This is a genomic window from Corynebacterium kefirresidentii (assembly GCF_016599755.1).
Lineage (GTDB): Bacteria > Actinomycetota > Actinomycetes > Mycobacteriales > Mycobacteriaceae > Corynebacterium > Corynebacterium kefirresidentii.
Genome location: NZ_CP067012.1, coordinates 519045 through 576715, shown reverse-complemented (window position 1 = coordinate 576715; position 57671 = coordinate 519045). Strand labels below are relative to the sequence as shown.

Genomic DNA, 57671 nt, shown 5'->3' with positions numbered 1-57671 from the left:
GGGTGGTTCCGGCAGATTCATGGTGCGCGCCGAATCGCAGAAGCGTTGCGCGTGCCGCTGCAGGTTAGCGGCTTTTCCTCCGCGTACGAGCAAGGACTCAAAGATGCCATCACCGCGGGTGACCGCGGCATCATCCGCATAGACGAGAGGCAGCGTGGGCATGTGCCTGCGTACCGACCCTCCAAAGGGCTCCACAACGTAGATGACCGGCTCTTTTCGCGGCGAGAACTTCATACCTTTGATTATGCCCTACCATCGGTAGATGTGAGTTATTCTTCGCCTCTTCTGCAACGCGCCGGTGCCGCAGAGCACCAGGACGCAACCGTACTCGATGCCCAAGGCGTGGCCTGGCACTATGGCAATCCACTGGGTGAGCAACGGGCTGCCGATGGCGGCACCATAGTCATCGACCGTTCCCAACGCCGCGTCATCCGTGTCAGCGGCAAGGACGCCGCCGAGTTTCTTAATAATTTGCTTTCGCAAAAGCTGGATACCGCCCCCGTGGGCTTTAGTGCCGGTGCCCTTGACCTAGACATCCAAGGACATATCCTCCACCACATGGATATCGTCCGCACCGAAGACGCCTTTCTTATCGACGTCCCCGCGGCCCAATTCGACTCCCTTTTCAAGTTCCTCACCATGATGATCTTTTGGTCCCAGGTCACCGTAGAGGAGGCCGATATCGCCATCCTCACTCTCCTGGGTGAAACCGATATTCCCCTACCACCCATGGTGGAGTTTTCCCGCCAGGTTCAGTGGACCGGAATCAATCGCGTTGACCTGGGAGTTCCGCGCGAATCCTTGGTTGAGGCAACGAAGTTTTTGGAGGAATCCGGCGCGCGACTAGCCGGGCTTATGGCGTTTACCGCCGATCGTGTGCGGGCCCGCGAGCCAGAGCTGGCAGCGGATCTAGATAATAAATCCATCCCCCACGAGGTACCGCAGTGGATTAGCCGTAGCGCAGATAATCCGGCCCACGTCCACCTCAATAAGGGCTGTTACCGCGGTCAGGAAACGGTAGCGCGCGTGGAAAACCTCGGCCGCTCCCCTCGCCTATTGGTGCAGCTGCACCTCGACGGCTCAGCCCCGCAACGGCCGAATGTGGGCGATGACATTACTTTCAATGGACGTAAGGTAGGCCGCATCGGCACGATTGTGGATGACTGCGATTTTGGCCCCATTGCCCTAGGCCTCGTGAAGCGCTCTGCGCTGGACGCCGGCACCCTAGAGGTGGGCGATACGGCGGCTTCAATCGATCCTTCTTCCATCCCCGAAGATGAGGGCCCCAAGGCCGGACGTGAGGCGGTAAACCGGCTGCGCGGACGTTAGATCTCCCACTAGCTAGGGGGCGGTGCGGAATTTTTTCGTCACACAGGCTATTGTGTCTTACAGGAAGATACTCAATAGACAAGTCGATGGGGCGCCCAAGAATCCCTGGCGCGCCCTACTAACCCAAGGGGGTCATGCACATGGGACGCGGACGCGCAAAGGCAAAGCAGACCAAAGTTGCACGCCAGCTCAAGTACAACTCACCCGAGATGGATATCGAGTCCCTACAACGGGAACTCGCCGCACAGCAAGAGGGTGACTCCCGCGATTATGAAGAGGATGACCCATACGCCGACTACGTCGATGAATGGGATGACGACCGCGACGAACGCTAATCTTCCGCTCGCCGCTGGATAGTTCAAGGGCCCTAGGATTTCCTAGGGCCCTTCCTCATGACCTCCCCTAGCGGGGCAAGACACTATTAGAAATTTGGGTGCTCGCCGTGCATAAGCACGCGCGGCTCCTCGCCAGAGGCGGAGCGAACGGTGCCCAGCTCCCACGCATCGATGTGGCGCGCGGTAAGCATTGCTAGGGCGCGGTCGCGGTCTTCAGGGTTGACCACGGCAATCATGCCCACGCCCATATTGAAGGTCTTCTCCATCTCAGCCAGCTCCACCTTGCCCACTGAGGAGATGAGCTTGAAGATCTGACCCGGGGTCCACGAAGCGCGGTTAATATCGGCGGCTAGGCCTTCCGGGATGACGCGCTCGAGGTTGCCGGCCAGCCCACCGCCGGTGACGTGGCAGAAGGTGGATACGGAGCACTCACTGGCCAAAGCCAAGCAGTCCTTGGCGTAGATGCGGGTAGGCTCCAGCAGCTCCTCTCCGAGGGGACGGCCCAGCTCTTCTGCGTGGCCGTCGAGAGGCATGCCAGCCTGCTCCAAAAGGACGTGGCGGGCCAAAGAGTAGCCATTGGAGTGCAAGCCGGAAGACCCCATGGCGATGAGCACGTCGCCATCACGGACTTTATCGGGGCCGAGCACGCCATCAGCCTCAACGACGCCCACCGCGGTGGCGGAGACATCGTATTCATTTTCTTCCATCATGCCGGGGTGTTCGGCGGTCTCGCCGCCCAATAGCGCGGCACCGGCCTGCACACACCCCTCGGCGATGCCCTTGACTACCTCGGCCACCTTTTCCGGCACGACCTTGCCCACGGCAATATAGTCCTGCAGGAAAAGCGGCTCCGCGCCGCAGACGACGAGATCATCGACGCACATGGCGACCAAGTCGATGCCGATGGTGTCGTGCTTGTCCATGGCCTGGGCCACGGCCAGCTTGGTGCCAACGCCATCGGAACCCGCGGCCAAGATGGGCTCCTTATAATCGCCGAGCTTAAACAGGCCGGCAAAGCCGCCGAGGCCGCCAAGGACCTCGGGGCGGGTGGCGCGCTTGGCGTGCGGGGCGAAAAGCTCAACGGCGCGGTCGCCCTCTTCGATGCTGACGCCGGCTGCGGCGTAGGTATTGTCACTCATGGTTTCAAAAGTCCTTTGTTATTCGGTGCCGAGCAGGGTGCGCACGGCGTCTGCATTGGAGTTTCCGGCGGGCAGGCCGAGCGGGTATTCGCCCGTGAAGCAGGCGGTGCACAGCTCGGACCGGGGCTGCTCGGTGGCGGCCACCATCTCCTCAACGGAGACAAAGCCCAGGGAATCGGCGCCGATGGTGTCACAGATGGTGGCGCAGACGGTTTCCGGATCGTCGGAAGGGCTGGCATTAGCAATCAGCTCACCTGGGGAGGCGAAGTCAATGCCGTAGAAGCACGGCCACTTCACCGGCGGGGAGGCGATGCGCACGTGCACCTCAGCGGCGCCGGCCTCGCGCAGCATGCGGATGAGAGCGCGCTGGGTATTGCCGCGAACGATGGAATCATCCACCACGACCAGCTTCTTGCCGTTAATGACCTCGCGCAGCGGGTTGAGCTTCAAGCGGATGCCCAGCTGGCGCAGGGTCTGAGTCGGCTGGATGAAGGTGCGGCCCACGTAAGCGTTTTTGACCAAACCATGGGCGAAGGTAATGCCAGATTCGCGGGCGTAGCCCACGGCGGCTGGATTACCGGATTCGGGAACCGGGATGACGAGGTCCGCGCCCTCGGCCGGGTACTCGCGGGCTAGGCGGCGCCCGATGTCCACGCGGGAGGCATTCACGGAGCGACCCTTGATATCGCTATCTGGACGGGCCAGATAGACGTATTCGAAGACGCAACCGTGACGCTTGGCCGGCGCGAAGTTTACGGAGCGGATGCCGGCCTCATCGATGGCGACGAGTTCGCCGGGCTCAATTTCGCGGATGAACTGGGCGCCACAGATATCGAGCGCGCAGGTCTCGGAAGCTACTACCCAGCCCTTGGCCAGGCGGCCAAGGACAAGCGGGCGCACGCCGTGTGGGTCGCGGGCGGCGTACATGGTGTGCCCATCAGTAAAGGTCAAGCAGAACGCGCCCTTAACTCGCGGCAGCAGGTCGCGGGCGGAGTCAAAGACGGAGGTGTCTTCATCCACGCCGTCGGCAAGCAGCATGGACAAGCACATGGAGTCAGAAACGGATTCCTCGTGCGGCTTGATGAGGCCGCGTTGCACGGCTTCCTCGCGCAGCTCCAGGTAGTTGACCAGATTGCCGTTGTGCCCAAGGGCAATGTCTACCCCGGTGGAAGAGGTAGAAAACATGGGCTGCACGTTGGACCATTCCTTGCCGCCGGCGGTGGAATAGCGCGTGTGGCCCACCGCTACGTTTCCTTGCAGGGCGGACAGGGTGGATTCATCAAAGATATTGGCCACCAAGCCCATGTCTTTGAAGACGACGATACGGTCATCATCGCCCACCGCGATGCCGGCGGCCTCCTGGCCACGGTGTTGCAGGGCGAAGAGCCCAAAGTAGGTCAGCTTGGAGACTTCCTCCCCAGGAGCCCAAACGCCATAGACGCCGCATTCTTCGCGGGGCTCCTGCTCATTGTGATCGTCAAGATTGGTGATACTAGGAGTATGTACTTCTACCACGGCGTTTATATTAGCCTGTCGCGCCGCTGGAAACTAACGGAATGAGCGGCAACCACTGCGCGATTTCGCCCGCGCGGGAGCCGGAAGCATCCACGCGACCAGTGCCTACGGACTCTTCCCAGTCCGCCAATCCGGTGGCTAGGCGCAGCCAGGTCTCCGGGTCGGTCTCCACCACATTGGGTGGGGTGCCGCGGGTATGGCGGGGCCCTTCAATGCATTGCACCGCAACAAATGGGGGTACGCGCAGCTCCACGGAATGTCCCGGCGCGTCGGCCTCGAGGGTGCGGGCGGTGCGCCGGACGGCGTCGGCAAGCAGGGCCCTACCTGGCTTATCATGCTCCGCCGGGGCAGCAATCCAGTCTTTAATGGCCAAGACGGCCGCGCGGGTAGCGGCGGGATCGACGGGCTTTTTCATAACTACATCATAACTACTGTTATCTTGTTGTTTATGTCACCTACGCCTTCCGTTGCGGAAAATCAGAAATCGCCGGCGCTGACGCTGCGCTTTATGGCATCGCCAACCGACGTCACCATGGCCGGCGCCCCCGGCATCAGCGGCGGACGCGTCCTGGAATGGATTGATAAGGCCGCCTATGCCTGCGCCGTGCAGTGGTCCGGCCAGTACTGCGTGACCGCATACGTGGGCCATATTCACTTCACCCGCCCCATCCCTTCCGGGCACATCGTGGAGGTGCGCTCGCGCATCGCCATGACCGGCCGGTCTTCCATGCACATCGTCAATGAGGTGCTTTCGGCTGACCCGCGCGAAGGCATCTTCACTCGCGCCTGCGATTGCCTGGTCATCTTCGTAGCCAAGGACCCTGCCACTGGCAAGTCCACCCCGGTGCCGCCCTTCGTGCCGGAAACCGATGAACAGTGCCGCGTAGAAGAAGCAGCCAAGTCCCGCATTGAGCTGCGCAAGGCCATCGAGGCGGAGATGGAAGAGCAAACCTATGACGGGCCTTCCGATGCCCCGCGCATGGTCAACCGCTTCCTAGCCAAGCCCACCGACGTCAACTGGGGCGGCAAGGTCCACGGCGGCACCGCCATGCAATGGATCGATGAGGCCGGTGCGGCCTGCACCATGGAGTGGTCCGCCGAGCGCACCGTAGCTGTCTATGCCGGTGGCATCCGCTTCTACCGCCCGATTTCCATCGGCGACCTCATCGAGGTCGACGCCCGCATGATGCGTACCGATACCCGCTCGATGCAGTTGTCCATCCACGTCCGCTCCGGCAACCCCCGCGGCGGCCGTGAGCACTTGCAAACCGCCATCCATGCCACCGTGGCCTATATCGCCCTCGATCATGATGGTCAGCCACAGGTGGCCCGCCCCTTCCATCCGCATACCGAGGAAGATAAGCGCTTGGCCGAGCACGCCACCGTGCTGCGCGAGCTACGCGCCAAGTACTCGCCAAAACCTTTGGTGGTGGCGCCGACAAATCAGCACATCGATTAACTGCTCTCCCCTCGTTTCGGTGTTAATAAGTCCATAGTGGGCGGCGAACACGCCTTCTTTCTGCTTTAGATGGACTTATACGCAGACGACGTTTCCTGCCGTCTGCTCTTATATCCACACAGAAACGAGGGAATATGCACACCCCAACTTTGCGCCGGTCGGTACGCACCGGCCTTGCCCTGATAGCTTCGGCCTGCCTCTTGGCGTCCTGCCAGAATCCGGATAACCGCCCAGCGGACGAAACTTCGGCCACCACACCCGAGTCTTCCGCCTCGCACAGCCCCACCAGTTCTGAGCCCGCGACCACAGAAGCAACCGAAACCTCCGCGACGGAAAGCGAAGGCCCACGCGCCACCGCCGAAGGACACGTGGTGGTCCTTTCTACCGGCGGCACTATCGCCAGCACACACGATAAGACTGGCGCGGTGGTGCCTACCGTTACTGGCTCCAAGTTGGTGGAACCGCTTTCTGGCACCTTTGATAACAACAAACCCACGTTAGAGGTCAAAGACATTGCTAAGCTGGATTCTTCCGCGATGACCTTGGACGATACCGATAGCATTATCACGGCCGTAAACAAGGAACTGCGTCGCGATGATGTCGATGGTGTTGTGGTAACCCATGGCACCGATTCCATGGAAGAGACCGCCATCGCTGTCGATACCTTCCAAGACAGTGAGAAGCCGGTGGCCTTAACCGGTGCAATGCGCCCCTTTGATGATCCGAATCCAGATGGCCCGGATAACTTGGCGCTCGCGGTGAAGACCGTCACCGATCCCGCCAATAGGGGCCGCGGCACGTTTATCGCCTTTGCGGATCAGGTCATTCCTGCCCGCGGCGCTTTCAAGTCCGATACGTCCAAAGCCGATGGCTTTGCCAATAACAATGGCGAGAAGCCGCCTCAGCGCCCGAAGGCTCTGAAGTTTAAGCCACTGGGCAATACCCGCGTCGATATTATCGCCGCCTACCCCGGCGCGCCGGCTGATCTCATCCAGCGTTCCTTGGACAGCGGCGCCGAAGGCATCGTCATTGAGGGCATGGGCGCCGGCAATATTGGCGACGAGCTAGCCCAGGCTGCTCAGGCCGCGGCCAAGAAGGTTCCGGTGGTGCTCACCACCCGCGTGGATCACGGCCCAGTGGAGGGAATCTACGGCGGGGCCGGTGGCGGTGCCACGCTTGCCGACGCCGGCGTTATCTCCTCTGGCACCCTGCGCGCTCCCCAAGCACGTATGCTGCTTGCCGCCGCGATTACGACCGATACCGATCCCGCGGAGCTTTTCCCTGACGCTGACTAAGCAGCGCCTTGGACTACGACCATCCACACCGCCACGAGGTGCACCACCGCGGCCGCGATGGTCGCGGTGTGGAAGTGCTCATGGTAGCCGTAGTAGCGCGCATTGCGCCCGGGCCATTTAAAGCCATAGACCAGCGCGCCTAGCGAGTACACCACCCCGCCGGCAAAGAGCAGCCACACCACAGCTGCCCCTGCCTGCGTCCACAGTGTGGGCAGAAGCGGCAGCACCAACCATCCCAGCGCTAGGTAGACCACCACGTCTAGCCAACGAGGATGGTTGATCCATACCAAGTTCAATACCACGCCAAGAATCGCTCCTGCCCAGGCAACGCCTAGCATCCATGCCGCCTGCACCGGTGATAACACGATGAGGCACAGCGGCGTATATGTCGCGGCAATAAATACCGAAATGGTCGCGTGGTCCGCGCGCCGCCACCACTGCACCGCACGCGCGCTCGCCCACGGATAGCGGTGATAAAGCGCTGAGACGCCAAAAAGCCCCACCAGCCCCACGCCGTAGACAGTCACGCCAAGCCCTTGCCACCAGTGCAGCGTCATCCATGCATAGGTGATAAGCACGGCGGAGGCAATCACCGACAATAGCGCCGCTATTGCATGCCCCCAGCCACGGCTAAGCGGCCTAGGCCCGCGGTCCGCCATCCAATAGGTTCGCTGGACAAGACCCGGCCCCGGCGCGCTATCTGCATGCATCTGTGCCACGGCGATACTCCTCTTCTACTGACCCGGCAACGGACAACTTACGATACCGTAAGTGTACGGATGCAAATGGTGGCCTTCAAGAAGAACGGACTACCGATTTTGAGCGTCGAAGCTTTCGATGACAACTTCGTCTCCACCACCGTGGCCACGCAAGTGCACACCCCACTCCACAACACTGCCAGTACCGCGAACAGCTTCATGCGGAGAGTTGAACGCAAGAGCCAAGCCTACTTCTCCCTTTTCCCACCGCGGTGGAGTATATGAACCATTTGCTTCACTCTTATCTACCGCATTTGGGCTCCTGTCATCAAAAAGGGTGACTAGAACCGCTCCGCGCTTCTTGGAGTCAAAGGAATTCAGATCGAATGGCTCCTCGCCCTTGATCCTCTTGAAGCCGCCAGGTAGAAGACGCGAGTACTTAATCCTATCAGCAGGCCGAGGAGCCAGAACAGACTGACCGCTTGCCACACTTTGCATTATGTAAGTGTTCTTTCGGTCCGTACCGGTAATGTCATGGCGTTCTTCACGGCGACTGCGTCTTACAAGTGGCACAGCAAACGGCACACCTGGGACTTCAATGGTCTTTGGCTCTTTCGACAAGATAGGAAGCATAACCGCAACTTCACGGAAATCAGATCCCGATAAGCTGGAGTGCTTGCCGTCTCCCATCAATCCGCGAAGGTATTGAATATGCGGATGGACAATATTCTCCTCGTAGTTTGATCCTTCGTACCACTTCATAGTCTCGAGAAGCTTGACAAAAACATCAGCAGGAACCGTTCCTACATGGAAATTCTTGCTCCCAGCATGCGCGAAGGGCCTGCCGCTTCTCATTCCCTCCAAACGGAAGTACGCCATCGGCGTAGGGCTGGGATCCAAGCTTTTCAGTAGCGGTACACCCACTTCTTCAAAATTCCATTTCAAAGCTTGCCTATTTTGGCGGTCAGGAATGGAGTTGAGCTCTACTACATTCGGTGCCGCCGCCGTAGAGCGGATAAAAGCATTAAACATCTTATTAGAGCTCGTTGGCTTCAAATCCGGCAATGACTGCCGAACCAAAGGAGCTATGCGGCTTGGAGTTAAGCGCTTTTCGGAATCCTTAGGCTCCTTTGCGTAAATCTTGATATTATCTCGAAAGACCTCTTCGTCGTGCATCGCGGCTTCGAAGAGTTCCACCAAATCGTGCGGAGCATAGAGACGGACTAAGTCTTGATAGCCCTTACGGAAGCCAAACCATCGACCAGTTTGCATCAGCGTATCAGCGCTTCCAGCGCGGCGGCGGAAATAGGAAATGGTCAAGCCCTCGACCGTGTAGCCACGGGAAAGCTTTGCACCGCCGACAAGAATCTTCCACACACGGCCTGATTCAAAATTGGGACTTTGTTTCCCTTTTGTATCTACCTGTAGTACCGGGGACTCTCCCGCTTGCACCCCCACCATCATCTCGCTATAGGCATCGTTGATATACGGTAAGAGTTCTTCGTACGTTTCTGGGACGGCAAACCCTTCCCGATACCGCTCGATGTTCATAACGCTTAGCAGGTCTTGTTCAAATAAGCGTTTCATCTCCGGAATTGGTCGGCCAAGGTTGTAACCCCGTTCCTTCCAAATTTTTTCCAGAACTTTCTTTCCATCGTCGTGAATAGCCGTACCTGTGCCTTCGTGCACAAGCATGGTGTGATGCTTGAATGTAAGCCCTGGATGCTTTGCCTCTCGGAATTTTTTAATCGCACCGGTTAGGACGAACATGTCGAGTGCTTCTCTTAGCTCCTCTTCACGCTCTTGCTCGAACAAGTCGCCATCCAGATCTTTGGAATCAACGATATCTCGAATAAACGCCTCACTTTGAGAGTTTTCGCGAGTTGCTTCCTCTGGAGAATCGATGAAATCCATCCGGTCATGAAACCACTTCGCTCCGCGGTATGCAGGGGGCTCATTGAGCATAAGCACGTAGTGCCGCGGATACAGATCTACCGGATCAGAAGGGTCGATAAAGACATTAGCGAAAGGGGTAGCCGTGTAACCGACGTACTGGGCACGTGGGCAGTTTTCAAGCAGCTCAGTAATCTGCTTATTAACCGCGGTTCGCTCGCGTTCCTCATTAGCCGCTTCTTTTTTCTTCTTTTTGGTATTGATAGAAGCTTGATCAGACTCGTCATCAATAACCAAGACCGGTAGATTCTTCAGGTCTTCATTTAACCGGGCAGCCCGCCGCAAATCAGAGTTGAGGTTTCTAAGAACGGAAGAGTTCTTCTTCACCACCGCAACAAGGCAAGGCATGTTATCTAGGTTGTCTGGATGGTGAACGGGCTTTGATCTATCTGGGCGCTCGATTTCAATTGCACTCGTACCGGTTCTGCGATAATCACGAACCGAAGTCGTCACACGCTTAATTCGCGGAAATCCTTTGGATCCATAGGCAGGACCATGGCGAAGAAATGCGCTACCGGCCTCTTCCCAGCCACGATCCCATTCTTCATCACCATTGAAATAAGTCTCGTCTTTGCGTTCTTTTGCTGTGAGGTTATCCTCGTCGAGGCCACTTAGCACCGATTCTTTGCCGCACAGCTCCTTGTCCAGGCGCCGTTGCGTCTGGTCTCGCAGATTATCCATTGTGCCGGCAAGAATAATGATAAACCTATAACCAGCATCAATAGCTTTGGCAGCGACAGCCGTGAAATTCGCGGTCTTGCCGCTTTGAACATAACCAACAACCAAACCTCTCGAGGACAGATAGTGCGGTTGTTTGGGATCTTCAAGCCGGCGAATAACCTCAGTAGCCTGCGTCCCGACAGTATCGATGGATTCCGCGTCCCAGTGGTTCCTAGTAAGAACCCTTCGATAGTCATCCCAGTAGCGAGAATTTGCTTGCTGCCGCTCCGGCGTATACCACTCAGTGAAGTTCTCTTCGATAATAACCGCGGGATCAGGGGCTGGCATGCGTCGTTCCACAGCTACGGAAAAGTCAGCCAAGCCGAGCTGGTCAATAACCCAATTGATTCTCTCTTGACTATCCGGAGCTGTTTGAGTCTCCGGTTTAATAACCACTGGGTCAGCCTTCATTGCAGCCACGATGAAAGTTATCAGTGGCTGAATGTCATTATCATCAGCTTCCTCGATGTACTGACGAATCGTTGAGTCATCAACGTCCATGTTCTCCATCAGCTTGAGCCTGTCTCGTAACGAGGCAAAGAGCTTCAAATCCGATGGGTTTAGAACGTTACTGATAGCTTCTTTTAGATTCGAGAATTCCACTGTCTGCAATTCGCTACTACCGGTCAAGAGTTTTTCTCCTCTGAGCTTTACTTTCCATTCAATTCTGAGCAGGGATAGTTGTTTGATTCACATCAACTAATCCAAGGCTACAACGAAGGACAGACACTCGACGGGACGAAAATTAAACGGAACGAACCCACGTTCTAAAACTCACCCCTAGCTTTGACGTAATTCCGCCTGGCGCTGTTGCTCTTTAGCTGCCACGGTAAGAAGCTCAGACCACAAAGAAGCGTTGGCCTTGGACTTTTTGGTTTGCTTCGACGTAGCCACATCATTAAACAGTAAATAAAGAAGGGTTTTTAATAGTGGCGCATCATTAAACGATCCCCGGCCAGGATTTATCATCTTTCGATACTTCCGATTTATCTTGATACTGCCTTCGCGAGGAGAAACTTCCACAAATTTATCTCCTTCAAGTTCCGCCCAAATGATGTCAATCGGATCACTCCTTTTTAAAATTGCTTCGCCTTCAATCATGTCTTTGATAGCGGGAGCAATCCCTTGTCCTGCTTCTGCTAGCGCATCTGGGTTCCCAGATTTTTTGTTAGAGTTGCGAAGTACAGCGGTAGCGTCGCCGCACACTTCGTCGAAGTTTCTTGCCGCGTCCCCGCATATCTGAAGACTTTCAACAAAACGATGGAATCCTTCTCCTAGTCTCACAGATCCTTTCTGCGGGCTGATAGTGATGTACTTATCGATCACTCGTGGATCATCGATAACGATGCGCAGCAGTTTATAGTCTTTCCGCGGCTCCTGAAGGCCACACCACCCGCCTTGGGTAATTAAGCGGTCCGCAATATAGACATAGAAGCCTTGGTGCCCGAGTTCATCTTTTCCCTCTAGCACAAACTCGTCCAATTTAGATCGATTTGGCCAGATATGCGCAGTCACACCGAGACCCTCGTCTCGTCCGTACTCGGCTAGCTTTAGGGGGTAGCGACTGTCGCCTGATTTCCTGTAGCCACATGGGTTCACCGGTTTAATTTCTGGAACTGGAACAGGACTCATCCCGTCATAGAGCATGAACATCTTTATGTTCAAACGGTTGTTCTGAAGGAATCGGTGGTAGCGAATCCCTAGATGACGACGCAACTTTTCTGTGGTCTTAGCAAGGAATGCGTTCGCCTCATTCTCATCGTCCCCCTCGTAAATATCTGTGAGGTCGTTCCAAAGAATTGAGGTACCACGTTTGAGATTAACGAGCCGATCTCTAAGGTTCCACGCCGCAGTTATTACATGCTCTTTTAATATATCTGCACTAAAGCTTTCTTTGTGCAGCTGAATTCCTGAGGGAAATTGGCCTTTAACTCTGGAAATCACGGTAACCGTATCGGCATTTGCGTACGAGCCTTCCTTTAGGCCCATTCCGTAAATGCCGATACTGCTGTGGGACTGCGACTCATGCCCACCTAAACGTAGAACTCGTTCCATAGTCCCAACATCCATACCGCGACCATCATCGTGCACCGCGATTTGGGTTAACTTGTTTCCATCGACATGAAAGACAATGCAGATATTCTCGGCTGTAGCATCGATGGAGTTATCCACCAATTCATCAATACCCGAGCGAATATCATGGTTAGCTCCCAGCGCATGCTGAATTGATTCAGTCGGCGCGAGGTGGATGGTCTTTTCTACATCAAATGAACTTCTTGCCTTTAACACTCGTCTCCCAGCCTTATTCCTCAGGCTCCAAACCATCAACAATGCGTACCGTCTCCATCGCCACGCGCGTGACCTTGCCAATCAGATCCACGATGTAGCGCGGATTGCCCACCTCATCGGCCCAATCATTCGGGTCATTGACAATGCCGGAGGCCTTATCTTTCTTGACTTGGTAACGGTCAATCAACCATGCCACCGCTGAGCGTGAGCCCAGCATGTACTCATCTGCCTCCGCAGGAATGCCAGCGATAGTGACGCGCTTGTTGTAAATCAGCTTGGTCACGTCATTGACGTTCTTGCCCGTCTCCGGGTCCTTACGCTTGGCCCACTTCATCTTGAGCACGCGCCAGGTCTCACGGTCGGACTCATCACCCTTGACCTGAATGTCCAGCGGCCACGGCTCCACGGACTCGTAGCCCACGTGCAAGTCCATTAATTCTTTACCAGCCGCAGCAAACTTGTCGAACTCCGCACGCGAAGTTGGTGTTTCAATATGTGGCAGCATCTTCTTCAAATCCGCCGCATACTTCGTGCGATAGCCAGGATCATGCAGCTTGCCGTACACAAAATGGAAGATGTCATCGCCCGTAACGTCAGCGCCCAACGCCTCCCGATACAAGGCCTTGATCTCATCAGTGATGTTGTCCACGCGCACGTACCCATCAACAACCTCACCAACCTTGCCATAAACACTGGCTTCGCCCTGCTTGGCAACGCTCCCTTCGCCAAATAGCCCACCATCCTCGGCCTCGACGGCAGCCCAAGTGAAGCGGGGGAAGAATTGGCCCCCGGAACCCGCACCAGTTACATGCAGATCCGGTAGAAGGAGCATAGCAATAACTGAAAATGGAACAGCGGAGGCATTTCCAACTTGATAAAACCCAATGTTTTGGTGTTGCGGGGTAGGGAACATTGAGGGGAGCTGATAGATCATATCGTTAAATGCCTGGTCGAAGTAGACCCGCTGCTTCATAAATGGGCGATAGAGCGAAAGATATACCCGATTACGGTTTACCGGAATCTCCGTGTCTTTAGCTGCAAGGTTCTTTAGCGTCCGATTCCAGGAGATTCTAGTAGTGTCCGCGAAATGCGGATGTGCTTGTAGGAATGCATTCACGTCCCTTTCACGGGGCTTTGAGATTCCTTGTTCATTAAGCCAATTGTGTAGCGCTGCAGTTGCTTCAGCATAAGTACCGGCCAGAATGCCGAGGTTGGAGAGCAGTCGACCACCTGTGTGCGCATACGCCCAACTATCTCGGCCTGTTTTAAGGCCAGCAGAAAAGGCCTGGAAAACTTTTGCGGACTTACCCTTTTTCTCACCAATAACCGGCCATTTTTCGAATCTTTCCGATCGCTGATTCAGCCAGTCACCTTCCTTGTTAGGAACAATTGACTGCCAATTCAAGTTACTAATAGTTGCATTAACAACATCTTCAATCTTCTGCTCCTTGGAGGCATAGTCAGGGGAAGCTGCATAATGCAATTCAAAAGACTTCTTGTTTGCGCTCTTCACGCCGATAGCAATAGAAATTCCTACCCGAATATCAAATACATTTCCTCCTTCCCGTTTCGCGAGTTCTCCGGCAGTGCGAGAATTACCCCTTAGATTAAATATGTAGAGGTCAGTGAAATCCTCCGCCATGGACAGACGGATACCATCGCCTGTGTTTCCATCAATCCAACCATTATTCGTGACAAAAACAATTACACCCTGATCTCCAATTCTGTCAGTCGCCCAACGGAAGGCACGCAGATAGGAATCATAAAGTGAGTTTTTATTTGTTGCGGTGGACCTAGCGGCGTAAGTTTCCGAGATCCGCGCGTCTAGACTTGGATACTTCTGATTCGCATTGAGGTCATTCGCAGACTTTTGGCCAACGGAGTACGGCGGGTTACCAATCACCACGTTGATGGGCGCATTCTTCTGACGCTCAATGGTGGCGTTGTTTTCGCGGAAGACGTTAAGGTCCGGAATGTCGCCTTCCTCGTGGATTTGGAAGGTATCCGCTAGAGCGATGTTGGTAAAGGGTACGTAATCCGGAATTGGTTCCTCGTTGCGCTGCGCGGCTTCCTCGCGCAGGGCGTTATAGGTGGTCTCAATGTTGACGGCGGAGACGTAGTAGGCCAGCAGCATGATCTCGGTGGCAAAAAGCTCGTTGGCATACTTACGGGCAAGGTCCTCCGGCTTGATGAGGCCCGATTGCAGCAAGCGGACCATAAACGTCGAAGTACCTGCGAAGGGATCGAGGATGCTTACGCCTTCATCGCTCAGGCCCCTACCAAAGTGCTTCTGGGAGACCTCATCGGCCGCGCGCAGGATGAAGTCCACGATTTCGACTGGGGTGTAGACGATGCCGAGCGCCTCAGCTTGTTTCTTGAAGGCCTTGCGGAAGAAACGCTCGTACAGCTCCTTAATCACCTGTTGCTTACCGGACGCGGAGGTCACCTCAGAGGCGCGGACGCGTACGGACTCGTAAAACTTCTCCAGGGATTCGGTCTCGGTATCAAGGTTCGCTTTGGACAAGGCGTTGACCATCTTCTCCATGACCTGAGCCACGGGGTTATGGGTGATGAAGTCATGGTTTTCAAACAATGCGTTAAATACCGGTGCGGTGATGAGATGCTGAGAGAGCATCGAGATGGCATCGTCGTCGGTGATGCCATCGTTGAGGTTATTGCGCAGGCCTTCGACAAAGCTGTCGAATTCTGTGCGCAGGCTTCCATCGGCGCCATCGAGTAGCGTCTTGATGCGGGTGATCTGATTCTCCGCGATGGTGGCCACGTCATCGGCCCAATCTTCCCAGTAGGTGCGGGTGCCCACCTTATCCACCAACTTGGTATAGATAGCCTCTTGCCATTGCTCTAACGAGAACAATGCAATCTGCTGCGTCATGGCCGTAGAATCGTCGAATGCCTCAGGGGACTTGGTGTTATCCGCCCCATCAAGCTTTTCTTTATCGTTTTTCTCTTTGTCACCAGACACGTGGTTGACGTCAATGGGCAGTTCATCTTGCGCATTTGTTCCGTTAAGCGCAATTGAATTCACCTTGGCGTTGAAGCGATCATCGTGGGCACGCAGCGCGTTGAGGATCTGCCAGACCACCTTGAAGCGCTGATTATCGTTAAGTGCTTCCGAAGGCGAAACATTCGGTGGCACCGCCACCGGCAAGATGATGTAACCGTAATCCTTGCCCGCAGATTTACGCATCACGCGGCCTACGGACTGGACCACGTCCACCATGGAGTTGCGTGGGTTAAAGAATACGACCGCATCCAACGCCGGCACATCCACCCCCTCGGACAGGCAGCGGGCATTGGTAAGCATGCGGCTTTCGTTTTCATCCGCCGGGGATTCGATCCAGGAAAGCTTGGTGCCACGCTCCATGGCGTTCATACCACCATCAACGTGCTGTGCAGCAACGCGCAAATCAACGTTGGTCAGGGAGACATCGTTCAGCACTGCCTTATCTTTGAGCAGCTCTTGGTGGGTAGCAATGAGCGAAGGATAAGTATCAGCGATGAGCTGTGAGGACTTAATGTCCTTGGCAAAGGCCACAGCGCGCTGCATAGGCTGGGCGTTTTCCTCAAAGCCGCCTTTCTTGCCCTGCAATTCACCAGAGCGCTTGGCCAAACCGTTCCAAGCACCGATCATCGCCGAAGCAGTGGTGAGGTTTATCTGGTTGTCGTCACTGCGAGCCATCGCTTCCGCAGCCACTGACTCATCAACCGTCATGACAAGAACCTTGTAATCAGTCAATAAGCCCTTATCCACGGCCTCTCCAAAACCAAGGCGGTAGAACTCGGGGCCATAGATGCCCTCATCATCCATGGAGGTCAACTCGGCGGAGTGCTCAGCGGCCTTGCCCTTTACCGCGTCGTCATAAAGCCTTGGCGTGGCGGTCATATAAAGACGCTTTGCCGCCCTGATATAGCCAGCATCGTGGATGCGTACAAAGTTGCTGGCATCTTCACCAGCCAAGGTGATGCCGGTGGTGCGGTGGGCCTCATCGCAGATGACCAAATCAAAATCATCTAGACCCTGCTGCTGTGCCTCGTGGACCGCCGGCAGGGACTGGTACGTAGAAAAGACGATATTGAGGCCCTTAGCGCGCTTGCCTGAAGCAAAGCGCTGAGTAATCTCCTCACCGTCCGTAGATACTGGAACCTCGAGGTCATAGACCGCAATGTCCTCCGCCTTCTTTGAGACCTTTGAATCCGAGCACACCGCGAAGGCACGCATGTCTAGGCGGCCTTGAGCGGTCCACTCCTTTAGTGTCTGCGATAACAAGGAGATGGAAGGAACGAGGAACAGAATGCGGGCTTTGCCACCATTCTCTTCTGCGACGCGCTCCGCCAGGCGCAGCGCGGTGAAGGTCTTGCCGGTACCGCAGGCCATGATGAGCTTGCCGCGGTCATGGGTCTTAAATCCTTCAATGGCCTTATCAATGGCCGTTTGCTGGTGCGGGCGTGGTTCAAAGGTTTCGCGCTGCGAAAGGTTGATTTGGATATTTTTGTCCCGGACCTCAGAGCCCGGGAACGCCACGTCCCAGTTGATCGGGGACTCGGCAATGGTCGAAATGCCGATGCGGCTGGTGGGAATCATCTGATTGGCCAACGCCGCTTCCGCATGTGAAGACCAATGATCCGTGGTGGAGATAATCATGCGGCTGCCAAAATATTCGCTGCCGTTTTCGGTCTCAAAGGAATGCCCTGAGGCCTCAAAGAAGGAATCGAGATGAGATTTCTGGATGCGAGCATTGGAAGCGTAGAACTTGCACTGGATGGCCATCCACGTGCCGTCATCCACGCGGCGGGCAACCAAGTCAATTCCCGTATCCGCCTTGCCGCCGTTATAGCGCCAATCAACCCAGCGGCTGACCTCATCAAATTGCGTTCTCAAAGTCGGATCGGTACGGAAAAAATTCACCATGAGCTTTTCAAAGGCGATGCCGTACTTCGCCTTTGGTTGGTTTTCGCGCAGCTGATCCAGTACCTCGGAGAATTTTGACATAACAGCATTATGCCTGACCTGCCAGCCATCCACTGGCTTACGCCGCCTAACTCTGGTCAATTTAGCACCGAGCGTTTAGGCTCCTTCCCTTATAGGTCATCTTCTAAGTCATTGGCTTGAAAGAATTCAGTCATAGCCTGCAACAGGTGCTGGTTCCATACGCCGTGTGCGCTCAAGGCGGAAGCATGATCGGCATGCGGGCGCACGTACTCTTCAAGCTCTACGCCTTTGTCCTTCGCCCGCTGGCGAAAGTCATCGTAACTAGCCGGTGGAACTAACCGGTCGTGGTCACTGCGCACGATCATGATAGGCGGCATATCCGAGGTCAGATGCGTAGCTGAAGTCACGAAGTCCGCGCGGTCTGGATATTCCTTAGGCGTTCCACCCAGGTATTTCTCCACGGTATCGCGGGAGCCCTGCCCGGCATAGGGGTCGTCAGAATCATAAATGTGGCGCACATCCAAGGCCGGTGAATCCGCATAGACGGCGCTGGGAACAGCCGGCGTACCGGAACAGTCGGTGAAAGGCAGCTGGCTGGGGTGTGCGGCGACATCGGCAGTCGCGTTCAGGACCAACTGCCCACCGGCGGATTCACCATAGGTAAAGAAGCGCTCCGAGTCGCCGCCATAATCTGCGGCATGGGCGTTGACCCAGTTCATCGCGCAGCCCACCTGCCCCGCCGCCACCTTCCACGTGGGCTGTTCCCAGCTAGACAATGTGTAGTCAATGGATAATACGAGGTAACCACGCTGGGCCATCTGCCGCATATTGAAAGCCTGGGAGCGCTTAGTCATCTGGTCCCAACCGCCGCCGTGGACATACATCATCACCGGGTGCTTGCGCGGATGGCTGCTGCCGGAGCGAATACTGTGTGTCTCCGGAGAGTAGATATCCATGGTGAGGTCATCGCCGTTGAAGGAGTCATATGTCACCGTATGATCCGGGCCTTCATCGGCCTTCTCAACGCCGGTCCAAGTAAAGGCCGCCGGGATATCGACGTCGGTTCCCTGCTCTTTTGCGGCATGAATCTGTGTTCCCAATAAACCCACGCTCGCTACCAAGGCAATGCCAGCTAACACACTTGGCACGTAGCAGCTGCGCGAGGCCAACGCGCCCAGCGCCGCCAAGATCACCAATACCAGCGCAATCAGCAACAGCGGCCCTATGTACTGCGGCCCGATGAGCGATCCAGCGCCCCAATATGAAATGTGCGGGGTAAAGGGCGAGACCGCTAGCCACAGCACCAGCATTGCTATAAGTGTCAACGGAATCGAGAGCAGCCGGGCGATAACCTTCATGCCCGCCAGGGTAGACCCTGGTGCTTAGAGTTCGTTGTGGCGGAGCCTACCTGGCCTTTGACAAAGACAAAGCAGGTTAGAAATACGGCTTAGCTGGCTGTGTAGCTCGCCTACAACGCCACTGGCACGCTATCCCGAACATAAGTCGGAATGAATGTGTATTGTTCCCGTCTCCCCACACCTATAACAGAGGCCAAGAGCGCCCAGCATCAACTCGGCAGTGGCCACTCAGTAAACCTTGCCGATACTAAAAGGGAAGTTGGATGCCGAACTTATGTAGCAGACTTTCTATCTGCTGCCGGTTAATGTACACAGTTCCAACTGCAATAGTCAGTACGCTGAAGAGGGCACCAACTACCGCCCACATCTTCGACTGTGAAGAGGCAACGCTACTTCCTGTTTGTGGCTTGTACCCGCTGTCCGCTGTGGACTCGATATGGGCTTGGGAGTGGTCAGAGATAGAACCAAGCGGCAGACAAGCGGACAGCTCATCGATGGTATAAAACGTCGAGCCCTCACTTATTGGCTCACACCCCTCCTTGAAGGGAATTTCCTTCTCGTTGTACAGCATGCGCACGAGGGTCTCGCCATTGTCATTCTGGAAGGCATCCCACTGGATATTTGCTCCCATCGGGGAGACCTTGTCACCACGCCAATCCGAGTTTTGCCAAGTGTAGAGCTCTCCTGCGGGAACTCCCTTCTCTGAGCCAGGCGTTTTCAGCAATGCGGCGAGCGGAATGATGGTTTCCGCGTGACCAAACCTATATTCCGCAGCTATATCACCACCGGCCGCGCGATCCTGTACGCCCTCAATCATTTCCTCAAGCAATGGCTCATAATTGTCATAAGAAATAGTGCGCCCCTCGATAGCCGGCCCCTTCTCATAGAAGTCTTCTACATCCAGTAGGTATGCAAAGGTGGGCCCGCTCGCATCGTCCATGTACTGATCAAATATCCACCCCTCAGCAGGGGTTTTCTCCTCATGAGCAAGTGCTGGAGCAATGATGTACAGGTTGTAGAACTGCAGCGCGGCGTCCACTATTCCTTCTACTGTCTTGCTATCCTTTTCACGGGCGCTAAATGAAATGGACCCATCTTTTAGCTCATCGATAAAATCCGAGGTGAAAATCTTGGACAGCAACTCCTGCGATGCTTCTTGGGAGGCCGGCTTGGAATAAGCTTCCTGGATCTTTTCCTGTAGCTGCGGTGAGTCTTTCCACGCCGAATATTTTTCGTACGACGGTGACTTCTTATCTTTATGCGCATACATCAGGTCAGTGCGTGGCTCGATGGTGACATGACCATCGTTGGTTCCGTCCACGAGGTTGTCAGCAAGAGTGGGAGCTTCCTTCAGCCACGCCGCACCGAAATTCCAACCAGAGTCATTAGCGCGGTCCTCACCCGAAGAGATGAATTTCACCTTGGAGTCGTCCCTGTCGATGCTGTGCATAAGCTCAGCATTGCGTTGCGCATTGCGCTGACCAATCCCCCGCAGTTCTTCCCGCCCAACTGCGGTGAGGTTTCCGTATCCGGCGTCTTGTCCGGCGCCACCGGCCAATTCCTCATTCACGGAAATCATCGCTTCTACCTGCGGAATGAGCTTTTCTCCTAAATCCGTGAGCTCACCACGCTCCTGAGCATACTCCAGCATCTGCTGCGCAAGGTCGTCATACTTAAAGCTAGACAGACCACGCGAGCCATGCCGGTCCACCGTGGAGGTATAGATCTGTCGGAATCCTGCGGGAGCTTCGGAATACTCCCGCCCCTGCGGTTCATAGTGCTGTTTGGTGGAGTAATAGGAACCATTCTCGGCGGCAGTGGCGGGCACTGTTACACCAGCACACGCAACGGCGACAATAAGAGCGAGAGTACGAATGCGCATTGAACGTTAGCTTCCATGAGTAGTGGATATTTTGAAGAGGGACACACCCACGGTAGGCCGCTGACGTTACGGAAAGGTTGCCTGAAAGGAAAATGATTGAAAAGAACTCGTCCCGACGCTGTTCTCTATAAGGCCGAGCCTTTGTCCCGGATCCTAACGAGCATAAAAAGCCCGGCCGAAGCCGGGCTTTCCGCATTGTCGCTTAGTTGCGTTTGTCCAACGCCGGGAGTTTTTACTCCACCACGGAGTTAGCACCCACGGCATGGTCGAAGAGATCCGGCAGGGTGGCGGACCAGGCAGAGACCAGCTGGGAGATGGCGACGGATTCGCCGCCGAGGGTCAGTGCGCCGGTTTCGGTGGTCTCACCCACTATGGCGGCTGGGATGCCCAGCTCGCCAGCGCGGGCAAGCACCTGATCGGCGCGGTCGGCGGTGGTGGCCACGAGCACGCGGGAGGCAGACTCGGAGAAAGCGGCGACAAACTCGTCCTCGTGGACCGCGGTGAGGTCCAGGTTGAGGCCGAGGCCGGCGCCGTCGGCAGTAGCACCGGCGCGCTTTGCCATCTCAAAGGCGGTGACGGCAAGGCCGCCCTCGGAGATATCGTGCGCCGCGGTGAGCAAATCATTGCCGTGGAAGAACTCGGCCAGGCGCTTCTCGTTGGCCATGTCCACCTGCGGCGGCAGGCCATTGAGGGAGGAAGCCTCGGAGGTATCGGCGCTGACCTGCTGCCAGATTGAGCCACCAAACTCGTCCTTGGTCTCACCCAAGGCGATAAGTACTTCCTTCTCCCCCACGGTGCCCAGCTCATTGCCAATGGCCTTGTGGACGTCATCGATAACGCCCAGCACACCCACCACCGGGGTAGGCAGGATCGGCTCCTCGCCGGTCTGGTTGTAGAAGGAGACGTTGCCGCCGGAAACGGGGATGGAGAGCTCCACGGCGGCGTCGGCAAGCCCATGCACTGACTCGCGGAACTGCCACATAACGTCGGGGTTCTCCGGGGAGCCGTAGTTTAGGCAGTTGGTAATCGCGACGGGCTTCGCACCGGTGACGGCGACATTGCGATAAGCCTCCGCCAGCGCGAGGCGGGCGCCCATGTTCGGATCCAGCTTGGTGTAGCGGCCGGATGCATCGGCGGACACGGCCACGCCGCGGCCGGTCTCCTCATCGATGCGCAGCACGCCGGCATCCGCATGGTGAGACTGGACGGTATTGCCGCGCACGTAGCGGTCATACTGGTTCATGATGAAATCGCGTGAGCACAGCGACGGGGAGGAGACGAGCTTCTGCAGGGATTCCACCAGACCACGCTTGTCGGTGCCCTGGTACTTCTGCAGCTCGTCCTGCCACTCCGGGCGGGCATAGGGGCGCTCGTAGACCGGGGCTTCGTCCGCGATGGTGCCGGCGGGAGCATCCACGACGACCTCACCCTGGTGGCGGATAACCAGGTGATTGCCCTCGGTGACCTCGCCGATCTCGGCGCAGGTTACATCCCAGTGCGCGCAGATTTCGCGGAACTTCTCCACGTTCTCCGGAGACACAACGGCGCACATGCGCTCCTGGGACTCGGAGGCGAGGATCTCAGCCGCGGTCATGTCCTTCGCACGCAGCGGAACATTATCGAGGTTGACCTCCATGCCGCCATCGCCGGCCGCTGCCAGCTCCGAGGTAGCGCAGGCCAAGCCCGCACCGCCAAGATCCTGGATGCCTACGACCACGCCGGCGTGGTAGAGATCGAGGCAGCACTCGATAAGAACCTTCTCTGCGAAGGGGTCGCCCACCTGTACGGCCGGCAGCTTGCGCTCGGCGCCGTCCTCGAAGGTATCGGACGCCAGCACGGATACACCGCCGATGCCGTCCAAGCCGGTGCGGGAGCCGAAGAGCATGACCTTATTGCCCTTGCCGGACGCAAAGGCCAGCTTCAAATCCTCCACCTTGAGGGTGCCCACACACAGGGCGTTGACCAGCGGATTACCGGAATAGGTCTCATCAAAGACGGTTTCGCCGCCAATATTGGGCAGACCCAGGGAGTTGCCGTAGCCGCCAATACCGGAGACCACGCCGGGCAGGACGCGCTTGGTATCGGGGGCGTCGGCAGGCCCAAAGCGCAGCTGGTCCATTACGGCAATCGGGCGAGCGCCCATGGCCATGATGTCGCGCACAATGCCGCCCACGCCGGTGGCCGCGCCCTGGTAAGGCTCCACATAGGAGGGGTGATTGTGGGACTCCACGCGGAAGGTCACCGCGTTGCCGTCTCCGATGTCCACCACGCCGGCGTTCTCACCGATGCCAGCGAGGATCTTCTCCCCCATCTCCTCAGTCATGGTCTCGCCAAAATAACGCAGGTGCGTCTTGGAAGACTTATAGGAGCAGTGCTCGGACCACATAACGGAGTACATGGTCAGCTCCGCATCGGTAGGGCGGCGGCCCAGAATATCGTGGATGCGCTGGTACTCGTCATCCTTCAGGCCGAGCTCCGCGTAGGGCTGCTGCTCATCCGGGGTGGACTGTGCCTTTTCTACGGTGTCATTATGAACGGTCATTAAAGTGGCCTCCTTAAACCGCCGGCGCCTGGGCGACGGCCTTGATGGCGGATACGAAAAGTCCCAGTCCGTCGGTGGATGGGCCGGTCAGCGTGTCAATGGCGTGCTCTGGGTGCGGCATGAGGCCCACGATGCGGCCAGATTCATCGCTGACACCGGCAATGCCGTTGACAGAGCCGTTGTAGTTATCGGTATAGCGGAAGACCACGCGGCCCTCGCCTTCGATGCGGGCAATGTCATCATCGCCGGCCTGGAAGCGGCCCTCACCGTGCTTGGCCGGCACCAAAATCTTCTGGCCCTGCTCAAACTCGCTGGTCCATGCGGTGGTGGAATTGGCCACCTCCAGGTAGGTATCGGTGCAGTGGAAGTGCAGGCCCTTATTGCGGGTCAGCGCGCCCGGCAGCAGGCCCGCCTCGGTCAAAATCTGGAAGCCATTGCAAATGCCAAGCACCGGCATGCCCTGCTTCGCACGGTCAATAACGGACTGCATCACCGGCGCAAGCGCGGAAATAGCGCCCGAACGCAGGTAGTCACCATAAGAAAAACCGCCCGGCACTACGACCGCATCCACGCCGTGCAGATCGCTATCTGCGTGCCAGAGGCTTTTCACCTCTGCGCCGGCGGTGCGGGCTGCGCGAGCGGCATCCACATCATCCAGGGTTCCGGGGAAAGTGATTACTCCGATTGTTGCGGCCACTTACTTGACCTCCAGCCCAACAACCTCGTAGTCCTCGATGACGGTATTGGCCAGCAGTGTGGCGGCTACCTTATCTAGGTCCTCTGCGGTTACAGAGTCGTCGACCTCGATTTCGAAGCGCTTTCCCTGGCGCACATCGCTGACACCGGATACCCCGATGCGACCCAGCGCGCGGACGACGGCTTGGCCCTGCGGATCCAGAATTTCCGCCTTGGGCATGACATTGACAACTACACGAGCCATGAAAATATTGCCTTACTGTATGGGGCTTTGGTCTGCGCGGCTTAGTTTAGTTGGCACCCCCTGCTTTTACCTAGACTCACCCCCGCAGTGTGGGTTTCACCCCGCTTGGGCAAACTCTACGTGAACCTCAAACAACGCTCTGGCAAACTCCGGCGTGCGCTCCACCCCGCCCCGGCGCGGCGATCTACTAATAGACATCGCACACTATCGCTCTCATTTAAGGTTGAATCTATGTCTTCTCGTCGCCTAGGTGCGCTGGCGCTCGCCACCGCCTTGTCTACTGCCGCCCTTGCTGTACCCACTGCCACGGCTGCCACCGACGGTTCCGCCGCAGTCATCTCAGAGGTCTACGGGGGCGGTGGCAATAAGGGCGCTGCCTTCACCCATGACTTCATCGAGCTCTATAACCCCACCGATGCCCCGATTGACCTGAGCGGCTATACCGTGGAGTATTTCTCCGCCTCCGGCAACACGGGCGGCAAGGTAGTGCTTTCGGGCACCATCGCCCCGCATGGCTACTACCTCGTGCAGGGAGCGGCCGGCAATGGAGCGGGCGATGCACTGCCTACCCCAGATGCCGAGGGCAACCTCAACATGTCCGGTTCCAAGGGCTCCGTGCAGCTTGCCGACGCCACCGGATCCCCCATCGATGCCATCGGCTACGGCGCCGCTTCCCTCAAGGAGGGCACCGCTGCTGCGGGTCTGTCCAATGCCAAATCCGCCTCTCGCGACGCCGAGGGCACCGATACCGATGACAATGCCGCCGACTTCACCAGTGGCGCTCCCACCCCGACTAATACCGGTAATAAGGCTCCCTCCCCTCAGCCTGAGGATCCGGCCGAGCCCGAGCAGCCAGCTCCCGAAGGCGTGACCGCCATCGCGGATATCCAAGGCACCGGCGCTGAGTCCCCGCTTAAGGACCAGACCGTTACCACCGAGGGTGTTGTCACCGGCGTGTGGAGCGAGGGTGGCCTCAATGGCTTCACCATCCAGACGGGCGGGACCGGCGCCGAGGCTACCGATGCCTCCCAGGCCCTCTTCGTGTACATGGGTGATAAGCCAGCCGACCAGTACCCGGACCTCGAGGATTCCGTTGCGGTCACCGGCAAGGTCTCCGAGTTCTATGGTTCCACCCAAATCACCGCCGCCGAGGTCACGCAGCTCGATGCCCCGCTAGAGAAGGTCACCCCACTGAAGGTCGACCAACTTCCTGATGGCAACGAGGCCCGCGAGCCCTTCGAGCACATGCTCATCCAGCCCGGCGAGCACACCGTAACCAATAACTACGCCCTCAACCAGTACGGCGAGATTGGCCTTGCCCCTGGCAAGGAGGCCTTCCGCCAGCCTTCCGATATCTTCTCCCCTTCCACGGATCCCAATTCCGATATCCAGAAGCTGACCAAGGACAACGCCGATAAACTGGTCACCTTGGACGATGGCCGCACCCGCGATTACCTCAAAACCGACCAGGAAACCCCACTGCCATATATCGCCCAGGACGATGCCCACACCATCAAATCCCTGCGCACCACCGATATCGTCTCTTTCCAGCACCCGGTCATCGTGGGCTTTTCTCACGAGCAGTGGCGCTTCCAGCCCACCACCCCGGTTACCGGCAACACCGCGGGCGCAGACCTGCCCATCTCTTGGGAGGACTCCCGCGAGGCTGAGCTGCACGCCATCGATGACGTCAAGGGCGAATACACCATCGGCGCCTTCAACGTTTTGAATTACTTCACCTCCCTGGGCGAGGAATTCGGCGGCAGCGCCTACACCGACCGCGAGGGCAATAAGGTCACGGTCAACCGCGGTAAGACCCGCGGCGCCTATACTCAGTCCGCACTCGCGGACCAGGAACGCAAGATTGTCGCGGCCATCAACGGCCTCGATGCCGATGTCATCGGCCTTTCCGAAATCGAAGATGGCTACGCTGTCACCGGTGACTTTGCCCAGCGCGATAAGGCACTCAAGCACCTGACGGAAAAGCTCAATGAGGCCGCCGGCTCCGATAAGTGGGCCTTCGTTCCTTCCCCGTCCAAGGACGCCGTACCAGACTCCCCGGATGTCATCCGCACCGCGTTTATCTACCACAAGGATGTGGTGAAGCCTGTCGGCGAGTCCCGCATCTTCCAGGACGATCGCTTCACCGGCACCGCCCGCGAGCCTCTTGCCCAGGAATTCCAACCGCTAAAGGAGGGCGAGGAGTCCTTCGTTGCCGTGGCCAACCATTTCAAGTCCAAGGGCTCGGTGGCCAAGGGCGATGCCGATTCCGGCGATGGCCAGGGCAATAACCCGAACGTGCGCAACGCGCAGGCACAGGCCGTCCTCGATGCCCTCCACAAGCAGGAAGACTGGAAGGATAAGCCGCTTTTCGCCCTAGGCGATTTCAATACCTATACTCACGAGACCGCGCTCGACGTCTTCCGCAACGATGGCTTTACCGTGCCCGCCGAAAAATATGGTGCCGATCCCTCCTACCAGTTCTCCGGCCTGCTTGGCACCTTGGACCACGTGCTGGCAAACAAGGTAGCCACCGGCACGCTTGACGACGCCCAAGTCTGGAACATCAATGCCGACGAACCCGTCGCCTTCGAGTATTCCCGCCGCAACTACAATATCGTCGACTTCTACGATGACTCCCCGTTCCGCGCCTCTGACCATGACCCAGTCAAGGTCGGTTTCACCCTCGGTGCGGACGACTCCGCCGGCCAGCCAGACGATCCTGCGGATGATCCTGCAGATGATCCGGCGGATAAGCCTTCCGATAAGCCAGAGGACAAGCCGTCAGAAAAGCCCGGTAAGCCTGGCTTCGGTTCCAACTCCAGCACTAGCTCTGTCGGCGCCGGTATCGCCGCTGCCATCGCGGCTATCGCCGGCCTCGTCGCCATCCCCGGCTTCCTCGCTGTGACCGGCAATCTCCAGAAGGCCATCCCGGCCCCGATCTGGGGCATGCTGCCGCAAGAAGTAAAGAACTTCATCACCAGCCTGCAGCGCTAATCGCCCACAGACGCAGACCCCGCTCGCTTCGGAGAAATCCTAAGCGTGCGGGGTCTTAATTTTTGCGATTTCAACGATTTCGTCCATCTAAAACACTACAACCGTTGACGGAAACAGGGTATTAGATGGACGAAATCGTGCTACCGGACATAGACACCACCAACCATCCCCGCCACTTTTGTTCGCAGAACCTCTGACGAGGGAATGCGCTCCCTAATTTGGCAGGAAGGCGCCATAATCGGCAGGGGTCGCCCCAGCGTTAATAGCCCGGTCGGCAGCTTTGACGAAGTCATGGATCACCTTGCGGTCATCTAGGTTGCGGCCGGACACGGACAGGCGAACGGTATTGCCGCGCTGCGCGGACCGCTCTGCTGCACGAATGATGTTCTTGCGCCACCACTTAGCGGAGCCAAAGCCCTCGCCAAAGGACAAGTTACGGGCCTGGTGGAATTTGCCGGAATTGATCTGCAAAACACCGCGGGTAGAGGCTGCCACCTCAAACTTAAACTGTGGCAATACCTGCAGGGTGCCGGGAGACATGCGCCAGCGCGGCGGGGCGAAAATTGTGGGTTCGAAGCCGATCTTGGCCATCTGACGGGTCGCACCCGCGAGTCGCAGCTTTGCCTCGTGGGAGTCGAGATTCGCAAACTCTGCACGACGTCCCTGCACCGAGCGGTCGAAACCGTTGAGGATGAGTATGCGGCCGGCATCGGCTTGGTCTCGGAGCCAGCTTTTGGTGTCTTTATCTTTCGCAAGGTGCCAGTTGCCGTCGATATGCGGGGCAATAAGCAGGGAAACAGGAATCTCCTCTCGATCAAGGATCGAGAGGAGCCGGCTAGCCTGCTTCCGTGTGTCATCAAAGATGCTGGAGATCGATACCAGAAGGTGGCCATTCATAAGAAAAATTATCGCACAGGAATTTAGGATTCGCGCGCTGGCCCCCTATCCGGGTTTTACTTCTCCAGACCGGTGGCCTTATTGATCGTCCACGCATACTCGAAGGCGTTTTGGCGCCACTTTTCATAACGGCCGGACACTCCACCGTGGCCTGCAGCCATTTCAGTTTTGAGCAGGAACTCACCGCCGGTGGCCGTCGCTCGCAGCTGGGCAATCCACTTGGCCGGTTCAACGTAGAGCACGCGGGTATCGTTTAGCGAGGTAATAGCCAGGATGTCCGGGTAGTCTTTGGCCTCAATATTCTCGTACGGCGAGTAGGACTTCATGTAGTCATAGACCTCAGGATCGTGGTACGGGTCGCCCCACTCCTCCCACTCAGGCACGGTAAGCGGCAGTTCCGGCATGAGGATCGAGGTCAGAGGATCCACGAACGGAACAACGGCTTGGATGGCGGTAAAGCGGTCTGGGGCCATATTGGCGATTGCACCCATAAGCATTCCGCCGGCCGAACCGCCCTCGGCCACCATTTGGTCTGCGGTGGTCACGCCTCGGGCGATGAGGTCATCGGCGACGTCGATGAAGTCAGTAAAGGTGTTTTTCTTTTTGAGCATTTTGCCATCGTCGTACCACGTGCGCCCCATCTCGCCGCCGCCGCGTACATGGGCAACCGCAAAAATCATGCCGCGGTCCATCAGGGACAGGCGGGTCACGGAGAAGGCCGGATCCACGCTGACCTCATAGGAGCCATAGCCGTAGAGCAGAGTCGGATTCGGCTGGGTGCGGTCAAGATCGGCGCGATGAACAATGGAAACGGGGATGTCGGTGCCGTCGGCAGCCGTGGTCCACAAGCGGTAGGCCACATAATCATCCGGATTATAACCACCGGGAACCTCTTGCTCCTTGAGCAGGGTGTACTCGCCGGTGTCCACGCGGTAATCGAAAAGCTGGGCGGGCTGGGTAAAGGACACATAGCTTACGCGAAGCACCGGCGCGTCCCACTCCGGGTTACCAGATACGGAAACGGTGAAAAGCTCTTCGTTGAAGTTGAGCTCTTCGAATTCGCCGAAGCCGTCGTTAATGCGCATGATGGCGGCACGGCCGATGCCGCCGCGGCGGTAACCCACCACAATTTGGTCGCGGTAGGTATCCACGCCCTCGATGCGGGTGGTTTCCTTATGAGGCAGCAGCGCGGGCAGATCCCGAAGAGCGGGCAGCTCGCCGTCGGCCTTGGTATAGCCCACCTCGAAGTTGGGGCCGGTGGCATTGTGGGTGACAATCCAGTAGTTCTCGCCCTTGACGACGGCGTGATCGACGTCGTAGTCCACGCCGGATTCACGCTCCCACAGCAGGCGGAAGTCGCCCTCGGGGTTGTCCTCTTCGAGCACCCATACCTCAGAGGTCACCTTGGAGCTTATGCCAAGGAAGAGGTACTTATCAGAGCGGGCGCTGCCGATGCCGACGTTGAAGTGCTCGTCATCTTCCTTAAACACCTGCACGTCCTCGGACTGCGCGGTGCCTACCTTGTGGCGCCAAATGGTATCGGGACGCCATGCATCGTCGACGGTGGTGTAGAAAATAAAGCCGTCTCCGGCCCAGGTAGCGCCGTAAAAGATGCCCTCTAGGTGGTCGTCGAGAAGCTCGCCGGTCTCCAGGTCCTTGATGTAGAGTTCAAAGCGCTCATCTCCGGCAAAATCCACCGAATAGGCTAGGTAGCGGCCAGAATCAGAGATGGAGGCGGCACCGAGCGCGAAGAAGTCCTTCCCCTCGGCCAACGCGTTGGCGTCGAGGATAATCTCTTCCCCGTCCGGGGTGCCTTCCTCCGGGATAATCGGGGCGGTCCAGGGATCAGAACCCTCCTCTACCGGAAGGCGGCAGGAATAACCGTAGCTCTTACCCTCCTCAGTGCGACTGTAGTACCAGTAATCGCCGCGGCGGGAGGGCACGGACATATCAGTCTGTTTGATGCGGGACTTAATCTCCTGGAAGATATTCTCCGTCATCTCCTCCAAGTGCGCGGTCTTCGCCTTGGTGTAATCATTTTCGGCGTTGAGGTAATCCAGGGTTTCCTGGGATTCCTTATCGCGCAGCCACTCGTAGTTATCCACGAACTCCCGGCCGTGGAAGGAACGGGTCACGGGGTGGACGGCGGCTACGGGGGCGGAAAGATTCTCGTTGCTCATGCCGTCCCACTGTACGCGTGGCACCCCGTGGTGCGGGAGCTTCGGCGGGGAGTTAGTCCTCGGGCGAGAGGAAATCAGCGAAATGCTTGCCGGACAGCCGCTGATAGGCCTCGATGTAGCGCAGGCGGGTGGCGGAAACGACGTCGGCAGGCAGCTGAGGTGGGGTGCCGTCGGCGGCTTGGTCCCATCCGGAGGCGTCGGAAGTCAGCCAATTGCGCACATACTGCTTGTCGAAGGATGGCTGAACCTCGCCCTCGACATAAGAATCAGCCGGCCAGTAGCGGGAGGAATCTGGGGTGAGGACCTCATCGGCCAGCACGAGCGTACCGTCCTGGTCGAGGCCGAACTCGAACTTGGTATCGGCGAGGATGATGCCCTTGTCCTCCGCAAGCGCGGCGGCCGTGGAGTAGATGCGCAAGGTGGCCGCGCGTAGCTCCTCGGCGCGCTCGGCGCCTAGCTTGTCCACCACGTAGTCGAAGGACACGTTCTCATCGTGCTCGCCCTGTTCCGCCTTGGTGGCCGGGGTGAAGATGGGCTCGGGCAGGCGGGAAGCCTCCACGAGGCCATCTGGCAGCTCGATGCCACACACGGTGCCATTGGCCTTGTACTCCTTCAAACCGGAGCCGGTGAGAAAGCCGCGGGCCACACACTCGAAGGGCAGCATGTCCAATTTCTTGACTACCATCGCGCGGCCGAGGCACTCGGCAGGGATGCGCTCATCATCGAGCGGGCCGGCCAGGTGGTTGGGAAAATCGATGGAATCGAAGAAGAACTTCGAGGTCGCGGTCAGCACGCGACCTTTATCCGGGATGGCCGGCTCTAAGGCGTGGTCGTAGGCGGAGATGCGGTCCGAAACCACCATCAGCAGGGTGTTTTCGTCCACATCGTAGATATCGCGGACCTTGCCGGAGGCAAGATGGGTATATGAAGAAAGCTCAAGACGCATGGCTTTCATTCTAGCGCCCAGGGGTGGCGAGTAGGTTTCGATCAAATAAGCCCCGAAATCCGCGCGGGATCCGGGGACTATTTGATCGAATTGCGAAGGGAGCCGGAAAATGCGGGCTAGAGGATTTCGCCCGGGGTATAGGCGGCGGCCTTGGGGTGCTCGCCTACCAAGGCGTTAATGCGGTTGAGCACCTGGTTGACCTGGGACTCGGCAGCGCCGATGAAGGCGTGCTTATCGGCCAGGGCGGCCTCGAGGTCGGACTCGTCCATGGGCAGGCGGTCATCGGCAGCAAGGCGCTGGACCAAGTCCTGCTCGCCGCCGTTTTCGCGCATATTAAGCGCAACGGCTACGGCGTTTTCCTTGATGACCTCGTGGGCAGTCTCGCGGCCCACGCCGGCACGCACGGCCGCCATGAGGATGCGGGTGGTAGCCAGGAAGGGCAGGTAGCGCTCCAATTCGCGGTCAATCATGGCGGGGAAGGCACCGAACTCGTCGAGGACGGTGAGGAAGGTTTCGAATTGGCCGTCGAGGGCAAAGAAGGCGTCGGGAAGCGCGACGCGGCGGACGACCGAGCAGAAGACATCGCCTTCGTTCCACTGCTGGCCGGCCAGGTCTGCGGCCATGGTGAGGTAGCCGCGGAGGATGACCTGCAGGCCGCCGACGCGCTCGCAGGAGCGGGCGTTCATCTTGTGCGGCATGGCAGAAGAGCCGACCTGGCCTTCCTTGAAGCCTTCGGTGACGGTCTCATTGCCGGCCATCAGGCGGATGGTGGTGGCCAACGAGGACGGGGCGGCGCCGAGCTCCACTAGGGCGGAGATGGCGTCGAAGTCGAGGGAGCGTGGGTAGACCTGGCCCACGGAGTTGAAGATGCGGTGGAAGCCCAGGTAATCCGCGATGGCGGTCTCCAGGGAGGCAAGTTTGTCTTCGGAGCCGCCCATGAGATCCAGCATGTCTTGGGAGGTGCCCATCGGCCCCTTGATGCCGCGCAGCGGGTAGCGCGCGAGAAGGTCTTCGACACGCTCGATGGCCAGCAGCATCTCATCGCCGGCCGTAGCAAAGCGCTTGCCCAGGGTGGTGGCCTGCGCGGCCACGTTATGGGAGCGGCCGGCCATAACCAGAGACTGGTACTCGGCGGCATGACGGCCGATGCGGGAGACCACGGCAATGGCCTTATCGCGGATGATCTCCAGCGAGGTGTGGATTTGCAGCTGTTCCACGTTCTCGGTGAGATCACGGCTGGTCATGCCCTTGTGGATATGCTCATAACCGGCCAACGCATTGAACTCCTCGATGCGGGCCTTCACATCGTGGCGGGTCACGCGCTCGCGCTCCGCGATGGACTCGAGGTTCACGTCTTCCACCACGGCCTCGTAGGCATCGATGGCTTTGGAGGGGATGTCTACGCCCAAATCCTTTTGGGCGCGCATAACCGCAATCCAGAGCTTGCGTTCCAGGATGATTTTATGCTCCGGGCTCCAGATGCTGGACAGCTCTGCGGAGGCATAGCGGGAGGACAGGACGTTGGAAATCTTCTTCTTTTCAGCCACGTGACTATTATTCCATGCCTGCCCCACCGCGGGGTGAAGGGTTAGAGAGAAATCTCACCGTCTTCTGCTCGCTTGCCGATGTCCCGGCGGACAAAACCACCCGCAAACTCGATGCCGTCGACGGTGGCGTAGGCGTCTGCTCGCGCTTCAGCCAGCGTGGATCCCTTTCCCAGCACGCTAAGCACGCGACCGCCCGCGGTGTGGTAGGCCCCGTCTGTGTGAACGGTGCCGGCGTGCAGGACGCGTTGCGGATCATCCAGCGCAGCTCCGGAGATGGCATCGCCCTTGCGCGGGGAGGCCGGGTAGCCTTCTGCCGCCATGACTACGATAACGGCGAAGCCATCCTCCCATTCCAGCGGCGCGAGCTCGGCCAGGGTGCCAGTCGCGGTGGCGTGGAGGGCCTCTGCTAGTGGGGACTTGAGAAGGGAAAGCACGGCCTGGGTCTCGGGATCGCCGAAGCGGCAGTTGAACTCGACTACGGCCGGGCCTTCTTCGCCCCACGCCAAGCCGGCATAAAGCAGGCCGGAATATGGGGTGCCGCGGCATACCATCTCCTTGGCCACAGGGACGCAAACCTCGTCCACGATGCGCTGCACGCCCTCCTCCGGCAGCCACGGCAACGGGGTGTACGCCCCCATGCCGCCGGTATTGGGGCCTTCGTCGTTGTCATAGGCGCGCTTGTGGTCCTGAGCTGGCAGCAGCGGGACGACGGTCTCGCCGTCAACCAGGCAGAAAAGCGAAATTTCAGGTCCATCGAGGAAAGACTCCAGCAACACCGGATTGCCGGCGGCAAGGACGGTATCTACGTGAGCGCGGGCAGCGGCGCGGTCCGCGGTGACCACCACGCCTTTGCCGCCGGCAAGACCATCGTCTTTGACCACAAACTGTGGGCCGAAGCGGTCGAGCGCGGCCTCAATGTCTTCCTCGGCCGCACCTGGGCGCAGCTGTTCCGCGCGAGCGGTCTTAACGCCTGCCGCCTCCATGACGTCCTTGGCAAAGGCCTTGGATCCCTCGATCTGGGCTGCTTCCTTGCTGGGGCCGAAGACCGCGATGCCGGCGGCGCGCAGGGCGTCTGCCACGCCAGCAACGAGCGGCACCTCGGGACCGATGACGACGAGATCTGCGGCGATATCCCGGGCCAGTTCTACCATGCGATCCACGTCATCTACCTGGGAGTATTCCGGGTGGACCGTGGCGAGAGTGGACATGGCCGCGCTGCCCGGCGCGGCGTGGATTTCGGTGCTCTGGGGGTCGGCGGACAGGCCCTTCACAAGGGCGTGTTCACGGCCGCCCGAACCAATTACGAGAATGCGCATGCCCACCATCATAACCAGCGGGTAGCCTGGCACACATGGCTTCTGTATTTAGCAAGATCATTAACGGTGAACTACCCGCTCGCTTTGTCTACCGCGATGAGACCTGCGTGGCTTTCCTCTCCATCGAGCCGCTGCGCTACGGCCACACCCTGGTCGTGCCCATCGAGGAAGTAGATAAGTGGACCGACCTGGATCCGCAGACCTGGGCCCACCTCAACGAGGTCGCCCTGGAAATCGGCGGTGCCATCAAGACCGCGTTCAATACCCCGCGCACTGGCTATATCATCGCCGGATTCGACGTCCCGCATACCCACATCCATCTCTTCCCTACCGAGAAGATGGAAGAGTATGACTTTGCCAAGGCCTTCGACGCCGATAACACCGACGATGCCGCGATGGATGAGGCGGCCGCCCGCATCCGCCAGCACCTGGGCTGCAACGAGGAAGGCTTTCGGGAGGAGGACTAGGACTCAGAGGGGGCGTCGGCAAGCGCGGGCAGGCGCACCGTAAAGGTGGTGCCGCGGCCGAGCTCGGAGTCGACGCTAATGCTGCCATCGTGCTGTTCCACTAGGGAGTGCACGATGGCCAAGCCCAAGCCGGAACCGCCGGTATCGCGGGTGCGCGAGGTATCCGCGCGGTAGAAGCGCTCGAAGATATGCGCCGCATCTTCTTTGGACATGCCTTTGCCATCATCGATGACATCGATCAGCACGTCATTGGCTTCACGGCGCAGGCGCAGCGTCACCGTGGCCCCCTCGCCGCCGTGGCGGATGCCATTGGTCACTAGGTTAAGCAGCACCTGGTGCAGGCGGCTGGCATCACCATTGACCACGGGGATGGACTTGGCATCATTGGCCACCGAAATCTCGCGGCCGGGGAAGGCCGCACGCGCGGACGAGCCTACGGACAGGGCCAGTTCCAATAGATCCACCGGACGCAGGTCGAGGCGTGTACCCTCGGCGCGGGTAAGCGCCAGCAAATCCTCCACCAGCAGGGACATGCGCTTCGATTCATCATCGATCTTAGAAAAGACCATGTCCACGTCCTTGGTGGCACCGGAGCGATAAAGCTCGGTATAGCCGCGCAGGCTAGTAAGCGGCGTGCGCAGCTCGTGCGAGGCATCACCTACGAAGCGGCGCATCTGTTCCTCTTTGTCCTGCGCACGCACGACGGAGCGCTGTAGCTGCCCCAGCATAATATTGAGCGCGGCGGCCAGCTGGCCCACCTCGGTATGCAGCGGCCACTTGGGAACGCGCTTGTCCAGGTCGCCCGCCGCGATTTCCGACGCCGTCTTTTCCACCACCCGCAGCGGCCGCAACGCCCTGCGGATAAACCAGAAACCCACGGCCGCAATGGCGGCCAAGGCGATGGCGGCGATGGTCACCTGCACCATCGCCAGGCCGTGCAGGATTTCCTTTTCATGGGTCATATCCTTAGCGATGACCGTGATGACGCCATTAGAATCCGCAAAAGCCAGCGCGCGCCACTTGGTATTGTTCTCGATGGACCCAACGGTGGTGGGATAGCCGCCAAGCGGGATATTCTCCGCATTCGGTGTGGTCGAAGACGGCCCCGAATAGCGGATGGTGCCATTGGGCAGGTAGTTCAGCACCACGTATTCGGTAGGCGGGCGCTTAGTGTGATCACCGATAAAGAAGTCATTGCTGATATCGCGTGCCCACGTAGTCGATGCGGAGCGCAGCTCATCATCGACGTTATTAAAGAGCACATTGCGCATAATGGAGTTCACCGCAAAGGACGAGCCTGTAATACCCAGCCCAGAGACTACGACAAGGAGGATGACCAACCACGTACGCAGCGGCATTGCCTGCGGAATCTGGGAAAACATCCGCCGCTTGGAGGACTTGTCCTCCCCCTCGTCTTGCCCTAGGCCTTCATGCCACATGGATTGCGGGCGCGCTGCCGCTGGCGCAGGCGCCTGGCCCTGGGTCTCCTGTGAATCTTCCATTACCACAGCACTTTAGGAGCGCGGGGTGCGCAGTACATAACCCACGCCGCGCACGGTGTGGATCAACTGGGTATCGCCCGTATCAATCTTGCGGCGCAGGTAGGAGATATAGGACTCGACCACGTTGCCATCGCCGCCGAAATCGTAGTGCCACACGTTATCCAAAATCTTGGACTTAGACAGCACCACTTCTTTGTTCTGCATGAGGTAGCGCAGCAGATTGAACTCGGTGGGGGAAAGCTCGATGAGCTCACCGGCCTTGGTGACCTCATGGGTGTCATCATTAAGCGTCAAATCTGCGTAGCTCATGGTGGCGTCGTTGGTGGATTCTTCCGCCGCACCACCGCGGCGCATGATGACGCGCAGGCGGGTGATGACCTCTTCCAAGCTAAATGGCTTGGTCACATAATCATCCGCACCGATGGTCAGGCCGTGGATGCGCTGGTCCACCCCATCCTTTGCCGTGAGGTACAGCACCGGGCCGTCCAGCCCCTCCTGACGCAGCTTTCCTAGCAGCTCGAAGCCGTCCATGCCCGGCATCATCACGTCCAGGATGTAGGCATCAGGGTTTACCTCACGGGCTACGTGCAGCGCCTCGTGGCCGGAATTGGCGCTGAAGACCTCGAAGTTCTGGAACTTCAACGATACGGTGAGCAGCTCCACAATATTGGGCTCGTCATCGACGACAAGAACCTTGGCGAGTTTTTTGTCTTCCATGTTCTCCTCAGACTCCCTTAAAGGTTGCGAATTTCTATCACGCAATCATGACACGCTTGCTTCCCAGCCTACTGAAGAGTTTCTGGCTGAATCCTGTGAACATAGATGCTCGCCCTGGTCGCCGCAAAAGAAAACCACGCCCCTCCCCTAGTGAGGAAGAGCGTGGTAACTAACGCGGCGCGCTATTTAGAAGTCCTGCGGGCGTGGGATGTTGCGCAGGTTGGACTTTGCCATGGTGATCATCTGGCCCACACCACCGTCCAGAACGGTGCGGGTTGCGGCCTTGGAGAAGCCCATGAGCTGCTCGATGGTCAGCGTTGGTGGCAGGGACAGGGCGTTGGGGTCAGTAACGACGTCGATAAGAGCCGGGCCGTTGTAGGCCAACGCCTTCTTGATCTGCTCCGGAGCTTCCTTCGGATCCTCGATGCGGAAGTGCTTGATACCGGAAGCCTCTGCAATCTTGGCAAAGTTGACAGACTCGTGGTCGGTCTCGTGCTCCGGTAGACCCTGCACCAGCATCTCCAGCTTGACCATGCCCAGGGAAGAGTTATTGAACACGAACATCTTGATAGGCAGGTTGTGGAGCTTTACGGTCAGCAGCTCACCCATCAGCATGGATAGTCCGCCGTCACCAGAGAAGGTGATGACCTGGCGGCCAGGGTTAGCGGCCTGTGCACCCAGCGCCTGTGGCAGGGCGTTGGCCATGGTGCCGTGGCGGAAGGAGCCAATCTGCTCGCGCTTGCCGTTGGCAGTGATGTAGCGAGCGCCCCACACGTTGCACATGCCGGTATCGACGGTGAAGATGGCGTCTTCATCCGCGTTCCTATCGATGAGGTCTGCAACGTACTCTGGGTGGATCGGGGTGTGCTTTTCCACGTTGGAGGTGTAGGCCTCCACGACGTGCTCCAGCTTGCCGTAGTGCTTCTTGAGCATCTTGTCCAAGAAGGAGCGGTCCTTCTTCTCATCCACGTGCGGCAGGATGTTCTCGATGGTAGCGGCTACGTCGCCGGTAACCGGATAAGAAATCTTGGTGCGGCGGCCGATGTGGGAGCCGTTGATGTCCACCTGTGCCACGTTGGCATCCGGCAGGAAGTCGTTATACGGGAAGTCGGTACCCAACAGGATGAGCAGGTCAGCCTCGTGGGTGGCCTCGTGTGCCGCACCGTAGCCCAGCAGGCCGTTCATGCCCACATCGAATGGGTTCTCGTACTGGATGTACATCTTGCCACCCAGGGCGTGGCCGATAGGAGCCTTAATCTTCTCCGCCAGCTTCAGCACCTGTTCGCGGGCATCCTTGGCGCCAGCGCCAACGAAGAGGGTGACAGTCTTAGCCTCGTTGATGGCCTGGGTCAGGGCCGCAGCCTCGGCTGGGTCCGGGAAGACGACTGGGCGACCAGTAGAGATCTTGGACTCCACAAAGGAGTCATCGTCGGCGTCCTGCATGGAGACGTCGCCCGGGATGACCAGGACGGAAACGCCGTTGCCTGCCATAGTGGACTGGATGGCATGGTGCAGGACAACACCGCCCTGCTCAGCGGAATTGACCATCTCGCAATAACCAGAGCACTCCTGGAAGATTGCCTCTGGGTGGGTCTCCTGGAAGAACTTGGAGCCGATCTGGCGGGATGGAATATGGGAAGCCAGTGCCAGAACCTTGGCGCCGTTGCGGTGGGCGTCATACAGGCCCTGGATGAGGTGAGTGTTGCCCGGACCGCAGGATGCAGCACATACTGCCAGCTTGCCGGTGGTCAGGGAATCTGCCTCAGCGGCGAAGGCTGCAGCCTCCTCATTGCGGACGTGAATCCACTCGATGGAGGAGCGACGAACTGCATCCACAATCGGATTCAGAGAGTCACCGACCAGGCCATAAATGCGCTCGACACCCTGCTTTTCTAGGGTGTCAACTAGCTGTTCTGCATAGTTACGTGCCATTAATTATCATCCTTAACTCTTAATTGGTGCTAATACCACTGTGCTACTTACACCGCAGGAAAGTCCACTATTCTCCTATACACTCACACACTGCGTCCAGCTGTGAGGAAGGTAATACTAACCTATCTTTGGCTGTAAACTATAACGACCGTTCGGTACTGTTTACTCTGCTATGAGTATCCACCCACCCCGCGCAGGAAGCGTTTCCACCCCGGCCTCCACGGCCACGCAGCGGTGGTCTTTCTGCGCCGTCATCTCTCTGGGGTTACTCATGGTTGGGCTGGATAATTCCATCCTCTACACCGCATTGCCGCAGCTATCGCAGCAATTGCATACCACCGATACCCAGCAACTATGGATTATCAACGCCTACGCGTTGGTACTCTCCGGTCTCCTTCTCGGCACCGGCACGCTAGGTGATCGCACCGGTCACCGGCGGATGTTCCTCATCGGTCTGGCCATTTTTGGCGGCGCCTCCCTACTCGCCGCCTATTCCCCCAGCGCCTGGGCGCTGGTCCTAAGCCGGGCTTTCCTAGGCTGCGGCGCCGCCATCATGATGCCATCGAGCCTTGCACTTATCCGCCTTACCTTTCCCGATGAGGTGGAGCGCAACACGGCCATTGGCATCTGGGGTTCTGTCGCCGTCATCGGCGCGGCGGCCGGCCCCACCGTGGGCGGCTTCTTTTTGGAGCACTTCTGGTGGGGCTCGGTATTCCTGCTCAATGTCCCCGTCGTGACCCTTGCCCTCGCGTTGACCTTGCTCCTAGCTCCGCCAAACGTCCCAAACCCCCTTAAACACTGGGACTTTCCCTCGTCCCTGTATTCCCTTATCACTCTTACCAGCCTGGTACTGGCCATTAAATCCCTGTCACACGCGTGGCCGGTGAGCGTCGCTGCGGCTGCCGTCTTCGTCTGCGGAGCGCTCGCCTTTGCCCACCGCCAGACCCGCTTGTCAGATCCCCTTCTGACCTTCGACATCTTTGGCTCCCGCGTCTTCAGCGGCGGGGCCTTAGCGGCCGGCGGCGCCATGTTCGGTATGTCCGGCCTAGAGCTACTCAGCACCCAAAAGCTGCAGCTTGTCGACGCCCTCTCACCCCTCCACGCCGGCCTTATCATCTCCGCCATGGCGCTATCTGCCATCCCTACCTCCATCCTGGGCGGCGCCACATTGCATCGCCTGGGATTCCTCCCGCTCATAAGCGGCGGATTCCTCCTTATGGCCACCGGCATGACCCTGCTGCTCGCAACCCGAGGCGAGACGCTTGCCCTACTCGTTGTCGCCCTCGTCCTCACCGGCCTAGGCGCGGGCCTTGCCATGTCCGTATCCTCAACCGCCATCATCAATGCCGCGCCCCTCCACCGCACCGGCATGGCCGCTGGCGTAGAGGCGGTCTCTTATGAATTTGGCACCCTGATTTCCATTGCCCTGACCGGAACCCTCGTGCCTTTACTCATGGCCCGCGAACTCCCACCTCACCTCGCAGAACTAGGAACCGACGCGCTGCATCACCCCGCTTCCCACGCGACCGCCGCCAGCGCCTACAATGCCGGGTATCTTTCCACCATTGGCGGCCTAGCTTGCTTCGCCTTGCTCCTAGCCGCGATAACCGCCTGGTGCTTCCGCGATAACCCCAAATCAGGAGATCCCCATGCCGCGAATCAACAAAAAGACCGCAGCCCTTGAAGCCGCGCTCGACATCATCGCCGCCGAGGACGTCTCCGGCCTTACCTATGACTCCCTTGCGCAGGCGACCGGCATGTCCAAGTCCGGTCTCATCTACCACTTTCCTACCCGCCACAACCTGCTGGTAGATTGTCACCGTTTTTGCGCTGAGCGCTGGGAAGAAGAGCTCGAGCAACTCGCCGGCGGCCGCCCTGCCAGCGAACTCAGTTGGGCCGAGCGCTCCCGCGCCTTGGTGCTCTCCATGGGCAAAAAGGATCCGCTCGTCAAGCTGCTGATGTGTGTGCACTCCCAGACTCACCCAGATTTTTCTGCCCAATGGGCAGATGTGGATGCACGGTGGATGGTGGATCCCTCCGCCGCCGAGACCGACGAGGATGACCTGCTCGTCATGTTGCTTAGTACGGGGCTGTGGGTGCACGATCACCTCAACCAGCGCAAGCTCTCCCCCGCTAACCGCCAACGCATGGTTGACCGGCTTTTTGGGCTTATTGATGCCCCCACAAAACACCACGAAGGCTAGGCCCACGCTGGACCCAGCCTCCTTTTGAGCTGGAGACGAGACTTGAACTCGCAACCTACGCATTACAAGTGCGTTGCGCTACCAATTGCGCCACTCCAGCACCGCGGGAGATATCCCGCTCGTTGCATAGTACCCGAGCACCAACGCTAAAGGGAAAGCCGGTCCCCCATCTATGCATTGACAGGGTACAGGGGCTAAAGTTCAGGCAGAATCTATCCCACTTTCTCAGCGCTTTTTCGAGGGTTATTTCCGTGTCATTTTTGTCCGCTATGCGGGAGCGCCTGCGCGCTTCCTCGGGCCAAGTAGCCATCATCGACGCGGCTAAAGCCGCACCGCCGCCATCGCCACTCGCCCCGGTCGATCTCCATGATGCCGCCCAGGTCACCGGCGTCATGGAGATCGCCGCCCGCATTGGTGAAATCCTCATCGGCGCCGGTACGGCTAACTCGGATGCCCGCGCCCAGGTACACCTGGCGGCATCTTCCTATGGCTTGCACTACTGCCACGTGGATATCTTGATGAATACCATCACCATCCACACCACCATCGGCACCGGCGAGCAGCGCCAAAACCTGCACGTCTTCCGTGTGGTGCCGAGCATTGGCGTGGATTTTTCCAAGCTCTCGGCCGTCGATAAGCTCATTCGCTCTATCCACTCCGGCCAGATGCCACCGGCCATGGCGGAGCAGCGCCTCGACGAGATTGACCGCATGCCCGCCCCTTATAAGCCGGCCACGGTCATGCTCGGCTGGGGCGCGATGGGTGGCCTGATTTCCATGATGCTCGGCGGCGATCTGCTCGTCGGCGTGGTGGCCTTTGTGGTTTCCGCCTTCATCATGGGTCTGAACGCTTGGTTGGCCAACTATCGCTTGCCGCCCTTCTATCAGAATGTGGTCGGTGGCTTCTTCGCTGTCTTCCCTGCCGCCATTTTGTACAACGTGGCGGCCTCGTTCGGCATTAATTTCTCGCCGGCACAGATCATCGCCTCCGGCATCATCGTGCTGGTAGCGGGTCTAACCTTGGTGCAATCGCTGGTCGACGGCATCACGCGCGCCCCCGTAACCTCCTCCGCCCGCTTCTTTGAGGCGCTGCTATCTACCGGCGCCATCATCGCTGGCGTGGGCGTGGGCATCCAGCTGGCTGATTCGCTGGGCTTTAACCTGCCGCCGCTGGCCACGCTGGCCCCGCCGGTCTACCACGAGATTCCGCTGCTGGTGGTGCTCGGTGGCACCGGCTCCGCCGCCTTTGCGCTAGCCTGCGGGGCTGCCTGGATCGAGATCACCATGTCGGGGCTTACCGCCGCGGCCGGCATGATCTTCTATTACTTCGTGGTGGTGCCGTTTGGCATCGGCCCGGTGATTGCCTCGGGCCTGTCCGCTGTGGTCGTCGGCCTGGCCGGCGGCTTGATGTCGCGCCGTTGGGGCATCCCGCCGCTTATCACCATGATCGTGGGCTATACGCCGATGCTCCCCGGCCTCATGCTCTACCGCGGCATGTACGCCTCGCTCAATGAGCAGATGATTACCGGCTTTACCAACATGGCAATGGCGCTAGCCATTTCCGGCGCCCTGGCCGCCGGAGTGGTGTTAGGCGAGCGCGTGGCCCGTCGCCTGCGTCGCCCGCAGTACTTCCGCCCCTACTCCACGTTCAAGCGCATCGGCCGCTTCTCCTTCCATAAGGCCACGCACTTGGCCCGCAAGGCCCCGCGAATCCCGCGCGTGCCCATGTCCCCGTTTGCCCCGCGCGTCAATCGCCCGGAGTTACCACCCAAGCTCGGGCCGAAGCCGCCGCAGCAGCACCCGCGCCACGAGGCCCAAAACCACGGGCCGCATACCCGCTCCGCCGCGGACCTGTGGCCGGAGGATTCTCAGTGGCCGGCGCAGCCGCAGCAGCACGAGAAGACCACCTATACCGTGCCGGGCACCGAAACGTTTCGTGCCCAAAAACCGGAGCAGCCGGGCACCGAATCCGGACCCGAGCGGCCCTAAACGCCGCCGGTAGCGTACAATATTTGCTCTGATAGCTTTTCTTGCAAGCGCTTAAGTAGTTTCCACAACGTTCAGGAGGACACGTCGTGCCACCCAAGGTCCAAGACACCCACCCACAGGCTGACCAGAATCACGCCCTTGAGGAGGAGACCTCCCGCGCAGCCCGCCGCATCGTGGCCACCTACGCCCAGGACTTCCTCGACGGCGTGACCCTGATGTCCATGCTGGGCGTGGAGCCCAAGGGCTTGGTACACAAGAAGGTTCTGGCGGAGCAGGCCGATGCCGCCCCGAAGAAGTCGACCAAGAAATCCAGCAAGAAGTCCACGAAGAAGTCGACCAAAAAGTCCACCAAGAAATCGACAAAGAAGTCGACCAAGAAGGCCACGAAGAAAGCGACGAAGAAGGCCTCTAAGAAGGCAACAAAGAAGTCTGCTAAGAAGTCTTAAGTTATTCTTGCACCATGAGTGAGCATGGCAATGACTTCGTGGTGGTGGCCAACCGTCTGCCGGTTGATCTAGAAACCCGGCCCGATGGCAGCCATACGTGGAAACCCTCGCCAGGCGGGCTGGTCACCGCCTTGTCCCCGGTCCTTGAGTCCCATCAGGGCTGCTGGGTGGGGTGGCCCGGCGTGACTGACACCGCACCTGAGCCCTTCCGCACCGATGCCGGCGTGCTGCTGCATCCGGTCAAGCTCACCGAGTCCGATTTCGAGGGCTTTTATGAGGGCTTTTCCAATGCCACCCTGTGGCCGCTCTACCACGATCTCATCGTCACCCCTACCTACGACCGCGATTGGTGGCACGCCTATCGCGAGGTCAACCTGCGCTTTGCAGATGAGGTAGCCGAGGTCGCCGCCGAGGGTGCCACCGTGTGGGTCCAGGACTACCAGCTACAACTTTTGCCCGGCATCCTGCGCCAAAAGCGCCCCGATCTCACCATCGGGTTCTTCTTGCACATCCCCTTCCCTTCTGCCGATCTCTTCCGTCAGCTGCCCTGGCGAGAGGAACTCGTGCGCGGGCTGCTCGGCGCGGATCTCATTGGCTTCCACTTGGAGGCCAATGCCCGCAACTTCCTGGAACTCGCCCGCCGCCACGGCCTCGACGTAGAAGGCGAGGCCAGCACCCGCGAGGTCACCGCGCATATTCACCTGCCGCAGGGCCGCACCATCGGCGTGGGTGCTTTCCCTATTTCTATCGCCGCGAAGGATTTTGCCGCGTTCACTGCGGAGGATAAGGGGGACGTCGCCAAGCTGCGCGAAGAGCTGGGCTCGCCCCAGCGCATCATCCTGGGCGTGGATCGCCTCGATTACACCAAGGGCATCCTGCAGCGGCTGACTGCTTTTGAGGAGCTGCTGGAGTCCGGAGCACTCGACCCGGAAGAAGTAGCAATGGTGCAGCTGGCCACGCCGTCGCGCGAGCGACTTGATCATTACAAGGCCACCCGCTCCAAGGTGGAAGAGGCCGTCGGCCGCATCAACGGGCGCTTTGCGCGCGTGGGCCACCCAGTGGTGCACTATCAGCACCGGGGCGTAGCCAAAAGCTTGCTGCGCAGCTATTACCGGATGGCCGATGTCATGCTGGTCACCCCCTTCAAGGATGGCATGAATCTGGTGGCCAAGGAATACGTGGCCTGCCACGACGATGGTTCGGGCGCGCTAGTGCTCTCTGAGTTTGCCGGGGCTGCCGATGAGCTCAGCCAGGCCTACCTGTGCAACCCCTTCGATATCGAGTCCGTCAAGGCCGCCTTGCTCAATGCGCTCACCGCGCTTGACGATGCCCCCTCTGCCATGTCCCAGCGCATGCTCGCCATGCACCAGCAGGTCACTGAGCACGACGTACAGCTATGGTCCCAGTCCTTCCTGAGCTGCCTGCGCCATGCCGACGCCGAGGAGGCTGGCGCATGATTCCTCGCTGTGCCCGCCTCATTACTCCGCTCGCCGCTGCGTGCGCCGCCACGCTGCTAGTTGCCTGCGGCTCCGGCGAAGAAGAGCCCCAGGCCCCTGGTGATGAGCAGATCCTGGATAAACAGTGGCAGGTAGTCTCCATCAACACCACCCCGGATGCTGCCTCTACCATCCCGGAATCCATCCCGCAGGCACCCACGTTGAGCTTTGGTGAATCTACGCTGGTAGGCACCACCGGCTGCACCCAAATGGTGGGAAAGGTGACCTATTCCGCCGATGAGGAGCGCCAAAATATCCAGGATGGCAACCGCCTGCACTTTGATGAGGTGGATTATGACGAGACCGCCCAGGATTGCCATGGCGCGTCCGTGTGGGCCGATAACCTGCTGCGCAACTTGATATCCGCTGGCCGCGATTTCCACTACACCGTCAATAGCAATAACCAGCTGGTCTTAGAGCTGGTTACAGACGAGGTAGACTCGCCGTCTATCAAATTGGTTTCCCTCGGCAATTAAATACGTAGGCTGGAAGCCATGACGCTTTCCACCACCATCAAGGCCCTTGCCGCCGCCGAGCACCTCGCGGTGGTCTCGGATTTTGACGGCACGCTCTCCCCCTTTGCCACGGCCATCTATGACGTCGAGATGAACCAAGACTCCCTGCGCGCCTTGGATAAACTTGCTCATCTGCCGCATACCACCGCGGCCGTGCTGTCCGGCCGCCACCTCGCAGGCCTGCAGCGCGTGTGTCCACTGCGCGAGCCCGTGCTTTTTGGCGGCTCCCACGGTGCCGAATCCTCTTGGGAAGAAACGGATCTAACTCCCGCGATGCGCGAGCATCTGACCGCCAAGGAAACCGAGATCCGCGCAATTATGGAGCGCTTCCCAGGCGCGGATATCGAGGTCAAGCCGTTCCAGCGCGTACTGCACCTGCGGGCGCTCGAGGAATCCGATCCTGAGGCGGCCGCCCAGGCTTATGAAGCCGGTCTCGCACTCGATCCGGGCGGCTTCCCACGCACGGCCGGTAAGTCCGTCGTGGAGTTTTCTGCCACTCAGGCCACCAAGGGCACGTGGTTAGACGAGCTACGCGAGCGTACCGGCGCCACTGCCATGGTCTTTTTGGGCGATGATGTCACCGACGAGGACGGTTTCCGCGCCCTCCATCAGCCGCCGGACGTCGGTGTCAAGGTAGGCGAGGGCGATACGGCGGCCGTAGTGCAGCTTGCCGACGTCGACGCCGTCGCCCACTTCCTCACTGAGCTTGCCACCGCCCGCGCGGCCCATATAGGTCACTCCCGCGGCGACGACGCCTAGCCGGTAAACCCCGGCCTGCCCCGACTTAACGCGGTGGTGCCACGGTCCGCCCCGCCGCGAAATTCGTCCGCAGTACCCGCCGCGACACCGCCGGCACGGCCGCCGCCGCATTATCCGCGGCGGCGATGAGGTTAGAGAGCATGTGGCCGGCGGCGGCGCCTTTGGCCTTATTGGGCTGGATGATGGTCGTCAAGCCAAGGCGCTGCGCCGCATCGATGCCGTCGAAGCCGGTGACGGAAAGCTCACTGGGAATATCGATGCCCCGTTCGCGCGCATAGGTCATCACGCCCAGCGCCATGGAGTCGGTGGTGCACAGGACTGCGGTGAGGTCAGGGTGGGCGTCGAGAAGCAACTGCGCGGCCGCCCGCGTGGTTTGCGCATCATTGATGTGCTGGGTGACCACGGGCACGGTTTCCGGCGCGATCCCCGCCTGCGCAAAGACGTCCATAGCGCCCATGACGCGGGCGTGCTGCACGTGCATATCGGCCTCTTGCAACTCCTCCCAGGAAATGGGGCCATCGTGGCGCTCGCGTTTGAGGCGAATGGCCAGCACGCCAATCTTGCGGTGGCCGGCCTCCACCAGCGCGCGGGCGGCCGGAGCAATCGCGGCTCGGTCATCGATCCCTACAAAAGGCAGGCCCGAATCCGTCGGTTGATCGCAGACCACCACCGGCAGGCCGCGCCCGCGCGCCGCCTCCAGGTAGGCATCCCCAGCCGCCACGGAATAAACCACAAAGCCATCCACGGCAGCCGAGCCGACCAGGCTGGTCGCTTCCGCTTCCCCCTCCGGGCCGGCCGGGATGAGGGTAAGCATGCTTTGCGCGCCGGCCGAGGCCTCCGCCATGCCGGCCAAGAAATCCACCGAGGCCATGTCTTCGAAGGCATAGGACAGGTGCTCAGTCAGCAGCACGCCCACCGCGCCCGCACGGCGGGTGCGCAGGCTGCGAGCCGTGGGGTCCGGCCCGGGGTACCCTCGCGCTTTCGCCGCTGCCAGAATGCGCTCGCGCGTCGCGGCCGAGAGCTGGTCCGGCCGGCTATAGGCATTGGACACCGTCGTGCGCGAAACACCCAGTTCGGCGGCCAGCGAGGCCAGCGTCTTGCGGGTGGGGCTGCGTTTCACCATGGCCGTAAGCTTACCCCCGGCCGCGTTTTCAATACATATTCAATTGACAACAATTACCATCAACAGCACACTGGGAGCTATGCATAACTCACTTCGCGCAACCGCCGCCCTCCTCGCGGCCGGCGGCCTCCTCCTCACCGCCACCGCTTGCTCCTCCTCTGACTCTCAAGACTCGGCCGCCGAGCCCGGCGCTCAGAAGAAAATCTCTATCGTCGCTTCCACTTCTATCTGGGCCGATGTTGCCCAAGCCGTGGCCGATACCGCCTCCGGCGTGGACATTGAGGTCAAACCCATCGTGGAGGGCAATGGCGTCGATCCCCACCACTTCGAGCCTTCCGCGGCCGATATCGCCAAGGCCGAAGACGCGGACCTGCTCGTAGTCAACGGCGGCGGCTACGATTCTTGGATTTACCAGGCCGTCTCCGAGCAAGACAACATCATCTCCGCCCTGCCGCTGACCGACCACGGCAAGCTGGCCGATGACCCCAATGTCATGACCATCGACGCCGCCAAGGCCACCGCCAAGAAGGACCCAAAGAAGGTCACCAATATCGAAGGCAACGAGCACATCTGGTACGACCCAGCTGCGCTCGACGAGGTCGCAGGTAATATCGCCGACCAGATCAATGAGCTCAATACCGATGCGCACGCCAGCACCGAGCGCGTGGACTCCCACGTCAACCGGCTGCGCGACAAGCTCAAGGAGCTACCGGGCGATCTCTCCTACGCCCAGACCGAGCCGATTGCGGACTACATCATGAAGTACACCTCCGGCAAGGACGTCACCCCAGAGGGCTACCGCAAGGCCACCATTTCTGAGGGCGAGCCCACCGCGGCCGACCTTGCCGCCTTCACCAAGGCCATCAAGGACCACAAGGTGGACCTTCTCATCTTTAACCCGCAGACCGAAACCGATACCGCCGGCCGTATCAAGTCCGCCGCGGAGGATGCGGATGTCAATATCGTCGAAATCGGCGAGACCCCGCCGGATGGCAAGGAGTTCTGGACCTACTATGACGAGGTCACCGACTCCCTGGGGAAGCTCTAGTGCTCATCCAATTTCATGACGCAGCGGTTGCCCCGCTGTGGTCCAGCCTTAACCTCGCCGTTGACCGCGGCGAGTTTATCGCCGTTTTGGGCCCCAATGGCGTGGGCAAATCCACCCTGCTCGGCACTATCTTGGGCACCCGCAAACTCACGGCCGGCAGCGTCGACGTGGACTGCCGCGTCGGATTCATCCCGCAGCAGCGCATGTTCCCGGCCGACCTGCCCCTGCGCGCCCGCGACTTAGTATCGCTCTCCCTTGCGCACGGCGCTTTCCGACGCCGCCGCCCTCCCCGCCACCGCGTCGACGAGCTCCTCGCCGAGGTAGGTGCCACCGGCCTGCGCGACCGCCGCGTAGGACAGCTATCCGGCGGCCAGCAGCAACTTATCCGCCAGGCCCAAGCGCTGGCCAATGACCCAGAGCTCATCCTTGCCGATGAGCCGCTGCTCTCGCTCGATCCGGCGCGCCAGCAAGACACCGTGGAGAAGCTAGATGCGCTACGCCGCGAGCGCGGCACCTCCATCATCTTTGTCACCCATGGCATCAATCCGGTACTCGGAGTGACCGATAAGGTGCTCTACCTTGCTCCCGGCGGCCATACCTTCGGCGCGGTAGATGAGGTCATGCGCTCCGATGTCCTTTCCGAGCTCTACGGTTCCAAAGTCAACGTCTTAAACGTCGATGGGAGGCTTATCGTTGTCTAGCTTCATAGAAGACACCCAGTACCTGCTGAGCGTTGATTTTGTACAGTCCTCGCTCATCGCCTCCGCGCTGCTGGGCATTCTTTCTGGCGTGATGACCTCGCTCATCGTGCTGCGCCAGATGTCCTTTTCCGTCCACGCGACTTCCGAGCTCGCGCTCATGGGTGCCTCCGCCGCACTACTTTTCGGTCTCAACTTAGGCTTTGGCGCGGTCGCCGGGGCCATCGTGGCCGCCATCATCCTCGCCGTACTGGGCTTTAAGGGCCAGCAAGACAGCGCCATCGGCGTGGTCATGAGCTTTGGCCTAGGACTGTCGGTGCTATTTCTGCACCTCTATCCGGGCAACGCGAATACCGCGATGACGCTGCTGACCGGCCAGATCGTCGGCGTATCCTCGGCCTCGGTATGGCTTTTGGCCGCAACCACCGTGGTTATCCTCGCCGCCGTAGCCATCCTGTGGCGCCCCATGCTCTTCGCTTCGGCCGACCCAGTTATGGCCCAGGCGGCCGGCGTGCCGACCCGCTTCATCTCGGTCGCCTTCGCCGTACTCGTGGGCCTAGCGGCCGCGCAGTCGGTACAAATCGTTGGTTCACTGCTCGTCATGGCGCTGCTTATCACCCCCGGCGCAGCGGCCGTGCAGATTACTTCCTCACCCCTGCGCGCGGTCATGTGGGCCACCATTTTCGCCGAGGTGTCGGCCGTAGGCGGCTTCATCTTATCGCTCGCGCCTGGTCTTCCGGTCTCGGTCTTCGTCACCACCATTTCCTTTGTCATCTATCTGGTGTGCCGGCTCATCGGCTGGCGGCGCAATAAAAGCGCAGTGCGCGACGAGGTCGCCGCTAAACGCTTCCACGCCGACTGCCACACCACGGCCGAGGAGCACCACGCCGACTAAACTGGGCGGCTATGCACGTACACCGCCGCACCGCGGATGTGGATGGCCGCACCCGCCGCTTCCTCATCATCACGCCGGATAATCCCGGCCCGCACCCGGACCTGCTGCTCTTCTTCCACGGCTCGTTGCAATCCGGCAACGTGATGCGCCGCTTTACCAATGGCACCTTCGACGAGCTTGCCGATGCCACCAACACCATCCTCGTCTACCCCGACGGCGTGGATCGCCATTTCAATGATTGCCGCAGCATCCTACCGGTCACCGCCCGCACGGAGAACGTTGATGACATCGCCTTCGCCACGTATCTCGTTGAAGCTATGCAGTGCGAGTTCGGCACCGCGCGCACCTTTGCTTGCGGCTATTCCAATGGCGGTCAGATGGTGCTCCGCCTGCTTTTCGACGCTCCCTTTACCCTCACCCGCGCCTGCATCTTCGCCTCCACCTTGGGCGAGGGCGATAACCACGCGCCCAGCAACCCGGATGGCTACCGGCCCACGCCGCTGCTGTTTTTCCACGGCACCGCGGACCCATATGCGCCTTATGAAGGCGGTGTGGCCGGGCTGGACGCCGAGCGCACCCGCGGCCGCGTGCTCTCCGCTCCTGCCACCGCGGAGTACTTTGCGTTGGCCAATGGCTGCCAGCCACCGCGCGACTACCACCCCGCCCCGGATGTCACCGCCACCGAATACGCCGGCGATTTTCCCGTCGAACTATGGACCATGGAGGGCCTTGGCCACGTGATTCCCTCTAGCATGAGAACCGACCCGCGCATAGGCCCCAATACAGATTCCTTCCGCGCTGTGGATAAGGTCCGCGACTTTTTCGGACTCGGCACCGCGCAGTCCTAGTTATCCACAGCGGCGCGCCTTATCCCTCGCCTCTGGTCGCGTCCCGCACCTAATGTGTGGAGCCATGAACGCGCTGCACACTTTCTTGACAGGCCTAGCCGCCGGCATGGACATCATCGCCGACTGCCACGGCCTAACTCAGCGCGCGCTAATCGAGGCCGGCTGCCCCGACACCACCGCCACCCGCCTGCTCGCCCTCGCCGATACCTACTTCGGCCCGACCGCGTTTAGCCGCCTCCAGCGCGAATCCATCGCCGCCGCTCGCACCAATGGGCACAGCCTTACCGCGCTGCTGGCCATCGAGCGCTACGCCACTCGGCTGAGAAATAAGCGTCAGGCCTGGGCGCTGCGTCGGGAGTTGTGTGGGATGAAGGGGGATGCCTCGGACGTCGAAAAGCGGGGGCGTAAACGCGTGCGCGAGATTAAAGGCCCGCCGCAGCGCACACCCGGTGTCAAGCTCTACCGCCGCGCCGAGGGCCCCTGGACTATGACGATTACCGGCAAATCCGCCGATATTGCGGATATGCATGCCGCGCTGGATAAAGATGCCCCGCTAGATTCGGTGCGCAAGATTTTCCAGGGCAAGACCGCCGCCTCCGGTGCGTCCGTGACCACCAATGTGGTGCTGCGCTTGGACGAGCTCGACCGCGTCGTCGACTGCGCGGGCGATGACGTGACACTGCAGCTCACCAATGGCGCCCGGATGACCGGCGCAGACCTCGTGCGCCGCGCATTTACCGAGCATGGCTATGTCACCCTCATCCATCCCGTTAAAGGCCCGGTGAATCTGTATCGCACGGAGCGGCTCGCCTCACCCAAGCAGCGCACCATGGCGGCCGCGGAAAATCCCACTTGTCCTTGGCCCCAGTGCAATTATCCCGCCGACGAATGCCAAGTCCACCATCTCACCGCCTGGCGCCACGGCGGCGAGACAAACCCCGAAAACCTCACCATCGCCTGCCCGTACCACAACGGCGTCAACGACGATGACCCCAACGGCCCGCCAGTTCGCGGCCGCCTGGCCCGGGTGAATGGCACCATTAGGTGGCTGCCGCCCTGGGCAGAAGGCGGCTAGAAACTCTCGCTAGAGACTACTGGGCCGCGCGGCGCTGGCGTGCGAATTCGGAAAGCACAGAACCGGCCGCGACGGAAGCATTGAGGGACTCGACCCAATCCGTCATAGGGATGGACATGATGACGTCGCAGTTTTCCCGCACGAGGCGAGAAATCCCCTTGCCCTCGGAACCGATGACGATGACCACGGGGTCCGTCGCGCCGTTATATGTATCCAGCGTGTGCTCGCCGCCGGCATCTAGGCCGACGACCTGGTAGCCGCTCTTTTGGAATTGCTGTACGGTGCGGGTGATATTCGTCGCGCGGGCGACCGGCAGGCGCGCCGCCGTGCCGGCCGAGGTACGCCACGCCACGGCAGTCACGGATGCGGAGCGGCGCTCTGGGATGATGACGCCGTCGCCACCAAAAGCTGCCACAGAGCGAATCACCGCGCCGAGGTTGCGCGGGTCGGTGATGTTATCCAAGATGACGAACATGCCCGGACGGGCACTTTCGGCCGCACGGGAGATGAGCTCATCGACATCGGCGTATTTATACGGCGGGATCTGCAGCCCGATGCCCTGGTGCATGCCGTTGCCGGTCATGCGGTCCATCTCGTGGCGCTGCACCTCGATGATGGGGATATTGCGGGTATTGCACATGGCCACGGCCTCAGACAGGCGCTTATCGTTGCGGGTACCGGCCACGATATAGAGCGTGGTGGCCGGAACCTTGGCATGCAGACACTCGATGACCGGGTTGCGGCCCACGACCATCTCGGCGGTCTCCTTCTGGTGACGGCCGGAGTTGCGGCGGTCGCGCTCCAGCTTGGCCTTGTGCTTGGCGTGGTAAATGCGGTCCTCTGCCTTGGGTGTCGGGCCCTTGCCGGCCAAGCCCTTGCGGCGCTGGCCGCCGGAGCCCTTGGTTGCGCCCTTCTTATTGGTCTTGCGGATTCCCGCGCCACCGCGGCCGTGGGTACGTGCCATAGTTTATTGTCCTTTCGGAGTGCTTAACGCTGCGCCAGCGACCAGGTCGGGCCGTCTGGGGTATCGGTGATGGTGATGCCGGCGGCCGCGAGGCGGTCACGGACGGCGTCGGCAGTAGCGAAGTCCTTGTCCGCACGCGCCTGGGTGCGCCGCTCCAGTTCAGCCTGCACCAGCGCATCCAACGCGGCATCCGCCCCGCTAGCTTGCGCTCCATCTTCCCACTCCAGCGGGTCAAAGCCAAGTACGTGTGCCATCGCCCGTACCTGGCCGGCCAGCGTGCGCGCCCCGGCCTCATCGCCGGCGGCAAGGGCCTTATTGCCGGCGCGAACGGTGGTGTGGATTTCCGCCAGCGTCTTGGGCACCGCGATATCATCATTCATCGCGTCTTCAAAGCCCTGCGTCCACTCGCCCAGCTCCAGGTCATCGAAGTGAGCGAGGAAGTCCTCGATGCGGCGGTAGCCTGCGGCGGCCTCGGTCAGCGCGGCCTCGGAATACTCCAGCACGGAGCGGTAATGCGCCGAGCCCAGGTAGTAGCGCAGCTCCACCGGACGCACCAGCTCGAGCATATTCGGAATAGAGAGCACGTTGCCCAGCGATTTCGACATCTTCTCGCCCGACATCGTCACCCAGTGGTTGTGCATCCAGTAGTTGGCAAACTTATCGCCGGCCGCGTGCGACTGAGCAATCTCGTTCTCGTGGTGCGGGAACTGCAGGTCCAGCCCGCCGCAGTGGATATCGAAATTGGAGCCCAGGTAATAGGTAGACATGGCCGAGCACTCCAGGTGCCAGCCGGGTCGGCCGTCACCCCAGGGGGTGGGCCAGCTGGGCTCGCCCGGTTTCGCGGCCTTCCACAGAGCAAAGTCTTGGGCGCCGCGCTTGGCCGAATCTTCGCCCTCACCCTGTTCCATTTCTTCTACCTTGTTGCCGGACAGCGAACCATAATCCGAGCCTTCGGCCTTGGTCCATGCGGCAACGTCAAAGTAGACGGAGCCTTCGGCGGGGTAGGCAAAGCCGGCGTCGATAAGCCGCTGCATATAGTCGACCATCTGGGTGACAAAGCCGGTCGCGCGCGGCTCTACCGAAGGCGGAAGCACGCCCAGGGTGTTATAGGCCTTGGTGAACTCGCGCTCATACGTGGATACCCACTCCCACCAGGGGCGATTATTCTCGGCCGCCTTGGTGAGAATTTTGTCATCGATATCGGTGACGTTGCGCACCAAGGCTACGTCATAGCCTTGGGCGAGCAGCCAGCGGCGCAGGATGTCGAAAGCGACGCCGGAGCGCAGGTGCCCGATGTGCGGCTGGGCCTGCGGGGTGGCGCCGCACAGGTAAATCGAGGCATGGCCGGGGCGAATCGGCTCGAAATCGCGTTGGCTGCGGGTGGCTGTGTCATAAATGCGCAAAGTACTCACGCCACTTAGTCTAATTGACGCGTGCGCGGGGTTAGTGCGGTGGGCTAGGCGCGCCAGACGACGGCCGTAGCAACCGCCGCACGCCCCTCCTTACGGCCGGTGAACCCCAGGTGGTCCGTCGTGGTAGCAGATACGGACACGGGGGCACCAAGGATTTCGCTCAGTACGGCCTCGGCCTCTTCGCGGCGCGGACCCATCTTGGGGGTCTGGCCGATGAGCTGGGCGGCGGCGTTGCCGATGATAAAGCCCTCAGATTCGAGGAGCTGGCGGCATTCGCGCAGCAACTTCGCGCCGGAAACGCCATCGTATTCGGGGCGGCCGACGCCCACGAAGGAGCCGAGGTCACCGAGGTGGGAGGCGGATAAAAGGGCGTCGACAAGCGCGTGCGCTACAACATCCCCATCGGAGTGGCCCTCGCACCCGTCAACGCTTTCGAAGAGCAGGCCGGCGATCCAGCAATCCTTGCCGGCCTCGATTTGGTGGGCGTCGGTGGCAATTCCAACGCGCGGGATAATCGGATTAGTCATGGGTCTCCTCGGTCAGGGCGTGGGCCAGGGTGAGATCGATGGGCGTGGTGATCTTGAAAGCCAGGGTATCGCCCGGCACGGTTGCCACGCGCTCGCCGTGCCATTCCATGAGGCTGGCGTCATCCGTGGCGGTAAATTCGGGCTGCTGGGCCCAATAATCGAGGTTGGCCTGGCGCAGCGCGGACAGGCGGAAGGCCTGCGGGGTTTGCACTGCGCGCAGGCGGGAGCGATCGGGGGTGCTCAACACGGCCTCATCCGCGACTTCCTTGATGGTATCGGCCACCGGAACCACCGGCACGGCCGCGGGAGCGCCTTCCAGCACCCGCTTGGCGACGCCCCGCACCATCGCCGGCGGCGTCAACGCACGGGCCGCATCGTGGATGAGCACCACGGCATCCTCGTCCGGGATTGCTTGCAGGCCGGCCCACACGGAATCGGCGCGCTCGCTGCCACCGTGAACGAGGCGAATCGGGGCGGCGCTTGCAGCGTCAGTAGCACCAACGGCGTCGATGCGGCCGATAATACGCGCGGCCTCAGCCTCCATGTCCGGGCTGACCAGGACGATAATTTCATCGACTACCCCGGAGGCCAGCAATGCTCGCACGGAGCGTTCCAAGAGGGTGCGGCCGCGCAGCTCGACATAAGCTTTGGGCACCTCGGCGCCGAGGCGAGTTCCCTGGCCTGCGGCCGCGATGAGCGCGATGACGCGCGGTTTAGTCTTCGTCGTCGAAGGAGAGGTCATCGAGATCGATGTCGTTGTCGATATCAGTGGTGATGGACTTATCATCTACCAATCCGGCGGCGCGGTGGCGCTCGATGGTGGCATCGATTTCTTCCATCATGGTGTCGGCCTTCTTCTCATCGACCGGCTTGGCCAGTGCGAGCTCACCTACCAGGATGGTGCGGGCCTTGCCAAGCATGCGCTTCTCGCCGGCCGAAAGGCCGCGATCCTGGTCGCGGCGCCACAGGTCACGCACGACCTCGGCGACCTTATTAATATCGCCGGAAGCCAGGCGCTCCTGGTTAGCCTTATAACGGCGGGACCAGTTGCCGGCCTCTTCGACGTCCTCGTCACGCAGCACGGAAAAGACCTTTTCTAGGCCTTCCTTGCCCACGACGTCGCGCACGCCGACGTTATCGGCGTTCTTGATGGGCACGCGGACGACCAGGTCGGACTGGTTGATGTGCAGCACCAGGTATTCGAGCGTCTCGCCACCCATTTCGCGGGTCTCGATATCCTCGATGACGGCCGCACCGTGGTGCGGGTAGACGACGACCTCGCCGACCTTATACTCCATTGCCACTCCTTGTGTTCCCGATTTATCCCGGTTGACTAAGGCTGCTATTTTATCACGCACGGCCGCCCCGACTGCGGATACCCCCGTATACCCCCACGGTCTACCCGCCCGATTTGGGACAACTGTGTACTTTATCGCGAAAGGGACTAGGCTAAAGCGTTGACAAGCCCTGTGATCGCAATTGATGGAGGATGCTCAACGTGCAGTCCCTGAAGTCCGCCGCCCGCCGCGGTGCCATTATTTCCGTTACCGCCGTCTCCGCTCTGGCGTTGGCTTCTTGCTCGGCGGGTCATGTCACCCAGACCGCTGAAAAAGTGGCTGCGGTCGATGGCGCTTCTGCAAGCACGGAAGATAATAAGGCTGCAGTTCGCGATGTCACCATCCTGGTAGAGCCGGACGGCACTGCTGCACTGAAGTTCAGCGCCATTAACCAGGGCTACGACACCGATGTCATTTCCTTGGAGTCCGTGAAGGTCGATGGCCAGCGCGTTGAGATGAAGCAGCCACAGCCGCTGCACCGTGATGAGTCCATCATCGCTGATTCTCAGAAGAACCTGGAAGCTAACCCCCAGCAGGATTCCGAAACCGTCCAGTACATCGCCACCAAGTTGAAGAATGATGACTTCGGCTACGCCGGTGACCGCCCGGTTACCTTCGAGTTCTCCAATGGCTCCATCGACGTAAACGCCACCATCGCTGCCACCCAGATGCAGTCCGGCGAGTTCGACCGCGACGTCGAGTCCTCCGAGGGCTACTCCTCCGAGGCTCCGGAGAACTAAGCCATACCACTTTCCTGCCCCGCTCCCAGCCCGCTTCGGGCTGGGAGCGTCTGTGTGTTTTAGGCTAGAAGCCATGGCCAAGAAAACCCGCCCCATCCATACCTGTTCCGAATGCGGCTACGTCTCGCCCAAATGGCTCGGGCGATGCCCGGACTGCGGTGCGTGGGGCACGCTGGAGGAAAAGGCACCGGTGGTGGCGGTGCCAGGGGCGTCGGCAAGCAAGGGCGTAGCCCCGTCGAGTCCGGCACAGCCGATTACCAAGATTGGGGCGCAGGCAACAAAGACGGTGCGCACCGGTATCGGCGAGTTGGATCGCGTGCTGGGAAGCGGCATCGTGCCGGGCTCGGTGGTGCTTATGGCCGGCGAGCCCGGCGTGGGCAAATCCACGCTACTGCTGGAAGTAGCCTCGCGGTGGGCACAGCTCGGCCGCACCGTGCTCTACGCGACGGCCGAGGAATCCGCCGGCCAGGTCCGCTCCCGCGCCGAGCGCACCGGCGCCTTGCAGGAAACTTTGTATTTGGCGGCCGAGTCCAACTTGGATGGGGTCTTCGGGCACGTCGATAAGCTGCAGCCTAGCCTCATTATCGTCGATTCGGTACAGACCATGCACGCTGTGGGCGTGGAAGGTGTATCGGGCGGCGTGGCGCAATCACGCGCGGTGACGGCCGCGCTGACCTCGCTGGCGAAGTC

47 protein-coding genes and 1 tRNA gene (2 of these 48 cut by a window edge) are annotated in these 57671 nt (G+C 59.8%); 20 read left to right on the top strand and 28 right to left on the bottom strand.

Annotation, left to right across the window (positions count from 1 at the left end; genetic code table 11):
- On the bottom strand, positions 1–234 hold the start of the coding sequence (locus I6I12_RS02860) for an aminodeoxychorismate lyase (RefSeq protein WP_086588951.1). It extends 630 nt beyond the left edge of the window; only the first 234 of its 864 coding nucleotides appear in the window; it begins with the start codon at positions 232–234; its stop codon lies off the left edge, out of view.
- Between the two features lie 30 nt (positions 235–264).
- Between I6I12_RS02860 and ygfZ the strand changes: the two genes are divergently transcribed.
- On the top strand, positions 265–1329 hold the full coding sequence (gene ygfZ, locus I6I12_RS02855) for a CAF17-like 4Fe-4S cluster assembly/insertion protein YgfZ (RefSeq protein ID WP_200288672.1): 1065 nt from the start codon (positions 265–267) through the stop codon (positions 1327–1329).
- A gap of 140 nt (positions 1330–1469) precedes the next feature.
- On the top strand, positions 1470–1664 hold the full coding sequence (locus I6I12_RS02850; RefSeq protein WP_023019866.1) for a DUF3073 domain-containing protein: 195 nt from the start codon (positions 1470–1472) through the stop codon (positions 1662–1664).
- An 86-nt stretch (positions 1665–1750) separates the two neighbouring features.
- On the opposite strand, the gene purM is transcribed toward I6I12_RS02850, so the two are convergent.
- Genes purM through I6I12_RS02835 form a run of 3 tightly spaced genes read right to left on the bottom strand, consistent with a single transcriptional unit; the run spans position 1751 to position 4733 of the window.
- Entirely contained in the window at positions 1751–2803 is a 1053-nt protein-coding gene (gene purM, locus I6I12_RS02845; protein ID WP_200288671.1) for a phosphoribosylformylglycinamidine cyclo-ligase, read from the bottom strand.
- An 18-nt stretch (positions 2804–2821) separates the two neighbouring features.
- Complete coding sequence (gene purF, locus I6I12_RS02840; RefSeq protein ID WP_200288670.1) at positions 2822–4318, bottom strand: amidophosphoribosyltransferase; 1497 nt, start codon at positions 4316–4318, stop codon at positions 2822–2824.
- 10 nt (positions 4319–4328) lie between these two features.
- Positions 4329–4733 (bottom strand): sterol carrier family protein, encoded by a 405-nt coding sequence (locus tag I6I12_RS02835; protein ID WP_200288669.1) that lies wholly within the window; start codon positions 4731–4733, stop codon positions 4329–4331.
- 33 nt (positions 4734–4766) lie between these two features.
- Between I6I12_RS02835 and I6I12_RS02830 the strand changes: the two genes are divergently transcribed.
- Together I6I12_RS02830 and I6I12_RS02825 are read left to right on the top strand one after the other, a co-directional pair.
- Positions 4767–5777 (top strand): acyl-CoA thioesterase, encoded by a 1011-nt coding sequence (locus tag I6I12_RS02830; RefSeq protein ID WP_200288668.1) that lies wholly within the window; start codon positions 4767–4769, stop codon positions 5775–5777.
- Between the two features lie 134 nt (positions 5778–5911).
- A complete protein-coding gene (locus tag I6I12_RS02825; RefSeq protein WP_200288667.1) occupies positions 5912–7072 on the top strand; it encodes an asparaginase in 1161 nt (386 codons plus the stop codon).
- On the opposite strand, the gene trhA is transcribed toward I6I12_RS02825, so the two are convergent.
- The 9 genes from trhA to purS all read right to left on the bottom strand — a co-directional run bounded on the left by trhA (position 7069) and on the right by purS (position 24405).
- A complete protein-coding gene (trhA, locus tag I6I12_RS02820; RefSeq protein ID WP_200289011.1) occupies positions 7069–7782 on the bottom strand; it encodes a PAQR family membrane homeostasis protein TrhA in 714 nt (237 codons plus the stop codon). The genes I6I12_RS02825 and trhA overlap by 4 nt on opposite strands.
- A 99-nt stretch (positions 7783–7881) precedes the next feature.
- Positions 7882–11073 (bottom strand): Z1 domain-containing protein, encoded by a 3192-nt coding sequence (locus tag I6I12_RS02815; RefSeq protein ID WP_234288161.1) that lies wholly within the window; start codon positions 11071–11073, stop codon positions 7882–7884.
- Positions 11074–11223: 150 nt separating this feature from the next.
- Positions 11224–12732, bottom strand: a complete 1509-nt coding sequence (locus I6I12_RS02810; protein ID WP_200288666.1) for an ATP-binding protein — start codon at positions 12730–12732, stop codon at positions 11224–11226.
- A gap of 13 nt (positions 12733–12745) precedes the next feature.
- Positions 12746–17743 (bottom strand): DEAD/DEAH box helicase, encoded by a 4998-nt coding sequence (locus I6I12_RS02805; protein WP_200288665.1) that lies wholly within the window; start codon positions 17741–17743, stop codon positions 12746–12748.
- An 89-nt stretch (positions 17744–17832) separates the two neighbouring features.
- Positions 17833–19041, bottom strand: a complete 1209-nt coding sequence (locus I6I12_RS02800) for an alpha/beta hydrolase (RefSeq protein WP_200288664.1) — start codon at positions 19039–19041, stop codon at positions 17833–17835.
- Positions 19042–19288: 247 nt separating this feature from the next.
- Positions 19289–20923, bottom strand: a complete 1635-nt coding sequence (locus tag I6I12_RS02795) for a histidine phosphatase family protein (RefSeq protein WP_200288663.1) — start codon at positions 20921–20923, stop codon at positions 19289–19291.
- Between the two features lie 232 nt (positions 20924–21155).
- The gene (gene purL, locus I6I12_RS02790) at positions 21156–23465 is read right to left on the bottom strand and encodes a phosphoribosylformylglycinamidine synthase subunit PurL (RefSeq protein WP_200288662.1); all 2310 of its coding nucleotides are present in this window, start codon (positions 23463–23465) and stop codon (positions 21156–21158) included.
- A gap of 13 nt (positions 23466–23478) precedes the next feature.
- A complete protein-coding gene (gene purQ / locus I6I12_RS02785; RefSeq protein WP_200288661.1) occupies positions 23479–24162 on the bottom strand; it encodes a phosphoribosylformylglycinamidine synthase subunit PurQ in 684 nt (227 codons plus the stop codon).
- Positions 24163–24405: a phosphoribosylformylglycinamidine synthase subunit PurS gene (gene purS, locus I6I12_RS02780; protein WP_049360085.1), complete on the bottom strand. Its 243-nt coding sequence runs from the start codon at positions 24403–24405 to the stop codon at positions 24163–24165.
- A 231-nt stretch (positions 24406–24636) separates the two neighbouring features.
- Here purS and I6I12_RS02775 point away from each other — a divergent pair, with 231 nt between their 5' ends.
- The gene (locus I6I12_RS02775) at positions 24637–27402 is read left to right on the top strand and encodes an ExeM/NucH family extracellular endonuclease (RefSeq protein ID WP_200288660.1); all 2766 of its coding nucleotides are present in this window, start codon (positions 24637–24639) and stop codon (positions 27400–27402) included.
- Positions 27403–27615: 213 nt separating this feature from the next.
- On the opposite strand, the gene I6I12_RS02770 is transcribed toward I6I12_RS02775, so the two are convergent.
- The 5 genes from I6I12_RS02770 to purD all read right to left on the bottom strand — a co-directional run bounded on the left by I6I12_RS02770 (position 27616) and on the right by purD (position 34288).
- A complete protein-coding gene (locus I6I12_RS02770) occupies positions 27616–28299 on the bottom strand; it encodes a DUF2334 domain-containing protein (RefSeq protein WP_023019880.1) in 684 nt (227 codons plus the stop codon).
- 56 nt (positions 28300–28355) lie between these two features.
- Entirely contained in the window at positions 28356–30479 is a 2124-nt protein-coding gene (locus I6I12_RS02765) for a S9 family peptidase (protein WP_200288659.1), read from the bottom strand.
- Between the two features lie 52 nt (positions 30480–30531).
- The gene (locus I6I12_RS02760) at positions 30532–31425 is read right to left on the bottom strand and encodes a phosphoribosylaminoimidazolesuccinocarboxamide synthase (protein ID WP_200288658.1); all 894 of its coding nucleotides are present in this window, start codon (positions 31423–31425) and stop codon (positions 30532–30534) included.
- Between the two features lie 116 nt (positions 31426–31541).
- Positions 31542–32972, bottom strand: a complete 1431-nt coding sequence (purB, locus tag I6I12_RS02755) for an adenylosuccinate lyase (protein WP_200288657.1) — start codon at positions 32970–32972, stop codon at positions 31542–31544.
- A 41-nt stretch (positions 32973–33013) separates the two neighbouring features.
- Positions 33014–34288 (bottom strand): phosphoribosylamine--glycine ligase, encoded by a 1275-nt coding sequence (gene purD / locus I6I12_RS02750; protein ID WP_034655982.1) that lies wholly within the window; start codon positions 34286–34288, stop codon positions 33014–33016.
- Between the two features lie 35 nt (positions 34289–34323).
- Here purD and I6I12_RS02745 point away from each other — a divergent pair, with 35 nt between their 5' ends.
- Complete coding sequence (locus I6I12_RS02745) at positions 34324–34755, top strand: HIT family protein (protein WP_023019885.1); 432 nt, start codon at positions 34324–34326, stop codon at positions 34753–34755.
- On the opposite strand, the gene I6I12_RS02740 is transcribed toward I6I12_RS02745, so the two are convergent.
- The 3 genes from I6I12_RS02740 to I6I12_RS02730 all read right to left on the bottom strand — a co-directional run bounded on the left by I6I12_RS02740 (position 34752) and on the right by I6I12_RS02730 (position 38906).
- Positions 34752–36257, bottom strand: coding sequence for a sensor histidine kinase (locus tag I6I12_RS02740; protein ID WP_023019886.1), 1506 nt, complete (start codon positions 36255–36257; stop codon positions 34752–34754). The genes I6I12_RS02745 and I6I12_RS02740 overlap by 4 nt on opposite strands.
- Positions 36258–36269: 12 nt before the next feature.
- Entirely contained in the window at positions 36270–36974 is a 705-nt protein-coding gene (locus I6I12_RS02735) for a response regulator transcription factor (protein ID WP_200288656.1), read from the bottom strand.
- A 186-nt stretch (positions 36975–37160) separates the two neighbouring features.
- A complete protein-coding gene (locus I6I12_RS02730; protein WP_023019888.1) occupies positions 37161–38906 on the bottom strand; it encodes a pyruvate dehydrogenase in 1746 nt (581 codons plus the stop codon).
- A gap of 172 nt (positions 38907–39078) precedes the next feature.
- Here I6I12_RS02730 and I6I12_RS02725 point away from each other — a divergent pair, with 172 nt between their 5' ends.
- Together I6I12_RS02725 and I6I12_RS02720 are read left to right on the top strand one after the other, a co-directional pair.
- Positions 39079–40590 carry an MFS transporter gene (locus tag I6I12_RS02725; protein ID WP_200288655.1) on the top strand — a complete coding sequence of 504 codons (1512 nt, stop codon included), beginning with the start codon at positions 39079–39081 and terminating at the stop codon, positions 40588–40590.
- Positions 40556–41110, top strand: a complete 555-nt coding sequence (locus I6I12_RS02720; RefSeq protein WP_023019890.1) for a TetR/AcrR family transcriptional regulator — start codon at positions 40556–40558, stop codon at positions 41108–41110. Before I6I12_RS02725 ends, I6I12_RS02720 begins: the two co-directional genes overlap by 35 nt.
- Before the next feature lie 27 nt (positions 41111–41137).
- On the opposite strand, the gene I6I12_RS02715 is transcribed toward I6I12_RS02720, so the two are convergent.
- Positions 41138–41210, bottom strand: a tRNA-Thr gene (locus I6I12_RS02715).
- A 151-nt stretch (positions 41211–41361) separates the two neighbouring features.
- On the opposite strand from I6I12_RS02715, the gene thrE reads away from it, so the two are divergent.
- The 5 genes from thrE to otsB all read left to right on the top strand — a co-directional run bounded on the left by thrE (position 41362) and on the right by otsB (position 46314).
- Positions 41362–43098 carry a threonine/serine exporter ThrE gene (thrE, locus tag I6I12_RS02710; RefSeq protein ID WP_200288654.1) on the top strand — a complete coding sequence of 579 codons (1737 nt, stop codon included), beginning with the start codon at positions 41362–41364 and terminating at the stop codon, positions 43096–43098.
- An 86-nt stretch (positions 43099–43184) separates the two neighbouring features.
- Entirely contained in the window at positions 43185–43544 is a 360-nt protein-coding gene (locus I6I12_RS02705) for a hypothetical protein (protein ID WP_023019892.1), read from the top strand.
- A gap of 14 nt (positions 43545–43558) precedes the next feature.
- Positions 43559–45001, top strand: a complete 1443-nt coding sequence (locus I6I12_RS02700) for an alpha,alpha-trehalose-phosphate synthase (UDP-forming) (RefSeq protein WP_200288653.1) — start codon at positions 43559–43561, stop codon at positions 44999–45001.
- Positions 44998–45516, top strand: a complete 519-nt coding sequence (locus tag I6I12_RS02695) for an META domain-containing protein (RefSeq protein ID WP_023019894.1) — start codon at positions 44998–45000, stop codon at positions 45514–45516. Before I6I12_RS02700 ends, I6I12_RS02695 begins: the two co-directional genes overlap by 4 nt.
- Positions 45517–45534: 18 nt before the next feature.
- On the top strand, positions 45535–46314 hold the full coding sequence (otsB, locus tag I6I12_RS02690; RefSeq protein WP_200288652.1) for a trehalose-phosphatase: 780 nt from the start codon (positions 45535–45537) through the stop codon (positions 46312–46314).
- Positions 46315–46339: 25 nt separating this feature from the next.
- On the opposite strand, the gene I6I12_RS02685 is transcribed toward otsB, so the two are convergent.
- The gene (locus tag I6I12_RS02685; protein WP_200288651.1) at positions 46340–47437 is read right to left on the bottom strand and encodes a LacI family DNA-binding transcriptional regulator; all 1098 of its coding nucleotides are present in this window, start codon (positions 47435–47437) and stop codon (positions 46340–46342) included.
- 79 nt (positions 47438–47516) lie between these two features.
- On the opposite strand from I6I12_RS02685, the gene I6I12_RS02680 reads away from it, so the two are divergent.
- From I6I12_RS02680 to I6I12_RS02660, 5 genes are all read left to right on the top strand, one after another.
- Positions 47517–48485, top strand: a complete 969-nt coding sequence (locus tag I6I12_RS02680) for a metal ABC transporter solute-binding protein, Zn/Mn family (RefSeq protein ID WP_200288650.1) — start codon at positions 47517–47519, stop codon at positions 48483–48485.
- Complete coding sequence (locus tag I6I12_RS02675) at positions 48485–49186, top strand: metal ABC transporter ATP-binding protein (RefSeq protein ID WP_023019898.1); 702 nt, start codon at positions 48485–48487, stop codon at positions 49184–49186. The genes I6I12_RS02680 and I6I12_RS02675 overlap by 1 nt, the downstream gene beginning before the upstream one ends.
- Positions 49164–50078, top strand: coding sequence for a metal ABC transporter permease (locus tag I6I12_RS02670; RefSeq protein ID WP_200288649.1), 915 nt, complete (start codon positions 49164–49166; stop codon positions 50076–50078). The genes I6I12_RS02675 and I6I12_RS02670 overlap by 23 nt, the downstream gene beginning before the upstream one ends.
- An 11-nt stretch (positions 50079–50089) precedes the next feature.
- Positions 50090–50926: a CE1 family esterase gene (locus tag I6I12_RS02665; RefSeq protein WP_200288648.1), complete on the top strand. Its 837-nt coding sequence runs from the start codon at positions 50090–50092 to the stop codon at positions 50924–50926.
- Positions 50927–50990: 64 nt separating this feature from the next.
- Positions 50991–52001 (top strand): HNH endonuclease signature motif containing protein, encoded by a 1011-nt coding sequence (locus tag I6I12_RS02660; RefSeq protein WP_200288647.1) that lies wholly within the window; start codon positions 50991–50993, stop codon positions 51999–52001.
- A 16-nt stretch (positions 52002–52017) separates the two neighbouring features.
- On the opposite strand, the gene rlmB is transcribed toward I6I12_RS02660, so the two are convergent.
- Genes rlmB through I6I12_RS02635 form a run of 5 tightly spaced genes read right to left on the bottom strand, consistent with a single transcriptional unit; the run spans position 52018 to position 56202 of the window.
- Positions 52018–52965 (bottom strand): 23S rRNA (guanosine(2251)-2'-O)-methyltransferase RlmB, encoded by a 948-nt coding sequence (gene rlmB / locus I6I12_RS02655; RefSeq protein WP_023019902.1) that lies wholly within the window; start codon positions 52963–52965, stop codon positions 52018–52020.
- 23 nt (positions 52966–52988) lie between these two features.
- Positions 52989–54377, bottom strand: a complete 1389-nt coding sequence (cysS, locus tag I6I12_RS02650) for a cysteine--tRNA ligase (protein ID WP_200288646.1) — start codon at positions 54375–54377, stop codon at positions 52989–52991.
- Between the two features lie 44 nt (positions 54378–54421).
- Positions 54422–54904, bottom strand: a complete 483-nt coding sequence (gene ispF / locus I6I12_RS02645) for a 2-C-methyl-D-erythritol 2,4-cyclodiphosphate synthase (protein WP_200288645.1) — start codon at positions 54902–54904, stop codon at positions 54422–54424.
- A complete protein-coding gene (ispD, locus tag I6I12_RS02640; RefSeq protein ID WP_023019905.1) occupies positions 54897–55646 on the bottom strand; it encodes a 2-C-methyl-D-erythritol 4-phosphate cytidylyltransferase in 750 nt (249 codons plus the stop codon). Before ispD ends, ispF begins: the two co-directional genes overlap by 8 nt.
- Positions 55618–56202 carry a CarD family transcriptional regulator gene (locus tag I6I12_RS02635; RefSeq protein WP_005325718.1) on the bottom strand — a complete coding sequence of 195 codons (585 nt, stop codon included), beginning with the start codon at positions 56200–56202 and terminating at the stop codon, positions 55618–55620. Before I6I12_RS02635 ends, ispD begins: the two co-directional genes overlap by 29 nt.
- A 191-nt stretch (positions 56203–56393) precedes the next feature.
- On the opposite strand from I6I12_RS02635, the gene I6I12_RS02630 reads away from it, so the two are divergent.
- Positions 56394–56981: a hypothetical protein gene (locus I6I12_RS02630; protein WP_200288644.1), complete on the top strand. Its 588-nt coding sequence runs from the start codon at positions 56394–56396 to the stop codon at positions 56979–56981.
- 73 nt (positions 56982–57054) lie between these two features.
- A protein-coding gene (radA, locus tag I6I12_RS02625) for a DNA repair protein RadA (protein WP_200288643.1) crosses the window boundary here: on the top strand, positions 57055–57671 show its start. 745 nt of this gene lie beyond the right edge of the window; the window shows 617 of its 1362 coding nt (coding positions 1–617); its start codon is at positions 57055–57057; its stop codon lies beyond the right edge, outside the window.

Coding starts and splice junctions, on each gene's coding strand:
- I6I12_RS02730 (WP_023019888.1), bottom strand. CDS start 38,906: ATGGCACGTAACTATGCAGAACAGCTAGTTGACACCCTAGAAAAGCAG.
- otsB (WP_200288652.1), top strand. CDS start 45,535: ATGACGCTTTCCACCACCATCAAGGCCCTTGCCGCCGCCGAGCACCTC.
- I6I12_RS02805 (WP_200288665.1), bottom strand. CDS start 17,743: ATGTCAAAATTCTCCGAGGTACTGGATCAGCTGCGCGAAAACCAACCA.
- I6I12_RS02700 (WP_200288653.1), top strand. CDS start 43,559: ATGAGTGAGCATGGCAATGACTTCGTGGTGGTGGCCAACCGTCTGCCG.
- I6I12_RS02725 (WP_200288655.1), top strand. CDS start 39,079: ATGAGTATCCACCCACCCCGCGCAGGAAGCGTTTCCACCCCGGCCTCC.
- I6I12_RS02660 (WP_200288647.1), top strand. CDS start 50,991: ATGAACGCGCTGCACACTTTCTTGACAGGCCTAGCCGCCGGCATGGAC.
- rlmB (WP_023019902.1), bottom strand. CDS start 52,965: ATGGCACGTACCCACGGCCGCGGTGGCGCGGGAATCCGCAAGACCAAT.
- I6I12_RS02850 (WP_023019866.1), top strand. CDS start 1,470: ATGGGACGCGGACGCGCAAAGGCAAAGCAGACCAAAGTTGCACGCCAG.
- I6I12_RS02800 (WP_200288664.1), bottom strand. CDS start 19,041: ATGAAGGTTATCGCCCGGCTGCTCTCGATTCCGTTGACACTTATAGCA.
- I6I12_RS02695 (WP_023019894.1), top strand. CDS start 44,998: ATGATTCCTCGCTGTGCCCGCCTCATTACTCCGCTCGCCGCTGCGTGC.
- I6I12_RS02765 (WP_200288659.1), bottom strand. CDS start 30,479: ATGAGCAACGAGAATCTTTCCGCCCCCGTAGCCGCCGTCCACCCCGTG.
- I6I12_RS02670 (WP_200288649.1), top strand. CDS start 49,164: ATGGGAGGCTTATCGTTGTCTAGCTTCATAGAAGACACCCAGTACCTG.
- I6I12_RS02835 (WP_200288669.1), bottom strand. CDS start 4,733: ATGAAAAAGCCCGTCGATCCCGCCGCTACCCGCGCGGCCGTCTTGGCC.
- I6I12_RS02740 (WP_023019886.1), bottom strand. CDS start 36,257: ATGGAAGATTCACAGGAGACCCAGGGCCAGGCGCCTGCGCCAGCGGCA.
- purM (WP_200288671.1), bottom strand. CDS start 2,803: ATGAGTGACAATACCTACGCCGCAGCCGGCGTCAGCATCGAAGAGGGC.
- I6I12_RS02735 (WP_200288656.1), bottom strand. CDS start 36,974: ATGGAAGACAAAAAACTCGCCAAGGTTCTTGTCGTCGATGACGAGCCC.
- ispF (WP_200288645.1), bottom strand. CDS start 54,904: ATGACTAATCCGATTATCCCGCGCGTTGGAATTGCCACCGACGCCCAC.
- trhA (WP_200289011.1), bottom strand. CDS start 7,782: ATGCATGCAGATAGCGCGCCGGGGCCGGGTCTTGTCCAGCGAACCTAT.
- ispD (WP_023019905.1), bottom strand. CDS start 55,646: ATGACCTCTCCTTCGACGACGAAGACTAAACCGCGCGTCATCGCGCTC.
- I6I12_RS02830 (WP_200288668.1), top strand. CDS start 4,767: ATGTCACCTACGCCTTCCGTTGCGGAAAATCAGAAATCGCCGGCGCTG.
- I6I12_RS02825 (WP_200288667.1), top strand. CDS start 5,912: ATGCACACCCCAACTTTGCGCCGGTCGGTACGCACCGGCCTTGCCCTG.
- I6I12_RS02630 (WP_200288644.1), top strand. CDS start 56,394: ATGCTCAACGTGCAGTCCCTGAAGTCCGCCGCCCGCCGCGGTGCCATT.
- I6I12_RS02720 (WP_023019890.1), top strand. CDS start 40,556: ATGCCGCGAATCAACAAAAAGACCGCAGCCCTTGAAGCCGCGCTCGAC.
- I6I12_RS02760 (WP_200288658.1), bottom strand. CDS start 31,425: ATGCGTCTTGAGCTTTCTTCATATACCCATCTTGCCTCCGGCAAGGTC.
- I6I12_RS02775 (WP_200288660.1), top strand. CDS start 24,637: ATGTCTTCTCGTCGCCTAGGTGCGCTGGCGCTCGCCACCGCCTTGTCT.
- I6I12_RS02680 (WP_200288650.1), top strand. CDS start 47,517: ATGCATAACTCACTTCGCGCAACCGCCGCCCTCCTCGCGGCCGGCGGC.
- I6I12_RS02795 (WP_200288663.1), bottom strand. CDS start 20,923: ATGCGCATTCGTACTCTCGCTCTTATTGTCGCCGTTGCGTGTGCTGGT.
- I6I12_RS02745 (WP_023019885.1), top strand. CDS start 34,324: ATGGCTTCTGTATTTAGCAAGATCATTAACGGTGAACTACCCGCTCGC.
- purS (WP_049360085.1), bottom strand. CDS start 24,405: ATGGCTCGTGTAGTTGTCAATGTCATGCCCAAGGCGGAAATTCTGGAT.
- I6I12_RS02685 (WP_200288651.1), bottom strand. CDS start 47,437: ATGGTGAAACGCAGCCCCACCCGCAAGACGCTGGCCTCGCTGGCCGCC.
- I6I12_RS02635 (WP_005325718.1), bottom strand. CDS start 56,202: ATGGAGTATAAGGTCGGCGAGGTCGTCGTCTACCCGCACCACGGTGCG.
- I6I12_RS02665 (WP_200288648.1), top strand. CDS start 50,090: ATGCACGTACACCGCCGCACCGCGGATGTGGATGGCCGCACCCGCCGC.
- I6I12_RS02770 (WP_023019880.1), bottom strand. CDS start 28,299: ATGAATGGCCACCTTCTGGTATCGATCTCCAGCATCTTTGATGACACA.
- purL (WP_200288662.1), bottom strand. CDS start 23,465: ATGACCGTTCATAATGACACCGTAGAAAAGGCACAGTCCACCCCGGAT.
- purD (WP_034655982.1), bottom strand. CDS start 34,288: ATGCGCATTCTCGTAATTGGTTCGGGCGGCCGTGAACACGCCCTTGTG.